Genomic DNA, 56,907 nt, shown 5'->3' on the forward strand with positions numbered 1-56,907 from the left:
TCACCGTTTCTTCCCTGACAAAAGAGCTTTACAACCCGAAGGCCTTCTTCACTCACGCGGCATTGCTGGATCAGGCTTTCGCCCATTGTCCAAAATTCCCCACTGCTGCCTCCCGTAGGAGTCTGGACCGTGTCTCAGTTCCAGTGTGGCTGGTCGTCCTCTCAGACCAGCTACTGATCGATGCCTTGGTAGGCTTTTACCCTACCAACTAGCTAATCAGATATCGGCCGCTCCACGAGCATGAGGTCTTGCGATCCCCCACTTTCATCCTTAGATCGTATGCGGTATTAGCGTAACTTTCGCTACGTTATCCCCCACTCTAGGGTACGTTCCGATATATTACTCACCCGTTCGCCACTCGCCACCAGAGCAAGCTCCGTGCTGCCGTTCGACTTGCATGTGTAAGGCATGCCGCCAGCGTTCAATCTGAGCCAGGATCAAACTCTTCAGTTTAATCTCTGTTTAATGTCATTTCTGACAGGTCGGACAGTATCACTACCATCCAAATCTTTTGCATTGCAAAAGATTTGCTCACTCAAAAAACTGACAGGCCACTACTTGCGTAGCGCCTATTTCATTATTTCTTGTGAACATTTGATATTTTAAGTTTTACGCTGCTTGCGCAGCGCTGCACTTACATCAAATGCCCACACTTATCGACTGTTAATTGTTAAAGAACTGTATTCGGTTACTGCTTTCGCGCTATCGACAAAGCGTTGTGTTTGTCAGCTGCGAAGAAGGAAGAGTATGAAGCGTTTGCAGCATTTCGTCAACCTTCTTTTTCACCCTGCCTTACTCGGCATTTGCATGCATCGTTCAGCGAGGGGGCGAATTATAGCCCTGCTCCGCCCTCTCCGCAAGGGCTATTTTTCCGCCTCACCGCCCAGCAAGCATAGTCTTCACTTCAAGCGCCTTTTTGTGCAGCCTGTCGCAATCGGCTGGCGTAGTTCGTGGTCTTTAGGCACAGTGGCAACATCAGACTCTGACGCTACTCAACAAAGGGTTAAACTTGCCCGCTGCGTCGATTAACTCTTGTACTTGAAAGTGCCCCCATGCTTCCGATTTCCAGCCTGCCCCAATTGTTGAAAACCATCCTCGCTTGGTTGCAACGGGCATTCGACGCGACGACGACCTGGGTCACCCAACTGTCTTGGTGGAAATTCTTCCTGTTCGCTGCACTGGCCCTGATCGCCGGCTCCATCTTGCAAGATGAGCTGTTCTCGTCAAGCCCGGACGAAGAAGTGGTCATCAAGTCGCATAAACGCAGCAGCAAGGGCTCGGGTGAAACCAATATCCTGATCGACGATACGGGTATTCACTTCAATCCCCGCAACAGCAAGAACCGCCGTAGCAGCTCGGCCGATCCAGCCGATGCCGCCGAGGCAGACGCACAAGCCGGTGCAGTGCCACCCGAACCGCCTGAACCACCGGCAGCTCCTGCCAAGCCCAGCTATCCAGTAACGACGAATGCCTCGGGCGAAGAGGTGCATATTGAATTGCCGCCGCAAATCGGTGAAGAATTGTCGAATGCCATCGAAGAAGCGGTCGATGACGCGGCAGAACAAAAAGTGTCGCGCTATCACCAGCAAGCCTCGACCTGGTTCAAGAGTTTTGTCTCCTTGCTGGTGTTGGCCCTGTTTGCCATGAAGGCCCTGGTCGGCGGCAAGAAACGCGCGGAAGCGGAAACCGTCACGGCAAACGAGGCAGCCGAGCGCGAATCCATGCAGCGCCAGCTCAGCGAAGCGAAGATGCAGATGATGCAGGCGCAAGTCGAGCCGCACTTCCTGTTCAATACGCTTGCCTCCGTCGAACACCTGATCCAGGTCGATCCGCCGCGCGCGGCCAAGATGCAGCGCAGCCTGATCCAGTATCTGCGCGCCGTGCTGCCGCAAATGCGCGACAACGCCCTGATTACCAACCTGGGCCGTGAAGCGGACATGGTGCAAGCGTACTTGAACCTGCTGAAAATGCGCATGGAAGAACGCCTGACCGTCGATTTCCAGATTCCCGATGGCCTGCGCAGCGCCGCCTTCCCGCCCATGATGCTGCAATCGATGGTGGAAAATGCCATCAAGCACGGCCTGGAAGTCAAACCGGAAGGCGGCACCCTGCGCATCGTGGCCGAAGTGGCGCACAGCAAGTTGCGCGTGACGGTCACCGATGACGGCCTCGGCTTTGGCGTGGTGCCCAGCGATGGCACGGGGCTCGGTTTGCCCACCATCCGCGAACGCCTGAAGCTGTTGCATGGTGACCAGGGCAGCCTGACCATTACGCCAAATCAACCGTCCGGCGTGTGCGCCGTGATCGAAGTGCCATATCAATTGTCCAAATAAGACGGAGTAGTTGATAAAAACGCTAAATCATTGAATAATCAATCTTCGCCTGTTCACACTTGAGACCTATGCCTACCGCTATTATTGCCGACGACGAAAGACTGATGCGCGACCAGCTGCGCCTGCGCCTGGGCCAAGCCTGGCCCGAACTGGAAATCATCGGCGAAGCCAAGAATGGCGACGAAGCGATCGAACTGGTGGAGCAACTCAAACCGGACTTTGCCTTCCTCGATATCCGCATGCCGGGCAAGACGGGCATGGAAGCGGCGCAAGTGATTGGTGGCAAGACCCATATCGTCTTCGTCACGGCCTATGACACCCACGCCGTCGAAGCCTTCGAGCGGGGCGCCGTCGACTACGTGCTCAAGCCGCCCGAGCATGAGCGCTTGCTGGTGACGGTGGAACGCCTGAAAACGCACTTGAACAAGCCGGCCCTGGATGTCAACAGCAGCGTCACGGCCATGCTGTCGCAACTGGCGGAAAAAATCACGGCCAAACCGACCTACTTGCAATGGATACAGGCCAGCATCGGCCAGGACTTGCGCATGATCCCCGTGGAAGAGATTCTGTTCTTCCGTTCTGACGAAAAATACACCTGCGTACAGACAGCCAAGTATGAGGCGCTGATCCGCAAGCCCGTGCGCGATCTGGCCGAAGAGCTCGATCCTTCGCTGTTTTGGCAAATCCACCGCGCCACCCTGGTCAATGTGAATGCCATCGAAGGCGTGACGCGCGACATCCGCGGCCGCCACCTGGTGCTCATCAAAGGCAAGTCCGACAAGCTCGAGGTAAGCCGCAGCTTCCTGCACCTGTTCAAGCAAATGTAAGCCTCTTGCCGCCGCCCGGCCCCGGCCGGTGCGGCGCATGGCTCTCTTCGTTCCCCTTCCTGCGCCACATCAAGCCACGCCGCGCCAACAGGCATAGGCTAAAGTCCTGTCCGTCATTCCTGTCTTGCCTTCGTTCACGTTCGCAAGGAGAACCCCATGCCTGACCGAGGCAGTTCCGCACTACTGCGCATCCTGCCACTGGGCATGGCGGCAGCGCTTTTGCTGTGCTTGTTTCCGCCACTGAAAGCCCGCCGGCAACGGCAGGCGCGTGGCCAGGCCATCATCGACAGCGCCAGCGACGCCATCATCAGCATCGACAGCGGGCAAATCATCCTGCATGCGAACGCGGCGGCAGCCAGATTGTTCGACGACACGCCGGCCGGCATGCGCGGCATGCGCCTGGGTCACTATATTCTGCGCGACTTGCGCACCCTGGGCGGCTTGGGCAAGCACGATGGCGATCCGCCGTTTGGCGACATCAGCCTGGAGCTGCGCCTGACGGGCCGGCGCGCCACCGATTACACCTTGACGGGACGGCGCAGCAATGGCGCCATGTTTCCCCTCGAAGGGTCGCTCTCGGCCATGCAGGAGGACGGCCATAGCGTGTTTACCATCATCGTGCGCGACATCAGTGCGCGCCAACAAATGCATGAACAGCTGGCCCGCTCCTTTTCGCAACTGCGTGAATTGTCGAGCGCGCTGCAATCGATCCGCGAAGAAGAGCGCAAGCATATCGCGCGCGAACTGCATGATGACCTGGGGCAGTTACTGGCCACCTTGCGCGTCGACCTGACCCTGGTGCGCCAACACGCGGACACCACCGTATCCCTGCACGCCTTGCTGCACAGCATGGATGGCTTGCTGGTGACAGCCATCACTTCGCTGCGACGCATCGCCAGCAACCTGCGCCCGCGCGCGCTCGATGAAGGCGGATTGTATTTTGCGCTACAAAAACTGCGCCACGACTTCCTGCTGCGCCGCGCCATCCATTTCGACTTGCTTGCCGATGAAGCCGACCTGGTGCTCGACGATGCGCGCAGCACGGCCATCTACCGCATCGTGCAAGAAGCGCTGACGAATATTGCACGCCATGCCGAGGCCAGTCACATCACCATCGCCCTGCACCGCATCGATTCCTCGCTGGCCATCACCATCCAGGATGACGGCCGCGGGATTGCCGAGCACGACATGGAAAAAGCCACGGCCCTGGGCTTGCTGGGCATGCGCGAACGGGTGTGGGGCTTGAATGGCAGCATCCATATCGGCGCCGATAGCGAGTTGGGCGGCACGCGCATCGACATCTCGCTGCCCATGCATGCCGGGGCGGCAGAAGCGGCAACGCAATAAAAAAGGCGCCCGCAGGCGCCTCCACTCCATCACATCGAATGATGCTTAGAATTTGTGTGCCAGGCCGATCTGGTACGAAGTCAGTGATTTGACGCGCTCGCGGCCAGCGTAAGCGTACACGTCGGTACGCTTCGACAGGTGGTAGTCGTAGCCGACGCCGAATTCCTTGATGGTGTCCCGGTCACTGAACTTGTTGTTGCTTTGCTCTTGCTTGCCATACGACACTTTGGCATCGCCGCCGCCAACCGTGTAGTTCAGGCCGATCAGGTAGGACTTGAATTCGCCGTTGGCAGCCACCTTGGTGTCGCCCTTCGAGTAGGCGGCCGTGATTTTGGCTGGGCCGAATTTATAGCCACCACCGATGGACCACAGGTCAGGCTTGGCGGCCGTTGCCGTTGCTTGCACGGCTTTTTCGTAGCCAGCGTGCAAGCTGATTGGGCCATTGTCATAGGTTGCCAGGCCGATCACGCCTGCGTCAGCGCTGTTGACTTCGCTCAGCACGTATTGCAGGCTGCCCACGAAACCTGCAAAGCTTGGGCTGTTGTAGGTCACGGCGTTGTTGACGCGCGACGTGCCGACGCCCGAACGCAGCAGCGTTTCATTGTTCTTGCCGACCACGCCATAGGTGTTGAATGGATCGACGCGGGCGATGGTGCCATCGACCAGGTTCTTGGTGCGGCCCAGGATGGCGGTACCAAACGCGCCTTTCAAGCCCACGTAAGCTTGACGGTCGAACAACACGCCTTTTTGCGCGCCGGTGTCAGCCAGGAATTCACTTTCCAGGTTGAAAATTGCGGACAGGCCGCCACCCAGATCTTCCGTACCCTTGAAACCGAGGCGCGACGCATTGTTTTCGCGTTGTACCGTCGGCTGGCCAGTGGTCTTGGCAATACCGAGGTCAACCAGGCCGTACACGGTGACGTTCGATTGTGCTTGTACCGTAGCTGCTGCGAAGGTGCCGATGATCAATGCTGCCAGAGTAATTTTTTTCACTTGAGATTCTCTACATTAGGTTGGACAAGAATGTTGCTGCTTAGCTGCTGAACCGAATCATGCCCACCAAATACTTCAACAATATGACATCGACAAGATGTTGTTTTTTTGCACAATGACTTGTTAGATAAAAACAACAGACGAAAAAAAACCGCCCGAGGGCGGCTTGTGTTGCCGTTCCAGCCTTACTTCAGGCGGCAGCTCAGCAGCCAGTAGTATTCCAGGCGCTTCATGCGAATTTCGCGGGCCGAGTGGGCAAACTTCTTGCGCAGGTGGCTATCCGATGGGAAATTCTTCAGCACTTCATAGCGCTCCCCCCCATCCGTCGTGCGGAACTGGTGGGTGTTGCCTTCCAGGTCGGTGCGCGCGATGACCGTGCTGCTGCCATCGACATAGGAATTGTCGATCAACACCAGCAGGATGTCCTTGCCCAGCTTGCTGCGCAATTGCTTCAGGTATTTGTCCTGGTCTTCGCGCTTGACGTGCGACCACCAGAAGCCGGCGAACACGGCCGTGAACTTGCCCAGCAAGTCATCGGGCAAATTGAACGCATCCAACTTGGCGAAGGTGACGTTGTCGGGCAAACCGCGTGCCTGGGCCAGCGCCAGCATTTCATCGTTGATATCGGTGGCCAGCACGGACTCGGCCGACTCGGCGACCACTTCCGTCCAATAGCCGGTGCCGCAAGCCAGTTCCAGCACGGTGTGGCCTTCCAGCACGTCGGCGATCTTGTCGCGCAATACTTCCAGGTCTTCCTGGCGTTCGGGCTTGTCATAGACGCGCTCGTACTGCTGCGCGATGGTGGCGTAATATTTGGCAAGCTGATCGGTAATCATTGTTTCTTCTCTTCTTAAATAATCTTGGCCAGACACCTCGCCCGGCCGACTTCATGCATTGTTATAGTTCGTAGTGCTCTTTATCACCACTCATCGCCTGCTCGATGAGCTTGCGGTTCAGGGTCGGCGTCAGCAACTCGATAAAGGTATAGATATAGCTGCGCAAATACGCGCCTTGCTTGACGGCCACGCGCGACACATTCATGCCGAACAGGTGACCGACAGGGATGGCGCGCAAGCCTTTGTCGCGCTCGGCATCGAAGGCCATACCCGCTATGATACCAATCCCCATGCCCAACTCGACATAAGTCTTGATCACGTCCGCATCGATGGCTTCCAGCAAGATGTCCGGCTTCAAGCCGCGCAGCACGAAAGCGTGGTCGATCTTGTTGCGTCCGGCGAACGCGCTGTCATAGGTAATCAGGGGGAAGGCGGCGATTTCTTCCAGGGTCACGGACTTCGACTTGAGCAGCGGATGGTCGACCGGCACCACCACCACGTGCTCCCATTGATAACATGGCAAGGTGATCAAGCCATCGATGGCGGCGATCGACTCCGTGGCGATGGCCAGGTCGGCCTGGTCGCGCTGCACCATCTCGGCGATCTGGCGTGGGTTGCCTTGCAGTAAAGACAATCGTACCTTGGGGAACTTGATCATGAAGGCTTGCACCACCTTGGGCAAGGTGTAGCGCGCCTGCGTATGCGTGGTGGCAATGGTAAAGCTGCCGCTGTCCTGCGCCGCGAATTCCTTGCCGATGCGTTTCATGCTGTCGATTTCCTGCATGATCAGCTCGACAGACTCCAGCACCAGGCGGCCCGGCTCCGTCAAGCCGCGGATGCGCTTACCGTGGCGTGTAAAAATATCCACGCCCAGCTCTTCCTCCAGCTCGATAATGGCTTTCGATACGCCCGGTTGCGACGTAAACAAGGCCTTGGCGGCGTCCGTCAGGTTGTAATTCTGCCGGACCGCTTCGCGCACGAAGCGCAGTTGATGGAGATTCATTGCTGATTTGCCCTAGATTGCCGTGATTTGCCGAGTTTCCGCCCCACCCATGATTTTGCGTTCATGCATATACGCATATCGCATATAAGCAAATGCGTACTAAGTAGTTTGGAATAAACACTAAGTTTATTACTATTGCGAGTACTTTGGGGGTGCAAGCATGACTTTGTCTTATATAGTCTCAGGATTTGCCGTAGGATTACTCGTAGGAATGACCGGTGTGGGCGGCGGCTCGCTGATGACGCCGCTGTTAACCCTGCTGTTTGGCGTACCGCCTTCCGTGGCGGTGGGCACCGACCTGGCCTTCGCCTCGATCACCAAGAGTGCCGGCACCCTGACGCACCGCCTGCGCGGCACCATCCGCTGGGATATCGTCAAGCGCCTGTGCATCGGCGCCCTGCCCGCAGCCGTCATCGCGACCCTGGCCCTGAAATCGTTCGGCACCCTGTCGCCGGAAATCGGCCAGATCATTCGTTACTCGATCGCCGGCTCCGTGCTGCTGACCGTCGTGGCACTCATTTTCAAGGGCCGCATGCTGGCCTGGATCAATGCGCACCCAGAGAAACAATTACAAGGCAACAAGCTTGCCGCCGCGACCATCATCGCCGGCGCCGTGCTGGGCGTGCTGGTGACGGTGTCGTCGATCGGCGCCGGCGCCATCGGCGCGACCCTGCTGGTGATGCTGTATCCACGCATGAGCTCGGCCGAAGTGGCGGGCACCGATATCGCCTACGCCGTGCCCCTGACGGCCATCGCCGCCCTGGGCCATTGGTGGCTCGGCTCCATCCACTGGGAATTGCTGGCCTCCTTGCTGGTCGGCTCCCTGCCAGGCATCACGCTCGGTTCCTGGATAGCCCGCTCCGTGCCGGAAAAGTTTTTAAGAGTGCTGCTGGCGATGACCTTGACCGGCGTGGCAGTAAAGCTAATCTATTAAGTAACACGAGCAGTATCAAGAACATAATCCCAGGCAATCTTCCAGCACCCCGGCTTTTTTAGGAATTGATATGTACCATTACGATCAGTACGACCACCTCATCATCAAAGAACGCATCGCCCAGTACCGAGACCAGGTTGCGCGCCGTATCGCCAATGAACTGACGGAAGAGGAATTCATTCCGCTGCGCCTGCAAAACGGCCTGTACATGCAACGCCACGCCTACATGCTGCGCATCGCCGTGCCGTACGGCTTGCTGTCGGCGAAGCAGATGCGCATGTTCGCGCACATCGCGCGCAAGTATGACCGCGGCTATGGCCACTTCACCACGCGCCAGAACATCCAGTTCAACTGGATCGAACTGGAGCAAACTCCCGATATCCTGACGGACCTGGCGTCCGTGGAAATGCACGCGATCCAGACTTCCGGCAACTGTATCCGTAATACAACATCGGACCCGTACGCCGGCGTCGCGGCCGATGAAATCATCGATCCGCGCCCGTACGCGGAAGTGCTGCGCCAGTGGAGCACCTTCCACCCCGAGTTCATCGCCCTGCCGCGTAAATTCAAGGTCGCCATCAATGGCGCCGAAGAAGACCGCGCCGCCATCGCCGTGCACGACATCGGCTTGACGGCCGTGCGCAATGCCGCTGGCGAAGTGGGCTTCAAGGTAATGGCCGGCGGCGGCATGGGCCGCACGCCGATCCTGGGCAGCGTCGTGCGCGAATTTTTACCGTGGCAGCATTTGCTGACGTATATCCAGGCCATCATGCGCGTGTACAACCTGCACGGCCGCCGCGACAACAAGTACAAGGCGCGCATCAAGATCCTGTTGAAAGCCATCGGCGTGGAAGAATTCACGCGCCAGGTGGAAGCGGAATGGGTCGACTTGAAGGATGGTCCGGAAACCTTGACGGCCGAGGAAATGCAGCGCGTGGCGGACTTTTTCCATCCGCCCGCCTACCTGCCCTTGCCGGAACTCGACTACAAGGCCGAACACGCGGACAACAAGGCGTACGTAAACTGGCTGGCGCGCAACGTCAAGCCGCATCAGCGCCCCGGCTACGCGGCCGTGGTGCTGTCGCTGAAGAAAACGGGCGTGCCGCCAGGCGACGCGACGGCCGAGCAGATCGACTTCGTGGCCGATCTGGCCGACCGCTACAGCTTTGGCGAATTGCGCGTGACGCATGAGCAAAACCTGGTGCTGGCCGACGTGGAACAGTCGAAACTCTTTGCACTGTGGCAGGAAGCCAAGGCGCACGGCCTGGCCACGCCGAACATCGGCTTGCTGACGGACATGATCTGCTGCCCCGGTGGCGATTTCTGCTCGCTGGCGAACGCCAAGTCGCTGCCGATCGCGGCCGCCATCGCAGAGCGTTTTGACAGCATCGACTTCCAGCACGACATCGGCGAAATCGAGCTGAATATTTCCGGCTGCATCAATGCCTGCGGCCACCATCACGTGGGCAGCATCGGCATTCTCGGCGTCGACAAGGATGGCAGCGAATGGTATCAAGTGTCGATCGGCGGCGCGCAGGGCAACAACGCGGCCATCGGCAAGATCATCGGACCATCGTTCTCTTCCCTGCAGATGCCTGAAGTCATCGGCCGCCTGCTGCACGTCTACGTGCGCGACCGCCATGAAGGCGAGCGCTTCGTCGACACGGCGCAGCGCCTGGGCCTGGCGCCGTTCAAGGAACATGTCTATGCAACGCCGATCACGGTCGGCAACCTGGTGGGAGAAGACGAATATGTTTGAAGTACGCGAAGAAATCATCAAGAACGCCGCCGTGGTGCCGAATACCTGGGGCTTGCTGCGCCTCGATGAAAGCGAGACGCCGGAAACGGTCGTCGTGCCTGCCGGCAAGGTCATCGTACCGCTGCCCGTGTGGCAAGCCCAGCGCGAGAGCCTGCTGGCGCGCCTGCCCGACATCGGCGTCTGGCTGGCCAGCGACGAGCGCCCGGAAGAACTGGCGGCCGACGTGGCGCAACTGCCCGTCATCGGCGTGGATTTCCCGAAATTCACGGATGGCCGCGGCTATTCCATCGCCTTCAACCTGCGCGCCCGCCTGGGTTTCCAGGGCGAGTTGCGCGCCATCGGCGACGTGCTGCGCGACCAGCTGTTTTCCATGCACCGCGTCGGCTTCGACGCGTATGCGACGCGTCCGGACCGCAGCATCCACGACGCCCTGAAAGGCTTGTCCGTTTTTTCGGAAACCTACCAGGCCTCGTGGGATCAAAAATCGCCGCTGTTCCGCCGCCACCAGCGCGAAGGCCAGAATCCTGACCTCGACAACGCGGCCGGCATCTGAGGGCCAATCATGAGCAATCTGCTTTCTTTGATTGACGCCACCGAGCAAACGCTGACACGCATCGCCGCGGATTTTTCGCCGGCCGTGTTCGCGTCCAGCCTGGCAGCCGAAGATATGGTACTGACCGACATGATTCTCAAGGCGAAGCTGCCCATCGGCATCTTTTCCCTGGAAACGGGCCGGCTGCACCAGGAAACCCTGGCCGTGCTCGACAAGGTCAAGGCCCGCTACGACCACGACATTACCCTGTACCGCCCGCAGCCGGAGCTTGTCGCCGCCTACGTGGAGCAGAACGGTCTGAACGCCTTCTACAACAGCGTCGAGATGCGCCGCGAATGCTGCCGCATCCGCAAGGTCGAACCGCTGGGTCGCGCCCTGGCCGGCAACAAGGCCTGGGTGACGGGACAACGCCGCGCCCAGTCCACCACGCGCGCCGAGTTGCACGTGCAGGAAGAGGACGCCGCGCACGCGATGACGAAATTCAATCCGCTGGCTGACTGGTCCGAGCAAGATGTGTGGGACTATATCCGTGCCAACGACGTGCCCTACAATGCACTGCACGACCAGGGCTACCCGTCGATCGGCTGCGAACCCTGTACCCGGGCCGTGCAGCCGGGCGAGGACGTGCGCGCCGGACGCTGGTGGTGGGAAAATCCGGACTCCAAGGAATGCGGCCTGCACATGGTGGACGGTAAGTTGATACGTATCAAATCCGTGGCAGCCTGAACAGACACAACAGACCCAGCAGAACAAGAAAGCACCCATATGAGCAATATTTTGAACCAGCGTCACCTCGACAGCCTTGAATCGGAAGCCATCCACATCATGCGCGAAGTGGCGGCAGAATCGGCCAATCCCGCGCTGCTGTTTTCCGGCGGCAAGGATTCCGTCGTCCTGCTGCGCCTGGCCGAGAAAGCCTTCCGCCCAGGCAAGTTCCCCTTTCCCCTCGTGCACATCGACACGGGCCACAACTTCCCGGAAGTCATCACTTTCCGTGACAAGAAAGTGGCGGAACTGGGCGAACGCCTGATCGTCGGCTCCGTGGAAGATTCGATCCAGCGCGGCACCGTGCGCCTGCGCAACCCGGCCACGGATTCGCGCAACGCGGCACAAGCCGTGACCTTGCTGGAAACCATCGCCGAACATAAATTTGACGCCTGCATCGGCGGCGCGCGCCGCGACGAAGAAAAGGCCCGCGCCAAGGAACGCATCTTCTCGTTCCGCGACGAATTCGGCGCCTGGGACCCGAAAGCCCAGCGTCCCGAACTGTGGGACCTGTATAACACCCGCGTCCATCCGGGCGAGAACATGCGCGTCTTCCCCATCTCGAACTGGACGGAGCTGGACGTGTGGCAATACATCGCCCGCGAAAAGCTCGAACTGCCGCCGATCTACTTCGCGCACGAGCGCCAGGTGATCCCGCGCAACGGGCTGCTGGTGCCGCTGACGGATCTGACGCCGCCGCGCGAAGGCGAAACGGTGGAAACGCAAGTCGTGCGCTTCCGCACGGTGGGCGATATCTCGTGCACCTGCCCCGTATCGTCGGACGCGGCGACGGTCGACGCCATTATCGCCGAGACGGCAATCACGCAAATCACGGAACGGGGCGCCACCCGCATGGATGACCAGACTTCCGAAGCCTCGATGGAAAAACGCAAGAAAGCAGGGTATTTCTAATGAACGCAGCAATCCAGAACACCAACCTCACCGACAGCCTGGAGCGCGGCATGTTGCGCTTTATCACGGCCGGTTCCGTCGATGACGGCAAGAGCACCCTGATCGGCCGCTTGCTGTTCGACAGCAAGGGCATCTTCGCCGACCAGCTCGACGCCATGTCGCGCTCCAAGCACAAGCGCACGGTGGGCGACACGGTCGACCTGTCCCTGCTGACGGACGGCCTGGAAGCGGAGCGCGAGCAAGGCATCACCATCGACGTGGCTTACCGTTACTTTGCCACGCCGAAACGCAAATTCATCATCGCCGACACGCCTGGGCACGAGCAATACACGCGCAACATGGTCACGGGCGCGTCCACCGCCGACGCCGTCATCATCCTGATCGACGTGTCGAAGGTGAAACTGGGAGACGACGGCAGCGTGGAATTGCTGATCCAGACCAAGCGCCATTCGACGATTGCCCATTTGCTGCAGATCGAGCACGTGGTCGTGGCCGTCAACAAGATGGACCTGGTCGACTACGATGAGACGGTATACAACCGCATCGTGGCCGCCTACCGCGAATTCGCCCAGTCGCTGGGCTTGAAGGACATCACGCCGATCCCCCTGTCCGCCTTGACCGGCGACAACGTCGTCGAACGCGGCGACAAGCTGGGCTGGTACACGGGCCCGACCCTGATCGAGCTGCTGGAGTCCTTATCCGTCTACGACGAATCGCACGACACGCCCTTCCGCTTCCCGGTGCAGCTGGTGGCGCGCCACAACGGCCACGAAGCGAACGACTTCCGCGGCTACATGGGCCGCATCGAAGCGGGCAAGGTCAGCATCGGCGATACCCTGGTGGTGCAGCCCTCGGGCCAGACGGCCACCGTCAAGGATATCGTCACTCTGGACGGCTCGCTGCCGACGGCCGTGGTGGGCCAGTCCGTCACCCTGCTGCTCAATGAATACCTCGACATTTCGCGCGGCGACTTGCTGGCCAGCAGCGAGCACCCTGCCACGCTGCTCAAACAGGTGGTGGCCGACGTGTGCTGGCTGTCGGAGGACGCGCTGGACCTGCGCCGCAAGTACTGGATCAAGCATGGCACGAAGCAGACGGCGGCCAAAGTGACGGCGATCGAATCGATCCTCGACATCAATACGCAGCAGCGCCATCCGGCCGAAGGCTTGAAGCTGAACGACATCGCCCGCATCAGCCTGAACGTGCAGCAGGCGCTGGCGGCCGACGCGTATGCCGATATCCGCGCCACGGGGGCATTCATCCTGATCGATGAAGTCACCCACCAGACCGTCGCGGCGGGCATGGTTCGGCTGTAACCGGCGTCTCGACTGAGGAAAGCAGACATGAACAACTCCACCACTCTCCCCGGCAAGGTCTACCTGATCGGCGCCGGACCCGGCGCGCAAGACCTGATGACCTTGCGCGGCGCGCGCCTGCTGGCGCAAGCGGACGTCGTGCTGCACGACGCGCTGGTCACCGAAGAGATGCTGGAGCTGTGTCCCCAGGCGCAAAAGATCCTGGTCGGCAAGCGCTGCGGCCAATTGTCGACGGCGCAGGCGTTCATCAACAAGCAACTGGTCGACAACGCGCGCAAGCACGCCGTCGTCGTGCGCCTGAAAGGGGGCGACCCCATGCTGTTCGGCCGCGCCGACGAGGAATTGCGCGCGCTGGAAGAGGCGGGCATCGCCGTCGAAGTGGTGCCCGGCATTACCACGGCACTGGCGGCGGCGGCGGCCACACAGCAGCCGCTGACCAAACGGGGCGTGTCGCGCAGCGTGGCCTTTTTCACGTCCAGCACGGCGCCGGGCGAACCGGACCAGACGCGCATCCCCGACTGCGACACCCTGGTGCAATACATGGGTGGCCGCGAAGCCATCGCCACGGCGCAGCGCCTGCTGGCGCAGGGCCGCCGTGCCGACACCCCGGTGGTGGTGATTGAAAACTGCAGCCGCCCGGACCAGCGCATCGTGCGCCTGCCGCTGAGCACCCTGGCGCATGGCCTGGGCGACACCCACGGCCCCGTGCTGGTGATGCTGGGCGACGCCATGGCCACGCGCGCACACCAGGCCACCGAAGAAGCAGCGCCCATTCTGGCGCGTCATGCTTGAATAAACACACCGTATTTTACCGACTTTAGAGTCAGTAACCGACCTCTTCATAGGAAACATGATACGATGCGCACGCATCTTTTCTCGAGCAGTTATTGCGTGATAGCAATTAAATTCGCGCTTTGCCCGCCATAGCGCTTGCCGCAAGGTCTTCCGGCTGACGGGGCCGCCCGGCAATCTCCCCGAAAAAAGCTGCGCCCGCAGGCTGCAATACCGCGCCGCGCAACTTTGGCCCTACGATCACACATGAATTTCACTTCCATGCGCGAAGCCCTGACTTCGCTCAGCCGCAGCAATGCCGGCGTCGCCAGCGCTGTGCTGTCAAGCATGCTCGCCTCCATCGCCCTGTGGACGGTATTCCCGAATATCGATGATGAAAATCATCTGCTGGAATGGCTGCAAGCGCTGTTCCTGGCCCTGGCTTGCACGGTGCATGGCGTGCGCGCCTGGCACGAAACCGACCGCCAGTCGCTGCGCTTCCTCATGCATACGGGCTTGTGTGCCCTGCTGTTCGGCTTCCTGCTGCGCGAACTCGATATCGACCAGTTCGGCACGGCGCCCGCCTGGGCGCAACTGGAAAAAGCCCTGCGCGTAGTGGAATTGCTGATCCTGATACGCGTGCTGATCTTTTTCGCACCGCGCGCGCGCAAGGTGTTTGCCCATGCAGGCCTGATTTTCAGCATGCGCATCACCATCCTGACGGCCATCGGCGGTTTGCTGATGGTCGCCGGCTGGCCCTTCGACAAGAAAGTCTTCCATGGCATGCCGGACGCCTACGCGCTGCTGGGCGAGGAAGTCTTCGAACTGGGCGCCTATTTGCTGCTGTTCCTCGCATCGCTGTCCGACAGCTCGCCCGCCGCCCGCATCAGCCTGGCGCCAAAGAAGGCCTAGGCATCTTCAAATGATGACGGCAACGGCAGCAGCCGCTGCAAGGTGGCGGCCACGCGCAGCAGGCGCGGGTCGTCGTCCTCGGCCTCGTCGCAGGTATCATTGATGCAGAAGAACGGCAAGCTGCCGAAACGCGCGGCCAGCTCCTCAAGCTGCTGCGGCGCCTGCACATCGCCGCTGGCGATATGCAGCGGATCGAGCATGCGCGAGCGCGCCAGCCCCTGATGCACCATCCAGCGCGGAACCAGGTCGGGCAGCAATGCCGGCACCTGCCACGAGCGGAACACCGTCGCGCGCACGCCGGCAAACATGGCCGGCGCCAGCGCCTCGAGCGCATGCAGCGCGCTTTTCAGCATGGGCCGCGGCGCGTGCGCATACAGGCGCGGTTCATGCCGGTAGTCGGCGTATTGCGCCGACAGCCATTGCCGCGACAAAGTAGCGCAGTTGACAGGCGCCGCCACGTCGGCGCGCAAGTCCTGCACCTCATCGTGCAGCGCACCTTCCGTAAACACGCTCAAACGCCGCTCGCCTTCCCCGCCAAACCAGAATGCGGGCTCGAACGGCGCACCCAAGAATACGTCGTCGTTCAGATACAGGAAGCGCTCGGACAGGCCAGGAATATGGTGCAGATACGATTCGATATGGCCCGAATCGAACACCGGCAAGGCGGCGCAGGGGATCAGGCTCGCATGGTCGATCACCGTCAGGCGCGGAGAGGCGCGCAGCCAGGCGGGCACTTGCCGGTCCGTCAGCAGGTAGATGTGGCCGTGGCCGGGGAAGAAGCGCTCGAGCGCGCGCAGGTTGTAGCGCAGTTCGCCGTTGTCGCGGTAGCGCCCCGCCACGTTGCCGTGCAGGGCCAGCTGGCCGGGATGCGCCTGCGCCCAGGCGGCATATGCTTGCTGCCGGCGCATGCGCCAGGCGGGATCGGCGCCGTCTACCCACAGGTAGACGATGTCGATGCCGCTCAAGGGAGAGGGCTGGAGCCTGGCGCCGCCACGCAGTAATCGGCCATGGCCGCAAGCACGCTGGCGTTCTCGCCCACCGCTTCGACCACCTTCAGGCGCAGTGCCGGATGCTGCTGGCGCAGTTCTTCCAGCAACAGCGGCAAGTCGCGCAGCACATGCCCGCCCTGCCCCAGGAACACGGGCACCACGGTGACATCCAGCGTGGCGCCGGCAGGCAGCTCGGCCAGCAGCGTCGCTACCAGTTCGGGCAGGCGCGGCGTCATCAGCTCCAGGAAGGCCAGGTGCACGCTGGTGCCGGGCATGCGCGCCTGGGTCAGGTCGCGCAGGCGCTCAAAGGGCGCGGCCCACGATGCGGCGCGCGCGCCATGGGCAAACAAGATCAGTGCCTGTTTCACGTTCGTCTCCATCAGTGCCGCTCCACCCACCACAGGGCGCCCAGCGCCAGCAGCAGATACAGGGCGCTCGGTGCCACCGCCGTCAGGAAGGCCGGCCAGGTGCTGAGCAGCCCAAGATGCGAAAAAAGAGTATTGACCAGCATGAAGCTCACGCCGATCATGATGCCGATGAAGATCTTCAGGCTGATGCCGCCGCTGCGCGTGTGCATGTAGGCGAACGGCAGCGCCAGCGCCATCAGCACGAAAATGGCCAGCGGATCGATCAGCTTTTTCCAGAAGGCGATACGGAAACGCTCCGTTTCCTGCTTGTTCTCGGCCAGGTGGCGCGTGTACACGGCCAGTTCGCTGGCCGACATGCGCTCGGGGTCGGACGCCGACACCGTCAGGATCTTCGGCGTCACTTCCGACGCCATGTCCTTGCTGGCGCTTTGCACCGTGCGCACCAGGCTCGTTTCCTGCCCATAGTAGTTCGCCAGCTTCGGCTCGAAGCCGGGCGAGGTGGCAGCGCTGTTCGAGAACGAGGTTTCCGTCACATCGGTCAGGCGCCAGATATTATTGCCCTGATACGTTGCGCCCTTGGCCACGGTGAGGGTGCGCAAACGCATATCGGTGTCGAATTCATACAGCTTGACGTTTTTCAGCTGGCCGTCCGGCCGCGCTTCGCCGACATTGAAAAAGCGCGAGCCGGTGACGGTGCCCGTCAGGCCGTCGCTCTTGACCATGTCCTTGGTCCACAGGCCGGAGCGAAATTCGCTCGACACGGCCGCGCCGCGCGAGGTCAGCTTGAGGCGTTCGGCCAGCGGTTCCGTGCGCGGCGTGATCAACTCGCCGAAGATGAAGGTGATGACCACGAAGACGATGCCGATGCGGAACAGGAAACCGGCAGCCATTGCCGTCGACATGCTCGATGCGCGCATGATGGTAAATTCGGAACTGGCGGCAAATTGCGCCATCGTGTAGATGGTGCCGATCAGCGCCGCAATCGGCATCACCTCGTACACGTGTCCCGGCACCAGCACCAGCACATACAGGAAGGCATACTGGATGGTGTAGCCGTTGCGGCCCACCTTGGGCAGCTCGCCCGTCAGGTCGATGAAGGCTTGCAGTGCCAGGAAGGCCAGTAGCACGAACAGCACCGCCTGGAATATCGAGACCGCAAAATAGCGCTGTAAAATTTTCATTTGGATGCCGCTTTACTCGTATTGCCGGCGCGGCGCGCGCGCTTGAAGGACGCCAGCAGGACCAGCGGATGGTAGCGGTGATTCACATTCAGGCGCCATGCAAACAGGGCCACCACGGCCAGCGCCGCCAGCAGGTGCAGCGGCCACCAGGCCAGGCCAAAAGTCAGGCGGCCCTGTTTCACGCTCGCCTCGATGACCTTGATCAGGTTGCTGTACGTAAAGAAAATCAGCAGGGCGATGATCAAATTGGTCGAACTGCCGGCACGCGGATTGACAAAGCCCAGCGGAATGGCCAGCAGGATCAGCATCAGGCCGATCAGGGGCGCGCTGACCCGCCACAGCAATTCGGCCATGGTGAAGGGATTCGGATCGGCGATGAGCGCCATGGTGCTCATGGCGCGCACGCCCAGTTCCGCCCCCGGCTCCTGCTGCTTGCTCTCGATGCGCATGATGTACTGTTCGAATTCCATGGTCTGGAAGTCCGCTTGCGTCGGCACGCCCTGATAGCGACGGCCGCTCTTGAGCACCAGGAAGCGTTCGCCCTTGGCGTCGGTGTTGATCACGCCTTCCTTGGCGACGACGACGACGGCGCTGCCTTTTTCATCGACGGTATTGACGAAGACGTTTTGCACCACGGTCTTCTCGCCGCTGACGCCCTCGACGAAGAAGATGCGGTTGCTGCCGGCCGATTCGCGGAACTGGCCCGGCGTGACTTTCTGCAGGTCTTCGCGCTTCTCGAAGCGCGCCACATACTCATCGCTTTTCTTTTGCGCCCACGGCGTGGCGTACAGGCTCAGGACGCCGGTAGCCAGCACCAGCGGCAGGCCGAAACTGAGCACAGGCCAGATCCAGCGCGACAGGCTCAGGCCTGAGGCGAACCACACCACCATCTCCGACTCCTTGTAGCTGCGCGTGACGACCATCAGCACCGAAATGAATCCGGTGAGGATGATGATGGTGGGCAGCTGCATCAGGGCGGAAAACACCATCAGGGACATGACGTCGGCCGACGCGATCTTGCCGCCCGCCGCCTTGCCAAGGATACCGATCAGCATCCAGGTGAGTAGGATGCTGAACAAAACTGTGAAGGTGGCCCCGGCGGCACTAGCCAATTCACGTCGAAGGGCGCGTTGAAAGATCATTCGGAGTTTATAATTCGGGTCAGTTAGTTGAGTAACACGTTACTAGTAAATGAAAACGGAGAACCAAATGGACTTTAGCATAAAAGCATTCGATACCAAGAGCACCCTCGGCACGGCCAAAAGCGGATGCATCGCGGTTGCGGTATTCGAAAACAAAAAACTGTCGCCAGCGGCAAAATCGCTGGACAGCAAGGGTGCGATTTCGGCTGCGCTGAAGTCCGGCGACATCAGCGGCAAGCCTGGCAGCACCCTGCTGCTGCGCGCAGTCGATGGCGTCGTCGCCGAACGTGTTCTGCTGGTAGGCATGGGCAGCGATGACTCTGTCAGCGAAAAAAGCTTCACGACCGGCGTACAAGCCGCACTGAAGGCCTTCGGCTCGCTGGGCGCTGCGGACGCCATTATCGCATTACCGCTGGCGGAAGTGAAAGAGCGCGACGTAAATTGGGCAATCCGTTGCGTGGTGCAAGCCGCCCACGACAGCGAATACCGCTGCGACTCGCAAAAAAGCAAAAAAGATCCAGCGCCAGCGGGCGTGCGCAAGATCGTCCTGTCGGCGCCAGCAACGGCAGCCACGCGCGGCGCGCTGGCACAGGCCATCGCCATCGCCAACGGTTCCGACCTGACGCGCAAGCTGGGCGACCTGCCCGCAAACGTCGCCAATCCGACCTACCTGGCCAACACGGCCAAGCAGCTGGCCAAGGATTACAAGTTTGAAGTCGAAGTACTGGACCGCAAACAGCTCGAAGCACTGAAAATGGGCAGCTTCCTGTCCGTTACCAACGGCAGCGAGCAGCCGCCGAAATTCATCGTCCTGAAGCACATGGGCGGCAAGGCCAAGGATGCGCCAGTGGTCCTGGTCGGCAAGGGCATCACCTTCGACACGGGCGGCATTTCGATCAAGGCCGGTCCTGGCATGGATGAAATGAAGTACGACATGTGCGGCGCCGCTTCGGTACTGGGCACATTCCGCGCCATCGGCGAAATGAACCTGAAGCTGAACGTCATCGGCGTCATCGCCGCGTGCGAAAACATGCCATCGGGCCGCGCCACCAAGCCGGGCGACATCGTCACCTCGATGAACGGCCTGACCATCGAAGTGCTGAACACGGACGCCGAAGGCCGTCTGGTGCTGTGCGACGCGCTGACCTACGCCGAACGCTTCAAGCCGGCAGCCGTGGTCGACATCGCCACCCTGACGGGCGCTTGCGTCGTGGCCCTGGGCCACCACAACAGCGGCCTGTTTACGCGCAGCGATGCGGCGCATGACCAACTGGCCAATGAGCTGCTGGCAGCGGGCAAGCAGTCGAGCGACACGGCATGGCGCATGCCGATCGAAGAGGCGTACAACGAGCAGCTGAAGTCGAACTTCGCCGACCTGGCCAACATCGGCACGCCAGGCGGCGGTTCGGTGACGGCAGCGGCCTTCCTGGAAAACTTCACCAAGAAGTACACCTGGGCGCATCTGGACATCGCCGGCACGGCATGGAAATCGGGCGGCGCAAAAGGCGCGACCGGCCGTCCAGTGCCTCTGCTGACGACCTTCCTGATCAACCGCGTGTAAGAGAACGCCAGACCAAACCTACTGCGCGGGGCTATTGGCGGCCGGCGATGCTCGCTGTACATAAAGTACAGCTGCGCTTCTCGGCCACCACCAGCTCCCGCTCGCTACGGTTTTGTCAGGCGTCGTTACGTAAGAAGGCAGCCGCCATGGTCACTGACCATGGCGGTTTTTTCATGCGTGGCGTATTAATCAGTAGACGACGGGATCGGGAATCGGCAACGGCGCCACCTTGGGCTGCACCACTATCTCCGGCACGGCGGCAGCTGGCGGCGGCGCTGAAATCGGCGCGGGCGGCGGCATCAGGCGCGCCGGGTCCTGCATGACGATGGTCAAAATCGACGGGTAGTCGAAGCCGGCGCCCGTGTTGCGGTCGACGAAATAGCCGACGCCCAGGGTCAGGATGACATTGCCCCAGACGCTGGCATTGAGCTTGGGATCGATGTGGTCGTCCGTCGCGATGGCGGGCGAGCCGTGCTTGCGGCAGTCGACCTTCAACGGCTCCTGGCTCTTGCGGATGGTGATGCGACCGGGCGTGGTGACAAACCACTTGCCGACGTCGTTGCTGAGGATGCAGCCGGCACCGGTCAGCTCGCGGTTATCCTGGATGGTTTGCACCAGCACCATCTGCTCGGTGTTGCCCGTCAGCGTGGCGCAGCCGCCCAGGCCGAACAGCAGCAGCGTCCTGGCGGCAAGGGCAGCAGACAGCGGCAGGCGCATGGGAAGCTCGCTTAACGGACGGGAATCGGCTGGTCGCCTGGCACGGCGACGGCGGTGACGCTGTTTTTCGGACTGCCCTCGATCAGGCGGTCGGAATACACGAGGTAGACGAGCGCATTGCGCTTGCTGTCGACCATGCGCACGACGCGCACATGCTTGAAGAAGAGCGAGGCACGCTCGGTAAACACTTCTTCCTGGCGCGGCAGCTTGCCCCTGAATTGCAGCGGCCCAACCTGGCGGCATGCGACGGCCGCATCGGCCTTGTCTTCGGCCAGGCCGACGGCGCCCTTGATGCCGCCCGTCTTGGCGCGCGACAGATAGCAGCTGACGCCAGCGACGCGCGGGTCGTCATACGCCTCGACGACGATCTTGTGGTCAGGGCCAATCAGTTTGAACACCGTGTCGACCGAACCAATGGTTTCGGCACGCGCCGCGGCGCAGGCAAAGCCCAGCAGCAAAGCGGCAGGCAGCAATTTACGCATGAAAGAATCCCGGGCACGCACGCAGGCGGCCATCAGTTGATGGGAGCGAAACGCTGAACCATGACGCCTTCGACTTCGATCAGTTGAAAGAACACGTCTTTCGGACGGGTCCAGATGGAACCGTCGGCGGCGCGATACACGATCATTGGCGTCAGATCCGCTTCCAGCGTGGCTTCGCACACCAGTTCATAAATACCGCCCTTGTAGTGCCGATAACGCATCGCCGTCCCCTCAAGCCGTTGAATCTTCGCTCTTGTCGTCGGCCAGTGCCTTCTGCTTCATCTTCAGGCCCTGGATCACTTTCAGTATGCCTTCCATGCCGGCCGCGCCATCGGCGCCGCTGAAGGCGTCGAGCACCTCATTGAGCACCTTGTTGCGCACGGTCGCCTCATCGGAGGACATTTCCAGCGCGCGCTGGGCTTTCGCCGCCTTTTCAGCCGCGCTCACGCGCGGCTTGGCCGCCGTCTTGCCATGCGTCAGAGCAGCCTGCCAGATAACCCAGCGACGCTGGGTCTCGAAAATCAGGTACTCGTCCGGTTTGTCTTCTCTTCGCCGCACAATGTGGCCGTCACGCTGCGCCCACGCTTCAAATGCAGTTCGCATTTTCTTCCTTTGCAAATGCTACGCGCAAGTCTCACTATTAAAACTGCAACATTTCAAAATAGTACCATCTATTGATGTCGCAAAACAGTCTCATAGATATAGTACTGCAATTTATATAACAAGTCTGGCGGCACCAGGGCTGGAATTGACGCTCCATCCCCGGCACAGTGGTCATGTAATCGGAATAGCAATTACAACTAATTACAACTGCTTCCTGTTCGGTTCTTAACTTGGCGGTAACAAAGCCGTATGACACAGATGTTACACGGTGCCATTTTAGTAGTTTTTATCGCGTTTTAGCGAGAAACTTTACACCTTTGTCGCGTTAAACGGCGAGACGCAGCCTGCCGCGCCAGCCACTTATGACAAATCAAACATAGTGATTGATCAATCATACACAAAAACATAATATTCATGCGCCACGATTGGTTAAATACAAATACTTTATTAACACCCTTTTTTCCCTGCCAGCAAATGAAGTCCGGGTCCGGCAGGCAGCGCAAAACGCCATCGACACGCATGCGGTAAGATTCGCGCCTATCGATACCTCATCAAGCAAGGATTTTTCCCATGAAACTCGCCACCTGGAACGTCAACTCGCTCAAAGTGCGCCTGCCGCAAGTGCTGCAGTGGCTGACAGATAACCCGGTCGACATACTCTGCCTGCAAGAAACCAAGCTCACGGATGACAAGTTCCCCGTCGCCGAGATCGAGGCAGCCGGCTACCAGGTGGTCTACAGCGGCCAGAAAACCTACAACGGCGTGGCCATCCTGTCGAAGCTGCCGATCACCGACGTGGTGAAGAACAACCCGCGCTACGAAGATGCGCAGCAGCGCATCCTGGCCGCCACCATCGGTGGCGTGCGCGTCGTCTGCGCCTACGTGCCGAACGGCCAGAGCGTCGACTCGGACAAGTATGAATACAAGTTGGGCTGGCTGGCCGCCCTGCACGACTGGCTGGCCGAGGAAGCGCAGCAGCACCCGCAGCTGGCCGTCGTCGGCGACTACAATATCGCCCCCGACGACCGCGACGTGCACGACCCTGTCGCCTGGGCCGGCCAGGTGCTGGTCTCGGACAAGGAACGCGCCGCCCTGCAGCGCCTGTTCGACATCGGCCTGACGGACGCCTTCCGCCTGTTCGAGCAGGCGGAAAAATCGTTCAGCTGGTGGGATTACCGTCAGCTGGGCTTCCGCCTGAACAAGGGCCTGCGCATCGACCATATCCTGCTCTCGCCAGCCCTGAGCGCCCGCTGCACGGCCTGCGTGATCGACCGCGTGCCACGGAAATGGGAACAGCCTTCCGATCACGCGCCCGTCGTCGCCACCATCGATTAAACGCCGCGTCGCTCCAATAGTACTTGGGCATTCGCCGCAGGCACGGGAGCGGAAAACAGATAGCCCTGCGCATAGCGGCAGCCGTTCGCCTGCAGCAGGGCAAACTGCTCTTCCGTTTCCACACCCTCGGCCACGGCCGACAATTGCAGGCTGTCGGCCAGCGCGATGATGGCCGACACGATGGCGCGGTCTTCCGCGCTGTGTTCCAGATCCTTGATGAAGGCGCGGTCGATCTTGACCTTCTTCACGGGGAAGCGCTTCAGGTAGGCCAGGCTGGAATAGCCGGTGCCGAAATCGTCGATCGACAGGCGCAAGCCCATGCCATTGATCTGGCGCAGAATCTCCAGCGTATGCTCGCCGTGCTGCATCAGCGCCGTCTCGGTGATCTCGAATTCCAGCAGCGCCGGATCGATACCCGTTTCCCGCACCACGGCGCCGATGGCCGCCACCAGGCCCTTGTGCATGAACTGGCGCGGCGACAAATTCACGGCCAGCGGCACCGGCTGCAAGCCCTGGCGCTGCCAGGCCATGCTTTGCTCGCAGGCCTGGCGCATCACCCATTCGCCCACTGGCACGATCAAGCCGTTTTCCTCCATGATGGGAATGAAGCGGTCCGGCAGCACCAGGCCGTGGCCCGGGCGGCGCCAGCGCAGCAGCACTTCCATGCCATGCAGGCGGCGCGTGGCGATATCGATGACGGGCTGGTAAAACAGTTCGAACTGCTGCAGCGCCAGCGCCGTGCGCAAGCTGCTTTCCAAATCAAAATGCAGGGCCGCCGCCTGGTTCATCGTCTGCGTGAAGAACTGGTAGTTATTGCGGCCATTGCCCTTGGCGTGGTACATGGCCGCATCGGCATGGCGCATCAGGGCGTCGACATCGCCGCCATCGTCCGGGTACAGGCAGATGCCGATCGACGGCGTCACGTGCAGCACGTGGCCGTCGAGCGGAAAGGCGGGCGTCAGCGCCTCGATGACCTTCTCGGCCACGCGCGCCGCTTCGTCGCTGCCGCGGATGCCCGGCACCAGGACGACGAACTCATCGCCGCCCAGGCGCGCCACCGTGTCGCTGGCGCGCACGGCGCCGCACAGCCGGGCAGCCACTTCCTTGAGCAGCACGTCGCCCGTCATGTGGCCCAGCGAATCGTTGATGGTCTTGAAACGGTCCAGGTCGATGAACATCACGGCCAGCTTGCGCCCGGAGCGCTGCGCGGCCAGCATGGCCCGTTCCAGCCGGTCCGACAGCAGCGCGCGGTTCGGCAAGCCCGTCAGGTTGTCGTGGTAAGCCATATGGTGCACGCGCGCCTCGGCCTGGCGCCGCTCGACGATCTCGCCCTGCAGCAGCAGGTTGGCGCCGGCCAGTTCGGCAGTGCGTTCCTGCACGCGCAATTCCAGCTCGTCGCGCGCGCGGCGCACCGCCTCGGCCGCCTCGCGGCGCGCCGTCACGTCGTCGACCAGCCACACGGAGCGGCCATGCGCATGCGCCAGGTCGAACGGCCGGCCGGACAGGCGCGCCCAGAAACGGCTACCGTCCTTGCGCACCAGCTGGTATTCCGACATATGCACCCTGCCCGCCTCGAAATCGCGCGCCGTCTCGCCGCGCGCCGCCTTCCACGCGGCCACGTCCGGATACAGGGCTTGCACCGACAGACCGTTGATCTCGCCCGGTCCATAGCCGAACAGCTCTTCCATCTTGCTGTTGGCGCGCAAGTTGTAGCCGCCCTCCACCACGGAGATGCCCAGCACGGCGCTGTCGAGGATGGCCTGGTTTTCCAGCAGCGCGTTGCGCAGGGATTCTTCGGCGCGCTTGGCTTCCGTGCGGTCCTCGATGATCCAGATGGTGCCGGCGGCCGGATCGTCCGGATTGACGACATAGGCGATCAGCTGCGCCCACAAGGTGCTGCCGTCGCGGCGCATCATTTCCACTTCCGTCTGGAAGGGCTTGGCCACCGACAGGAAGGGGAAGGCCGCCGCGCCCAGCAGATCGTAGGATTGCTGCGACACGTACAGCGCCCGCCCGGGCAGGCCCAGCGCCTCGTCGCCGCTGTAGCCGAACATCGCGGCAAAGCCCAGGTTATAGCGCGTGATCTGGCGGTTCTTCGTATACAGGATGCTGACCGAGGCATTCGTCATGATGGCCGCCACTTCCATCTGCGCCTGGCGGCTGTCCGTGACGTCTTCCAGGATCCAGATGGCGCCCTGCTCGCTGTGCGTCTGGTCGACGGCCTTGGCGCGGATGCGGCACCAGAACAGGCTGCCGTCGCGGCGGCGGAACAGCGCTTCATCCTGCTCGTACGGCAAGCCCTGTCCCAGCAGCGGCGTGGCCTGCACGCCAAACGCCTCGTAAGCGGCAGGCGAAGGAAACAGCGCGGCGGCGGGCAGGCCCGTCATCTCCTCCTGCGCGTAGCCGAACATTTCGGCAAAGCGTGGATTGCAGCGCAGGACCAGGCGCGAACGGGAAAACAGGATGCCGACGGAGGCATTGTCGAGGATAGCCTGCTGCTCCAGCATCAGCTGGCGCGTCGCCTCCTCGGCCGCCTTCTGCGCGCTGCGGTCGTCGAACAGCCAGATCGTGTCGCGCAAGCCGCGGTCGGTCTGGCTCTCCGGATTCAGGACATAGCCGTACGCCAGCGCCCAGAACGTGGAGCCGTCGCGGCGGCGCATCTCCATCTCTCCCTGGAACGGCAGGCCGCGCCGCAACAGGGGCGCGGCCTGCCTGACGACATTTTCATACGCCGCGCGCGAGGGATACAAGTCGGCGACGGCCAGGCCCACGCCGCTGTCGCCGTCGAAGCCGAAGCATTCGGCAAAGCGCCGGTTGTAGCGCAGCACGCCCTTGTCGCGCTGAAAACCGATGGCCAGCGGCGCGTTGTCCATCACGGCCTGCATTTCCAGCATGGCGCGGCGCAGCTGGTCTTCATCGCGCCGGTGGTCGCTGATATCCTCGATGATCCAGACCGTCCCGTCATGCGTATTCAAGGGATCGACGGCGCGCCCGTGCAGCCGGCTCCAGAACAAGCTGCCGTCCTGGCGCCGCAATTCCAGCTCTGCGCGGTACGGCTTGCCCTTCGAGAGCAGCGGCGCCGCTTCCAGCCCCAGGGCGCGGCAATGCTCGGCGGAGCGGTACAGCACCGCGCCCGGCATGCCCGTCAGCTGGTGGCGCGCATAGCCGAACATCTCGGCGGCGCGGATATTGCATTCCTCGATTAAGCCGCCCTTGGAAAAGACGATGCCGACGGCCGCGCTTTCCAGGATGGCCTGCTGTTCCAGCAAGGTCTTGCGCAAGGCTTGCTGGTCGCGCTGCTGCACGCTGATGTCGGCAAACACGAGGGTCGCGCCCGGCAAGCCATCTTCCACCAGCAGGGGCCGCGACCATACCTGCACGGCGATGGCACACGCCTCCCCTTCCAGGCTGCTGTCCCAGTGCCGCTCGCGTCCGGCCGCACCGAGCGTGCCGCGCAGCATGCTGGTGCTCGACGCGCGGTAGGCGTCCGTAAAGCAGTCGGCCAGCAGCCGGCCCGATATATCCCGGCCCAGCAAAGCCTGCAACGCGCCATTCGCCGCCACCACCATGCCGCAGGCATCGCAGGCGCAGGCCGGCAAGGCGATCAGCTGCAAGGCATCGGCGATGAAATCGGGACTGGTCGGTACGCGGTTCATGGACACCATGGGTCGGTTGGCAGCGGTCGGAATACACCTGAGCAATATATTCCTCAGGCATCATGGTGCTGCTAGATCATAAACCAGTTTCCGGCGGTTTTTTCATATTCCTTATTGGCAATATCTGAAACACCACAGACCACTTGCAACACGCCCGTTGCAACCCCGTTGCATGGCAAGAAATTGAAACAAATCGTTTAGAATAAAGCATGCGCCGCCCTCCCCAACCTCCGCTCGACCACCGCGACAAACCCGTCATCTGGACCGTCTCTGTCTCGCGGCTGTTCGACCTGTTCCGCGACATCACGCTCGAATACGACGACCTGGCGACGATCGAACCGATCAACCTGGGTTTCGACGACGCCGTACGACACATCCGCGAACGCATGGCCACCGAGCGCTGCGACGCCGTCATTGCGGCCGGATCGAACGGCGCCTACCTGAAAGGCCGGCTGTCGGTACCCGTCATCATCGCCAAGGCCAGCGGCTACGACGTGATGCAGGCGCTGGCGCGCGCGCGGCGCATCTCGCCGCACATCGGTGTCGTCACCTACCAGGACCCGATGCCGGAACTGGCCGAATTCGCCACCACCTTCGGCTTCCAGATCGCACAGCGCACCTACGCCACCGAGGAAGACGCGCGCGCGCAGATCAATGAACTCAAGGCGGCCGGCGTCAAAGCCGTCGTCGGCGCGGGCCTCGTAACCGACCTGGCCGAAGAGGCGGGACTGGCGGCCGTCTTCGTGTATTCGGCCACGGCCATCCGGCGCGCCTTCGACGACGCGCTGGAACTGGCGCGCCTGACCCAGCTCGAATCAAGCAAGGGACGGCGCGCGGTGGTGGCCGACACCCTGCGCGCCCGCCACGGCCTGCACGACCTGCGCGGCGAATCGGAAGCGATGGAAGCGCTACGCCAGTCGGTGGTGCTGTATGCCCGCTCGCCGGCGACGGTGCTGATCCAGGGCGAGACGGGTAGCGGCAAGGAACTGGTAGCGCAGGCGATCCACCGCGAAAGCCCGCGCAGCCTGGGCGCGAACCGGCCCTTCATCGCCATCAATTGCGGCGCCATCGCCGAATCCCTGCTCGAATCGGAACTGTTCGGCCACGAGGATGGGGCCTTCACGGGCGCGCGCCGGGGCGGCCATGCGGGCCTGTTCGAGGCGGCCAACCACGGCACCCTGTTCCTCGACGAAATCGGCGAAATGCCGCTGGCCCTGCAAACGCGCCTGCTGCGCGTGCTGGAAGAGCGCGAAGTGGTGCGCGTGGGCGGCACGCGTCCCGTCGCCATCAATGTGCGCATCATCAGCGCCACGCACTGCGACCTGGAACAGCGCATCCGCGAAGGACGCTTCCGCGCCGACCTGTTCTACCGCCTGGCCGTGCTGCGCCTGCATTTGCCCGCCTTGCGCGAACGCGCCAGCGACATTCCCGGCCTGGCCGAATGGTCGCTGAAAAACGCGCTGGCCGCGCTGGGCGCCCGTCCTCACCCCAACCTGCACGCGGAGATCCAGGCTTGCGCGCCGCTCCTGCGCCGCTACGACTGGCCCGGCAACGTGCGCGAACTGCGCAACCTGGCCGAGCGCCTGGCGCTGTTCCTGGCCGCCGAACCGCTGCAGGCGCTGACGCCCGCCTTCGTGCTGGGCGTGGCGCCGGAACTGGCCAACGTTGCCGGCACGGCGGCGCTGGCGCCGGCCGCCGCAGCTGTCACTTCAGCGCCGCGCCTGGAAGATGAAAGTGCCAGCGCGGTACTGGCGCGCTTCGGCGGGCGCCGCGACGCCGCCGCCCACTACCTTGGCATCAGCCGCACCACCTTGTGGCGCCGCCTGCGCGCCGGCTGATTTTTCAACCCTACCAAAAACACCATGGACGACTGGCCTCACTTGCACGAATTATGGCAACGCTGCACGGGACACGCTAGCACCACCGGCAACCAGGGACTGGCGCGCGACCACCGGGACATCAAGGCGCTGTATGCGCGCGGCATTTCCATGGAAGACGCCATGCAGTTCCTGTTCCAGCAACGCCCTACCCTGGAAGCCTTCCAGGCGTGGTTGGCTGGTCGCACGCGCCTGCGTCCGGCCCACGCCGCCAGCGCGCACCAGGACGTGCTGTCCGCCGCCGAACTGCGCCATTTCGAGGAGCACGGCTATCTGGTGCTGCACGGCGCCGTGCCGCGCGCGCAGTGCCTCGCCGCACAAACGGCGATTTGGGAATACCTGGGCGCCAGCCCCGATGATGCGGCATCGTGGTACCAACCGCACCCGGGCAAGCGGGGCCTGATGCTGCAGTTTTCCGACCATCCGGCCCTCGAGGAAAATCGCCACAGCGCGCACATACGCCACGCCTGTCAGCAGCTATATGGCACCGGCACCGGTATCTACGCCAGCATCGACAAGGTGAGCTTCAATCCGCCGGAAACACCGCAGCACCGTTTCCTGGGCAGCGCCCTGCACTGGGACGTCAGCCTGCAACAGCCGATTCCCTTCAAGCTGCAAGGCATGCTGTACCTGAGCGACTGTCCGGCGCAGCACGGCGCCTTTCACTGCGTGCCCGGCTTCCAGCACCACATCGCCGGCTGGCTGCGGCAAGTGCCGCCGGGCCGCCAGCCGCGCGAATGGGCCGTCGACAACTTGCGGCCAGTGCCCGTCGACGGCATGGCCGGCGATTTCATCATCTGGCACCAGGCCCTGCCCCATTGCGCCACACCGAACCGCGGCCCGGCACCGCGCATGGTGCAGTACCTGACCTACCTTCCGGAGCATTGCCAGGACCAGGATGCATGGATCTGAACCACTCATCCCGCCCTGGCGCCGTTCATCACGCCCCAGCAGCTGCAAGGCATGGCCACGCTGATGGGAACGGACTTGCGCCAAGAGGTGGCAAAAGTGCAGTCGCCTGCTCACATGATCGACCTGCTGGCCGCGCTGGATGATGCGCCCGACGTCATCTTTTGCACGGCCTTCGACCAGTACGCGCTGCTGGTTCGGCGCGCTGGACGATATCCGCCTGCCGGAATCGGAAGGCATGCGCGCGCGTGCATTTCGGCGCCAGATCGTCAACCTGGCGCAGGTGGCGCAGCTGGCGCCGAACACGTCCGACGGCCTCGAGCTGCACCTGCTGGACGGCAGCGTGGTTGAGGTCTCGCGCCGCCGCGCGCAGCAATTCAAGGCCGCCTGCGGCCTGTAACGGGACTATTTCAGCGCGGGGATCGGCTGCGCCTGGAAGGCGGGGCGCGGCTGCTCCCTGAGCTTTTTCGCCAGCATGTCGAGCGCCACTTCCAGTTGGCGGTCGGCGCCATTGAAGGTGGCGTGCGGCGGATTTTCCACCTCCACGTCCGGCACCACGCCCACGCCTTCGATCAGCCACTGGCCATCGATGCCGAACTGGCCGTTTTCCGCCACGCGCGCCATGCCGTTATCCAGCAGGCGCGTATTGTCGCTGAGCCAGACGCCGGCGCCGGCCGTGCGCTTGCCCACCAGCGGCGCCAGGCCCAGGGCCTTGATGCCGGCGGCGAAAGTCTCGCCATCCGAATACGTGAGTTCATCGACCAGCACCACCAGGTGGCCGCGGAAGGTGTTCTGCATGTTCGACGATGGCTGCACGCCCGGCGGCGCCCAGTAGGCCCAGGCCTTGCGCAGCAGTTTTTCGATGATCCAGCTGTCGATATTGCCGCCGTTATTGCGCCGCACGTCGATGATCAGGCCTTCGCGGTTGACGTTGGCGTAAAAATCGCGCGCGAACGAGGCGATGTCGTTCGCACCCATGGCGCGCAGATGCAGGTAACCGATGCGCCCCTGCGAGGCGGCCGCCACCTGCTCGGCGCGGCTCAATTCCCAGTCGCCATAGCGCAGCGCCGTCTGTTTCGCCATGTTGACGGGCGTGACGATGACGGCGCGCGGCGTGCCTTTGCCGCGTTTTACCTGCAGCAGCACCTGCTTGTCGGCCTGGTTCAGCAGCAGGTCGCTGATGTCGCGCGCAGCCAGCACGTCCTTGCCATTGACGGCCGTGATCACGTCGCCCGCCTTCACATCCACGTCGGGCCGTGACAACGGTGCGCGCGCCGAGGGCAACTCCGCTTCGCTGCGGTAGACATGCTCGACCCGGTAGCCGTCGCTGGTACGCGCCAGCACGGCGCCCAGGCCGGCCGGCGTGCCTTCCTGCTCCGTGCGGCGCAATTCGCCGGGACGGATCTGCGAATGCAGGGCGCCCACTTCGGCCACCATCATGCCGAGTAAATCATTGAGTTCGGCGCGGTCCGTGACCCGCTCGACCAGCGGCGCATATTTGTCGCGCGCCGCCTTCCAGTTTACGCCGCGCATCTTCGCGTCATACAGGAAGTCGCGGTGCAAGCGCCACGCATCGTTGAACATCTGCTTCCATTCCAGGCGCGGATTCGACACAAACGTCCAGTCATCGACCTTGACTTTGGCTTTCGACAGGTCGGCCGGCAGCTTGGCGCCCGCCTCGATCACCAGCATCTCGCCCGGGCCGGTGGCCGTCGCCGTGCGATAGTACAAATGCTTTTTATCCTGCGCCAGGTCGAATTCACGCACATTGGCCACCAGCAGTTCCGGCTTGGAACCGGTATTGCCAATGGCCAAGGTCTTCAGGCTGAACTTGTTCTCGCCGCTATCGCGCTCGAGGAAATACAGGCGCTTGTCGTCGGCGGCCAGCGCGCTGTAATTGCCCGCCGCCAGCGGCACTTCATACAGGCGCTCGGCCAGGCCCTGGCCGACGATGGCCGGCAGCGCGGCCGGCGCCTTTTTCACGGCGCCCTTGCCGCCGGCCTTTTCCAATGCCTTTTCCGCCGCCAGTTCGGCCGCCTTTTCATCGTCCGTCTCGGCCGGCTTGACGCCAGGGCGGCTCAGTTCATCGTCAGGCTGGAACGGAAAACGGTTGCCCGGCTGCAGCGCCAGCGCATACACGCCGATGCGCTTGTCGAACACGGGCCCCATGTTGCGGTCGCCCCATGGCGAACCGTTGGCCAGCTGGAAATTGCGCGCCGACATGAAATACAACCACTTGCCATCGGGTGAAAATACGGGCGAAGCGGACGTATAACGGTCGCTGGTGACGAACTGCAGCTGTTTCGACGCCAGGTTGTACAGGCCGATCTGCTCGCGCTGCTCATTGCTGGCCACGCGCACGATGGCCAGGTTGCGGCTGTCGGGCGACCATTGCACTTCGTCGTGCTTGTCCACGCCCGCCTTGCCCGCGTCGTCGATCAACTGGTTGCCCTTGGTCGCCAGGTCCAGCAGCCAGAAGCGGCCCTTTTTATCCGTATGGGCCAGCCAGCGCCCGTCCGGTGACGGATACAGCTTCCAGCGATGATTGTCGCCCTGCGTCGTCAGTTGCTCGCCCTTGCCCGAGCCATCGGCGGCGTACTTCCAGATTTCATTTTCGCCGCTCGTGTCGACGATGGCGAACACGGATTTTTCGTCGCTGCTGAAAACGGCGTCGCGCGCCCGCGCCCCTTCGGGAATGGCGATATCGACGCGGCGCAAGCTGCCCGTGCCGGCGATGCTGACGCGTCCCCTTGCAGTGAGGAGGATGCGCTCATCCTTGCCCGACAGCTGCACATTGCTCAAGGTATCGAGCGGCGAGCGGATCTGGCGCGCGCGCTGCTGGTCGAAGTCGGATACGAGGCTGATCGGCAATGGCGATGAGTCCGTCCCTGCCACCAGATCCCGTACCCGCAGGTCCGCACCCAATTGATACACAATCTTGCCATCGCCCAACTGCGCATTACGCACGTCCCATTGCGTGTGGCTGGTCAATGCGCGGCGGTCGGCGCCGTCGGGCAGCATGGTCCACAGATTGTCGCTGCCGCCCGCGTCGCTAATATAGTAGACGCGGCCCTGCCACCACATGGGGCGCTTGTTATTGCCAGCCAACACAGCAGGCTCCGTGTGCATGCGCACGGCCTCGCCCTTGCCATCGAGGTCATAGCGCCACAGGGTGGCATGCGCGCCACCCCGGTAGTGGCGCACATTGTCGTTGGTCATGGCCAGGCCGAAACGCGTGAAGAACAGCGTCTTGCCCGCGTCGTCGAGCACGGCGTCGTTGGCGTCGGCCACGGGAAACACGCGGCGCGTCTGTTTCACGGGATCGATGGCGGCAACGATGCGGCGCGAGGCGGGACCGTCCGTGTTTTGCGTGCTGACCAGCACCTCGCCCTGCGCCGTCCAGCCCAGCACCAGCACGCCGCCATTGTCATACGAAATGCGGCGCGGCAAGCCACCCGCCAGCGGCATCACATACGCTTCCTGCGCCCCTTCATAGGCAGCGGAAAAGGCCAGCCACTGGCCATCGCGCGAAATCGCCGCGTTCGTTTCATAGCCTGGATGCGTGGTCAGGCGCTGCGCCGCGCCACCACGCACGCTGCTTTTCCACAAATCGCCTTCGGCCGTGAAGACGACGGTATCGCCGTGCACGGCAGGAAAGCGGAAGTAGCTGCCGGCAGGCGCGGAGGCGGCAGCGGCGCTACCCAGCAAGCCGGTGGACAACAGGAGGAAGGCAAGAATACGGGAAATTTTCATGTGGACATCCAGATAGCGGTCAGGGCGATAGGACGGCATGGACATCATGTCGATACCGGACAGCAATTCTGGCATAACTACGACCAAAGAAAACCTTCTTTATCGCTCACAAAAACGTAAAAAAACCCGCACCACTTGCGTGGGGCGGGTTTTTCGTTGACGCCAGGAAGCTTATTCGACTTCCACCGTTTCCGGCGCAGCCGTCGGCGCCGCGTCTGGCGGTTCCGGGAATTCCAGCAAGACCTGGTCCTTGTCGTCGAGGTCGACAGTAACGCGTCCGCCCGTCACCAGGCGGCCGAACAACAGCTCGTCGGCCAGGGCCTTGCGGATCAGATCCTGGATCAGGCGTGCCATCGGCCGCGCGCCCATCAGTGGATCGAAACCCTTCTTGCCAAGGAAAGCGCGCAGCTTCTCGGTAAATACGGCTTCGACCTTTTTCTCGTGCAACTGCTCTTCCAGCTGCATCAGGAACTTGTCGACCACGCGCAGGATGATTTCCTGGTCCAGCGCGCGGAAGCTGATGGTCGCGTCGATACGGTTGCGGAATTCCGGCGTGAACATGCGCTTGATGTCGGCCATCTCGTCGCCTGCCTGCTTGGAATTGGTAAAACCGATCGAAGCTTTCTGCAAGCTTTCCGCGCCCGCATTGGTCGTCATGATGATGATCACGTTGCGGAAATCGGCTTTGCGGCCATTGTTGTCCGTCAAGGTACCGTGGTCCATCACTTGCAGCAGGATATTGAAAATGTCCGGATGGGCTTTTTCAATTTCATCGAGCAGCAAGACCGCATGCGGCTTCTTGGTGATCGCTTCCGTCAGCAAGCCGCCCTGGTCGAAACCGACGTAGCCCGGCGGCGCGCCGATCAGGCGGCTGACGGCGTGGCGTTCCATGTATTCCGACATGTCGAAACGGATCAGCTCGATACCGAGGATAAAGGCAAGTTGCTTGGCCACCTCGGTCTTGCCGACGCCGGTGGGACCGGAGAACAGGAAGGAGCCGATCGGCTTGTCCGTCTTGCCCAGGCCGGCACGCGCCATCTTGATGGCCGAAGCCAGCGCATCGATGGCGGGATCTTGCCCGAACACGACATTGCGCAAGTCGCGGTCGATCGTCTGCAGCTTGCTGCGGTCGTCCTGGTTGACCGTTTGCGGCGGGATGCGCGCGATCTTGGCAATGATGTCCTCGATCTCGGCCTTGCCGATGGTTTTCTTTTGCTTCGACTTCGGCAAGATGCGCTGCGCCGCGCCCGCTTCATCGATGACGTCGATCGCCTTGTCGGGCAAATGGCGGTCGTTGATGAAGCGCGCCGCCAGTTCGGCCGCCGTCGACAGGGCCGACGCCGAATATTTCACGCCATGGTGCTCTTCGAAACGCGATTTGAGGCCGCGCAGGATCTGCACGGTTTGCTCGACGGTCGGCTCGTTGACGTCCACTTTCTGGAAGCGGCGGGACAGCGCATGGTCTTTCTCGAACACGCCGCGGAATTCCGTGTACGTGGTCGCGCCGATGCACTTCAATTGACCGTTGGCCAGTGCCGGTTTCAGCAGGTTCGACGCGTCCAGCGTGCCGCCCGACGCCGAGCCGGCACCGATGATGGTGTGGATCTCGTCGATGAACAGGATGCCGTTCGGATTGTCCTTCAATTGCTTGAGCACGGCTTTCAGGCGCTGTTCGAAGTCGCCGCGGTATTTGGTACCGGCCAGCAAGGCGCCCATGTCCAGCGAATACACGACGGCATTCTGCAGGATTTCCGGCACGTCGCTTTGCGTGATGCGGTAAGCGAGGCCTTCGGCGATGGCCGTCTTGCCCACGCCCGCTTCGCCGACCAGCAGCGGATTGTTCTTGCGGCGGCGGCACAGGATCTGGATCACGCGGTCGACTTCTTCCTCGCGGCCGATCAGCGGGTCGATCTTGCCTTCGGCAGCGGCCTTGTTCAGGTTTTGCGTGAACTGGTCGAGCGGGCTTTCCTTCGGCTGGCCATCGACGGGCGCTTCTTCCACGCCTTCGGAGGCTTTCGCGCTTTCCGTCGACTGGTCCTTGCGCACGCCGTGCGAGATGAAATTGACCACGTCCAGGCGCGTCACGCCCTGCTGGTGCAGGTAGTAAACAGCATGCGAATCCTTTTCGCCGAAGATGGCCACCAGCACATTGGCGCCGGTGACTTCCTTCTTGCCATTCGAGGCGGACTGGACGTGCATGATGGCGCGCTGGATCACGCGCTGGAAACCAAGCGTCGGCTGGGTGTCGACTTCGCCCGTGCCAGGCACGGTCGGCGTGTTATCGCCGATGAAATTGGTGAGGGTCTTGCGCAGGTCTTCAATATTGACCGCGCAGGCACGCAACACCTCGGCAGCGGAGGGGTTGTCCAGCAGTGCCAGCAGTAAATGCTCAACCGTGATGAATTCGTGCCGTGCCTGCCGAGCTTCGACAAACGCCATGTGCAAACTTACTTCTAATTCCTGCGCAATCATACTTCCTCCATCACGCACTGCAGGGGGTGCCCCGCCTTGCGCGCATGCGTTAAAACGAACTCCACTTTGGTACACGCTATATCTTTAGAGAACACGCCGCACACTCCTTTGCCGTAGCGATGAACACTGAGCATGATTTGCGTCGCCGTTTCACGGTCCTTGTTGAAATACTCCTGAATGATGGCCACCACAAATTCCATCGGGGTGTAGTCGTCATTGAGCAAGGCTACCTGGTAGAGCGGTGGCGGCTTCAGCACTTGCCGCTCCAGCAGGGTTTCTGTGTCGTGCTTGGTTGCCATACGCTTATTCTAATGCTTTCACAGTGGTTGTCATGCGCAATATCTACGCCTTTCCAATTGTTTTCAATCTTACGCGTTTTCTTAATAGTGCGCAGATGGCGCTCTTGCTGTCAAAATCAAGAGTTGCTTTTTTGGTTGTCGTGAAGAATTTGGCAATATCGATGGAAAAGCGCTTGACTTCATTATTTATTCCGCCAACAATGCTGTATCGACTGTTGCAGTAATGTACAGCTTGATAAGAAGTGAGACGTCGAGGAGGGGGCAAGAAGCTTCTTGCTTTTATGGCTCGTGTGATTTGTTTTAATTTTGAAAGTTCTTTTTATGGCAACAGGTACAGTTAAGTGGTTCAATGATTCCAAAGGTTTTGGCTTCATCACTCCAGATGATGGCGGCGAAGATTTGTTTGCTCATTTCTCCGCAATCAACATGAACGGTTTCAAGACCCTCAAAGAAGGTCAAAAAGTTCAATTCGAAGTCACGCAAGGCCCTAAAGGCAAGCAAGCTTCCAACATCCAAGCAGCCTAAGCATCGCCGGCCCTCAGATGTGAAAAACCCCGTTGTCAAACGGGGTTTTTTTTCGTCCGCAGGGCGCGCGGCGCCCTGCCCCTTCAGTTACATGTGCTCGATCATCACGTCGCCGAAACCCGAGCACGACACTTGCGTGGCGCCTTCCATCAGGCGGGCGAAGTCATAGGTGACGCGCTTCGAGGCGATCGATTTTTGCATCGATGAAATAATCAGGTCGGCCGCTTCCAGCCAGCCCATGTGGCGCAGCATCATTTCCGCCGACAGGATCAGCGAACCGGGGTTCACGTAATCCTTGCCCGCGTACTTCGGCGCCGTGCCGTGCGTCGCTTCGAACATGGCGACGGAATCGGACAGGTTGGCGCCCGGCGCGATGCCGATGCCGCCCACTTGCGCCGCCAGCGCGTCGGAAATATAGTCGCCATTCAAATTCAGGGTAGCGATGACGCTGTATTCGGCCGGCCGCAGCAAAATCTGTTGCAGGAACGCGTCAGCGATGGAATCCTTGACGATGATGTCGCGGCCCGTCTTCGGATTCTTGAACTTGCACCAGGGGCCGCCATCGATCAACTCGGCACCGAATTCCTTTTGCGCCAGCGCATACGCCCAGTCGCGGAAGCCGCCTTCCGTGTACTTCATGATGTTGCCTTTGTGCACAATCGTCACGGATGGCTTGTCATTGTCGATCGCGTACTGGATAGCCTTGCGCACCAGGCGCTCGGTGCCTTCGATGGAGACGGGCTTGATGCCCAGGCCGGACGTGGCCGGGAAGCGGATTTTCGTCACGCCCATTTCATTGATGAGGAAATCCATCAGTTTCTTGGCCTCGGGCGAACCTTGCTGGTATTCGATGCCGGCGTAGATATCTTCCGAGTTTTCGCGGAAAATCACCATGTCGGTCTTTTCCGGCTCTTTCACGGGCGACGGCACGCCCGTAAAGTAGCGCACGGGGCGCAGGCAAACGTACAGATCGAGCTGCTGGCGCAGGGCCACGTTCAGCGAGCGGATGCCGCCGCCGACGGGCGTGGTCAGCGGGCCCTTGATGGAGACCACGTAATCTTTCAGTACTTCCAGAGTTTCTTCCGGCAGCCACACGTCGGGGCCATACACATTCGTCGATTTTTCGCCCGCATAGATTTCCATCCAGCTGATCTTGCGCGCGCCGCCGTAGGCCTTGGCCACGGCCGCGTCGATCACCTTGATCATGACCGGGCTGATATCGATGCCCGTGCCATCGCCTTCAATGAAGGGAACGATGGGATTATCTGGTACATTCAGCGAAAAATCGGCGTTGACGGTGATTTTTTGGCCGTCAGCAGGTACAGTGATATGTTGATACATCGTGATCTCCGAAGTGGGACACACCGCTGGCGGGCAACACAGGCCGGCGACGCGCTCTGCGGTTGCAGAGTTTACAAAAACAAGTCCGAACATGGCGGCAACAACGCACTTTAGCAGGGAAAGAAACTCCGGGCCATCCGCAGTACCAAAGAACCTCGTTGCCATATCGTCTACGTCTTCTATAAGACATAAGACTTATACCCACATTATGCACCACTATCTTACAGGGCGCCACGCTTTTGCGGCGCCGACCAGCAGCCACCATCGCTTCCATCAATTCCTCTACCAGCATGCCACTCATCCTCTTCAATAAACCATTCCAGGTCCTGTGCCAATTTTCACCGCAGGAAGGCCGCGCCACCCTGGCCGACCATTTGACCATTCCCGGCATCTATCCGGCCGGCCGGCTCGACGCCGACAGCGAAGGCTTGCTGCTGCTGACCGACGACGGCCGCCTGCAGCACGAGATCAGCCACCCGGACCGCAAGGAAGCGAAAACCTATCTGGTGCAGGTCGACGGCGTGCCCGACGCGGCCAGCCTGGCGCGCCTGCAGGCGCCGCTGGACCTGGGCGACTTCATCACCAAGCCATGCAAGGCCGTGCGCATCGCCGAGCCGGAATGGCTATGGCCGCGCAATCCGCCCATCCGTGCGCGCGCCGACAAACCGACCGCATGGCTGGCGATCACTTTGAAAGAAGGAAAAAACCGGCAAGTGCGGCGCATGACAGCCGCCGTCGGCCTGCCCACCTTGCGCCTGGTACGCAGCGCCATCGGCCCGTTCTCGCTGGCCAGCCATCCCTTGCTGCCCGGCGAATGGTGCGAAGTGCCGGCCGGGAACATTGGAAAAACGTGAACTGGACAAGAAAAAGCACTCTCGGCGCCGAATTTTGCCAATAAGCACTATTTATTTTTAGATAATGCATTAAAATCATCTGACCTTCACATGACTGAAAAGGAAAGATGATGACAAAAGTAATACTGGCCCTGGCCGCTTCCCTGCTTGCTGGCGCCGCACTGGCGCAATCGGGCGCCCAGGTGCACGCTTCCGCCGCTACCGATGCCGTCAAGCCCCCGCCCGCATCGGCTGCCAGCCATGCCTCGGCCGCCACCGACGCCGTCAAGCCGGTGCCGCCGGCGTCGGCCACCGTCAACGCGTCGGCCGCGACGGACGCGGCGCGTTCCGGTGCATCCACCAAGGCCTCGGCCGCAACGGATGCGCCGCGCCTGATTCCCCAGGCGCGCAAGACCAAGCAACCGGCCGCTGAAGGCAAGCCCGTGAAATAAACGCAGTTCCCGGGGTTATGGCAGCATGTTGCTGTAACCCCACGCTTTCGGTGCGGCCAGGCAGCACGCTTGACCAGGCGGCCGCCAGCATGGCTTAATCGCCGCTTCGCAGCCACCGTCCCGCCCCATGAAAAACTCCCTACGCCGTCTCAGCCTGTCGATCGCCCTGCTGGCGTACGCCAGCATTGCCCAAGCGCAAACAAAGAGCGTGCAACTGTCGGCCGGCATGCATTTGATCCAGGCGGAAGTGGCCGCCACGGAAGCGCAGCGCGAACAGGGTTTGATGTACCGTGAAAAGATGCCGGCCAATGCGGGCATGCTGTTCGTCTTTGGCCATCCGTCCACGCAATGCATGTGGATGAAGGACACGCCGCTGCCCCTGTCGGTGGCCTTTATCGATGCCGGCGGCAAGATCGTCAACATCGCAGACATGCAGCCGCACACGCTCGACAGCCATTGCTCCACGAAGAGCGTGCCCGTGCGCTATGCGCTGGAAATGCACCTGGGCTGGTTCAAGCAAAGGAATATCAAGCCGGGCATGAACATCGGCAACTTGCCGGCGGCGCGCTAGGCAATTGCGGCTGGCCGCTAGCGGCCGAGGCCGCAAAAACCGCACAAAAAAGGTGAAAAAAACGCGAAAAAACCCGCCAGAACGAATCTGCGGGTTTTTGCTTTTCAACCAGTGCCAGCGTACCGGCACAGACAAGACCACCGTGGTGGCTTGCCTGCTGGCGAATATTAAGCGGACAGTGCTTTCAAAGCGGCTGCCAGACGGCTCTTATGGCGAGCTGCCTTGTTTTTGTGGATGATCTTCTTGTCAGCGATACGGTCGATGGTCGACACGGATGCTTGGAAGATTGCAGCAGCAGCTGCCTTGTCGCCGCCCTGGATCGCTTTGCGAGCAGCTTTGATAGCCGTGCGCAAGGTCGAACGTTGGGACGAATTGTGTGCGTTTTGCTTAACTGCTTGACGAGCGCGTTTGCGCGCTTGTGCGGTATTTGCCATGGAATTTCCTAAAACAGGGTCAAAGTGCGTTTGCAAACATTAGTGTTTGCCAACCGGTGCGTTCTGTGCGTCTGCCGAACCATGTGTGCCAAACCAGTGCCTGTCAAACATTAGTGTCTGCGTAACAGAATTCTGTACAGCCTTCGATTATAGCGATATTTTCAAGCGGGGGCAAATCAAAAAACCGTGTATCACGTCAAAAACACCTGAAAATGGGGCTGGCAAGGGCGAATCGGCCGCGCTTGTTACCCACTTGTTACCATATTTTAAGCGTTTAACGGTACCGCACCCGGCTATAATCTGGCCCCATGAACTTGCTTAAAACCCTCGCCGCCATTTCCAGCATGACCATGCTGTCCCGTGTAACCGGATTATTGCGCGAAAGCCTGTTCGCGCGCGCCTTTGGCGCCGGCGCCTACACGGACGCCTTCATTGTTGCCTTCCGCATCCCCAATCTGTTGCGCCGCCTGTTTGCCGAAGGCGCGTTCTCGCAAGCCTTCGTGCCGATCTTGTCTGAATACAAGAACCAGCATGGCCAGGAAGCGAGCAAGCAACTGGCCGACCACGTGGCCACCACCCTCGTCTGGGCCACCTTGCTCGTGTCCGCCATCGGCATCGTCGGCGCACCCTGGTTCGTGTATGTGATCGCCACGGGCCTGTCCAAGGATCCGGGCGCTTTTGACGCGGCCGTGTGGATGACGCGCTTGATGTTCCCTTATATTACCTGCATGTCCTTCGTGGCCCTGGCGGGCGGCATCTTGAACACCTGGCGCGAATTCAAGATTCCCGCGTTCACGCCAGTGCTGCTGAACCTGTCGTTCATCGCCGCCTCGCTGTTCCTCGCGCCCCATCTGGAACAGCCGATCTACGCCATGGCCATTGCCGTGTTCGCCGGCGGCTTGCTGCAGGTGGCGATCCAGGTTCCCGCGCTGATCAAGATCGGCATGCTGCCGCGCCTGTCGCTCAATCCCGCCATCGGCCTGTCCGACGGCGGCGTGCGCCGCGTGCTGAAAAAGATGGGGCCGGCCGTGTTCGCCGTCTCGGCAGCGCAGATCAGCCTGATGATCAACACCAGCATCGCCTCGCGCCTGGCCGAGGGCAGCATTTCCTGGCTGTCGTACGCGGACCGCCTGATGGAGTTCCCCACCGCCATGCTGGGCGTGGCCCTGGGCACCATCTTGCTGCCCAGCCTGTCGAAGGCGAACGTGGATGGCGACAAGACGGAATACTCGGCCTTGCTGGACTGGGGCTTGCGTTTGACCTTCCTGCTGGCCCTGCCCGCCGCCGTCGGCATGGCAACCCTGGCCACGCCGCTGATCGCCACGCTATTCCATTACGGCAAGTTCACGGCAGAATCCGTGACCATGTCGACGCAGCCGCTGGTGGCCTACAGCCTGGGCCTGATCGGCATCATCCTCGTGAAAACCCTGGCGCCCGCCTTCTATGCGCGCCAGGATATCCGCACGCCCGTGAAAATCGCCATCGGCGTGCTGATCGCCACACAGCTGATGAATTTGCTGTTCGTGCCCTACATCGCCGTGGCCGGTCTGGCCCTGTCGATCGGCCTGGGCGCCTGCCTGAACGCCAGCTTCCTGTACTGGGGCTTGCGCAAGCGCGGCATCTACCAGCCGAAACCGGGCTGGGCCAAGTTCTTCCTGCGCCTGCTGCCGGCACTCATCGTGATGGGCGGCGTAGCGTATGTTGGCGCCATGCGCATCGACTGGATCGCCATGCAAGCCCACCCGCTGTTGCGGGCCGGCGCGCTGGCCCTGGTGGTGGCCCTGTGCGGCGTGGCGTACTTTGCCACCCTCTTCTTAGTTGGCTTCCGCTTCCGCGATTTCAAGCGCCACGCTTGACAAGCTGTGCAGGACGTTGTTGCCTGCGTCTCGCCGTACTGGCTGGCGTACTGTCTTCGACTTGGCGCCTAGTCCTGCGCAGCTTGTCCATATTGTGCCGGACGTGGTTGCCTGCGTGGCGCCTTGCGCAGATGACCCAGACGAAAAAAAACCCGCCGCAGCGGGTTTTTTTTCGTTGCGGCGAAAGCTTAGGCAGCTTTTTGGGCGCGACGACGTGCGGCGAAACCGACCAGCGCCAGGCCACCCAGCAGCATGCCATAGGTTTCTGGTTCTGGTACTGGCAGGGCCGACACGGAACCCAGGTAGGCGGCGTTTTTCAGACCCGTCAGGCCCGTCACATGCACCGTGTACGAACCGGCGGCCAGCTGGCCATCCCAGCTCAGGCTCTGGATACCAGCGGCGCTGGTGTTGGTCAGGTTGCCGTAACCCAGCAGCGTGGCCGAGAAATCCTTGATCGCGCCTTCGACCACGGAGAACGTTTGCAGTGCGCCAAACGACGTCGACGATGGCGTGACCAGCTTGAAGGTCCAGAAATCATCGACCGCGCTGTTCGCGGCAAACTTGGTGGTGATGGCCGACAGGGTATCGGAACCGGTCGGGTCCAGGATACCCAGGTCGTACGTTGCTGCCGACGCGCTGAACGATGCTGCTGCCAGAATGCCTGCAGCGATAAATTTCAATTTCATAGTTTATCCCTTAAAAAGTAATTTATGGCTGCAATGCGCAGGCCACCAATAGTTTCAGTACCGAAAGTACTAAGCAGGATAGTAGCATAATTGCATTGAATTACTTATAAATATTTTATTGAAGTTTCATCTAAGATAACTATTTTCAAAATGAACTATTTGCCACTATCTATGAATTTCTGCAGAAAAATAGTTACCGGCGCATACATCTATTTTTCCCATGTTTAACGGTGAAAACGCCTATTCGGCAGTGTTTTCACCGGGACTTTGCGGTTCAGGCTGTTCAATTGGCTCTGGTGGCGCCTGTTCTTGCGATGGAGCAACAGGGCGGGAAAACAACGGTGGCGCCGGCAAGGCGGGCATGATGCCGGCCTCATCAATCGCCGGCACGGTTGCCGGTCCCGCAGACGGCACGGGTGACACCCGTGCATCGACCATGAAACGCCATTCCGAGAAATGCGCCTTGCCTTCGAAGCCGGCAAACCGGGCCTCGAAATTGCCAACTTTTAATGGCGCCGCCTGCGACAGGCTGTGCACGCCGATGATGCCCTGGCTGCCCGGCTGGTACAGCAAACCCCACTCGGCGCGTCCCGTGATGGGGTCCACATACAGCTTGCGCAAATGGCGGCGCACTTGCGGAAAACGGGGGTCGCGCAGCAGGGCGGCCAGGGTCGGCGGCTGTTGCGGCTGGCCGGGCGGCGTGGCGGCCGCATAGCTGTACAAGGCGTCGGAAAATTGCGCGCCGATGTCGAGCAATTCCTGCTCGGCCGCCTGGCGCTGCAGCAGGGAGCCCATCTTCAGCCCGGCCGCCCCCACCAGGCCCAGGATGGCCACCAGGATGATCAGGCCCAGATAGGTAAAACCGCGCTGGCGGCGCGCAGGACGGTGCATCGCCGCTACCAGTCAGCGAATGGCGTGCCGCTGCGGTCCTTGCCGGGCGCGCCGCTTTTCACGTCATACACCTGGCCCGGCGTGTCGTCGGGCGGCGGCACGATGAGCCAGCTGCTGTCGCTTTCCGTGATGGGGTCAATGGGCATGGCGCGCAGGTATTTCTTTTCCACCAGTTGCTCCAGAGAGTCGGGATAGCGTCCCGTATCGCCGTGGAACTGGTCGATGGTCGTGCGCAGGTTGCGCAGGTTATCCGCCAGCACGGTTTCCTTCGCCTTGTCGAGGCTGGGAAAATAGCGGGGCACGGCCAGGGTCAGCAGCAGCGCCACGATGCCGAGCACCACCAGCAACTCGATCAGGGTAAAGCCGCGCGCGCGGCATGGAGCGTTTTCAGCGGTCATGGGTCACCATAGACGGTAAGGCACGTTGTTCAAGCCCGTCTTGCCGGACGTGCAATACACATCATAGACATCGTCGCCCTCGCGCGGCTCGGCCGCTTCGCTGGCATAGCTGCGCTTGCCCCAGGTTTGCGCATCGCTCAGGCCAGCGTCCGCGTTGAACGGGTCGCGCGGCACGCGGCGCAGGAAAAACAGCTTGCTGCGCTTCGGGTTGCGCTGGTCCGGCACGCCCTCGACCAGCAGTTCCAGGCTTTTCGGATAACCGCTGGCGTCCGGCGCGCGCACAATGCGGCCCTCGTCGCCGGCCCGTTTATAGGCGTCGAGCCCCTGTCGGATCTCGCGCAGCGCGCGCCGCAATTCCTGCTCCTGGCGCCGCTGCACCGTCACCTGCGTGACCGGGATCACCAGGGTGGCCAGCACGCCCAGGATGGCCAGGGTCACCAGCAGCTCGATCAGGGTGAAGCCGCCCCGCCCACCCTGCGCGTGCGCCAGTCTCATTTGACGGGCGGCGGCGGCGCCACCGGCACCGGCTGGCTCGACGACAGCGGCAAGGGCGCCGCCTGCAGCGGCACGGGCTGGCCCGCCGATATCGGCAACGGCGACGCGGCCGGCTCTGGCGACGGCGCCACTGCCGGCGCGGGCACGCTTTGCGGCAAGGCCGGTGGCACCTGGGGCGGCGTCATCATCGGCTGCGCCGGCGCCGGCTGCATGCCGACGGCCGACGGGCCGGAACGCACGATCAGCGTGCCCGGCATCTGCGTGGGCGCCTTGGCCGCCATGTCGGGACGGCGGCGGAAGCTACCCTCGGTGCCGGCCGAGAATTCCGAGTCCTTCGCTTCCGGACGCTGCACCGTGCGCACCAGGTGCGGCGTGATCGACAACACGATTTCCGTCTTCTGGCTGTCGTCCTTGCTGCTGCCGAACAGGCGTCCCAGCACGGGAATGTCGCCCAGGCCCGGCACCTTGTTGCCCGAGCTGCGCTCCTCATTGTTGATCAGGCCAGCCAGCACCTGGTTTTCACCATCCTTCAGTTGCAGCATGGTCGACGCCTGGCGCGTGCCGATCTGGTACAGGGTCGAGCCGCTGCGGGTGGTGGTGGCCGCGCCCAGGTTGCTCACTTCGAGCGAGATGCGGATGCCCACCTCATTGTTCAAATAGATGGTCGGTTCGGCATTCACCGTCAAGCCCACGTCCAGGTAGCTGATGGACTCGGAAGCGAAGCCGCCCGTGCCCGGCGAAATGGTGGTGGTCACCACGGGCACCCTGTCGCCGATGACGAACTTCGCCTTTTCCCGGTTGCGCACGCGGATGCGCGGGTTGGCCAGAATGTTCGCATCGCCGTCTGTCTTCTTGGCGTTCGCCGTCACGGACAGGTCGCTCACGCCGATGGTGCGCTGGTTCAGGTTATTCAGGTCACTGATGGTCAGCCCCGCGCCGCCCGAGGTGGAAAGCGGCGTCAGGGTCAGGCTCGATGGCCAGACCACGCCCAGTTCCATCAGACGGCTGCGCTTGACTTCGAGGATTTCCAGTTCCAGCACCACCTCCGCCTCCGGCACGTCCTGCAGCGCGATCAGGCGCTCGGCCAGGCGGATCGCCTCGGGCGTGTCGCGCACGATGACGAGGTTGAGTTTTTCATCGGCCACCACGTCGCGCGTCTTCAAGATGGTCTTGAGCGTGTTGGCCACCTGCTTGGCGTCCGCGTTCGCCAGGAAGAAGGTTTTTACCAGCACTTCCTGATATTCCTTCAATTTCGCCGCCACGTTCGGGTAGATCAAAATCGTGTTCGCATCCATCACCTGCTGCTCCAGCTGGTTCGTCACCAGCAGGAAATACACGGCCGATTCCACCGTGCTGTTTTTCAGGAAGATCGACGTTTTCGCGTCCGCCTTGACGTCCTTGTCGAAGACGAAATTGAGGCCGGAACGGCGCGCGATCAGCTCGAACACCTGTTTTAATGGCGCGTCGCGAAACTCGATCGTGATCGGCTGCTTGTACGACCTGGCCAGACCCGACTCGACCACGGGCGGCGCCGTTTTCTCATCGACCTCGCGCAGCAGCGCGCGCGCGCCGGTGTGATTCGGCTGCTCCGTGAGGATGGCGTTCAAGCGCTGGCGCGCCGGGTCGTAGCGCTTGGCCTCGATATCTTTCTGCGCTTCGGCCAGCAGCTTGCCCTGGCGCTGCTCGCGCTCGAGCGCCCGCAAGCCGCTGTTGGCCCGTTCGTTCTGCGCATCGATTTCCAGCACGCTCAGAAAGCCCGCGCGCGCCAGGTCGCCCTGCCCCGCCTGCGCCTGGCGCTCGGCCTGCTGCAAGCGGCTGCTGGTGGCCCGTTCGCGCGCCTGCAGATAGGCGCTGCGGTATTGCGCATTGCCGGGGTCTTGCTGCAGCGCTTCCTGCAGTTTTTGCAGGCCGGCAGGCACCTGGTCTTGCGCAATCAGCTCGCGCCCGTCGCGGTAGGCCTGCTGCCCTGCGCAGCCGGTCAGCAGCAAGAGCAGCAGCGCCGATGAAAAGGAACGAGACATCACTCGGAAACTCCAATGTTGAGCTGCTGAACCTGGTTCAACGGCAGATAAGTGAGCGTCATGACGGGCGGCGCGATCGTCACGACCTTGTAGGCGCCATCGATGACGGTATTGGCGCGCACGATATACGTCTTGTCGGCGCGCGACAAAAACACTTCCCACGCGCCGTCGGCGGCCGCCTTGCCCAGGTAGACGAAGGGCAGCGGCGGCGCCATCGGCGGGGGCGGCGGGGGCGCGGCCGTCACCGCCATTTTCGGCGGCGGCGGGTTCCAGTTCTGGCTCTGGAAGACGCCATCGGCACCGCCAAAGGTCTCGCCCTCCTCGCCCGCCACTTCGCTGCGCGGCAGCAGGGCAAGGATGGCCGGCTGCGCGGCCGGCGCCTTGGCGGTGGCATGGCGCGCGGGCGCGACGGCCCGCTCGACCGCTTCGGCCACGTCGGCCACGGGCTGGCGCTCGCCGAACAGCAGCAAGGCACCCGCGCCCAGCACGCCGGCCAGCAGCAGATAGTGACGCGGCGTCATGGTGCCTCTCCCGCATCGCCAGGCGTATCGGTCAGATAGAACGTCAGGCGCAAGCGCGCTTCGAGTTGCGTATCGGCGATCTGCTCGCGGCGAAAACTCAGTTCGTCGAGCGAGGCGAAGGGGACTGCGCGCAGCGCTTGCAGCGCGAACTGCCACACGGCCGCATAACTGCCCTTCAGCGGCAAGGTCACCTGCCAGGTGGCGACCCTGCTGGCCTTGTCGTAGCCGCTCTTGTATTCGCCCTGCGCCAGCAGCAAACCATTTTTCGCGGCCAGGTCGAACAGCTGCTTGACTTGCTGCTCCGCGTGGCGCTGCTGTCCCAGGACGGCATAAAAGCGCGCCAGGTTCTCGCTGGCTGTCGCCGGCGGCGCCGCGATGGCGACGGCCAGCGATGGCTGCGGCAAGGGCCGCGCTTCCAGCTGCGCCGCTGCGGCCCGCTGCTGCCAGGCCCAGACCCAGGCGGCCGCGCCCAGCAAGAGCAAGACCACGGCCAGGCAGGCGGGTGCGCCCAAGCGGCGCAACAGCAGTTGCGCGCGCAGGCGCACGATGGCGAGGTCAATGGCCATCATGGCGCGCCCCAGCGCGCTTCGAGCTGAAAGCGCAAGGGTTTGTTCGGATCGAGCGCGTTGATTTCATGACGCAGCAGCTGCACGCGGGTGCCGAACAGCTCCTGCTGCTTCAATTGCGCGATGTAGGCGACCATGGCATCGCTGCCGGTGGTCTCGGCCGTGATCTTCAGCACGCGCTTGCGCGCATCCGGTTCCAGCGCCAGCAGCGCGATGGCGGGCGGCGTGGCGCTGGCCAGCGCATCCTGCAGGTCGCGCCACGGCAGGTTCAATTGCAGGATGGCCGCATTCACGTCCGCCGCCTGCGCGGGTGCGATGGGCGCCTGCGGTACAGTCGCCGGTCCCTGCATGGCCGCCATCACGCGCTGCTGCGCCAGATGCCAGCGTGCCTCGCTTGCCTGCTGTCGCTGCAGCGCGGCGCTACCGCTGTACGCCGCCGTGACGGTCAGCGCCACGCCCAGCGCGCCGATGCACCACGCCCACGCAGGCACGCGGTGCAGGCTGCGGCGCCAGTTTGGCGGCGCGAAATCGATATCGAGGCGCGTCATGCCACGCCTCCGCTGCGGGCCAGCCAGGCGGCCGCAGACAAGGCGCCGTCCCCGTCCGGCGCGGAAAAAATCTGGCAGTGAAACGCTGCCGCCGGCGCCAGCCAGAGCGCTGGCGGCGCGCCGCACAGCTGCAACAGCGCTGGCGCAGACACGCCTTGCAGCAGCGCCTCGCGCGCCAGCGTCTGCAGCAGCCAATCCAGGCCTGCGCCCGGCGGCACGGGCAGCGCGCGCACGGCGCGCAAATGACCATCGTGCCGCACGCCCAGGGTCAAGGTATTCTCCTGCAGCTGGCCAAACCAGGCGCCCGGCTTTAACGCGCCGTGCCAGCGGTTCCAGTGGCGCGCAAACTGCGGCGTAATGAAAATCAGGGCCAGCTTGCGTGCGGCGGCCACGCGCGTCAGCTGCGCCAGCAGCGCGCGGGGCACGGCGCAGAAAAACGGCGCGCGCGCATCCCAGGCGCTGCTGCTGTGCCACAGGCCCGGCGTATCGCCATACAGCGACTGGAAGCGCAGCGCGGCGGCCGCCTCGATGTCGGCCAGGCGCGCGGCGCCTTGCGGCAGGTCCACCTGCCACAGGCGCGCCAGGGCATCGTCAAGCACCACGGACAGGGGCCAGCCCGCGTATTCATCCACCGGCAGCAGCTGTTCCAATGCCTGTCCCAGGGCGGCAAAGTCGCCATGCGGCGTGTCGTCCGGCGCATACGCGGCTTCGCCCAGCGGCGCCCAGGCGGGCGCGCGCCAGCGACTGCTGCACCACAGGCTCACCTTGCCCGCCGCCACGCCCAGGCGCAATCCTTGTCCAAAACCTCTACGCATGCAGGGTGACCCTCTTGATTTCCGTGATGGTGGTGGCGCCCCGCTTGACCAGTTCCAGCGCCGCCAGGCGCAGGCTGCGCGTGCCGTTCGCATACGCTGCCGCCTTGATCTGGCGGATCGGTTTCTTGTCGACGATCAGTTCGCGGATTTCATCGGTCAGCACAAGAATCTCGGCGATCGAGCGGCGCCCCTTGTAGCCCGTGCCGCGGCAGTCGCCGCAACCCTTGCCCTGCTTGAATTGATATTGCGCCACGTCGGCACGCACCAGCCCCACGCTGGCCAGTTCACCATCGTCGGGCGTGTAGTCGGTGGCGCAATGGGGGCAATTGGTGCGGATCAGCCGTTGCGCCCAGATGCCGTTCAGGGCCGAGACGAAGGCATACGGATCGATGCCCATGTGGGTAAAACGGCCGAAGACGTCGAAGACATTATTCGCGTGCACGGTGGTGAGCACCAGGTGGCCCGTGAGCGCCGACTGCACGGCGATTTCCGCCGTCTCGCGGTCGCGGATCTCGCCCACCATGATCTTGTCGGGGTCGTGGCGCAGGATCGAGCGCAAGCCCTTGGCGAAGGTCAGCCCCTTCTTTTCATTCACGGGGATTTGCAGAATGCCGGGCAGCTGGTATTCGACCGGGTCTTCGATGGTGATGATCTTTTCGCGCCCGTTGTGGATTTCCGTCAGCGCCGCATACAGGGTCGTCGTCTTGCCCGAACCCGTGGGGCCGGTGACGAGCAGCATACCGTAGGCTTCCTGCGCCAGCGCGCGCAAGGCTTGCAGCGATGGCGCGTCAAAGCCCAGCGCTTCGAGCGTCAGGGCGCCGTACGCCTCGATCATCGCGCGCTTGTCGAGGATGCGGATGACGGCATCCTCGCCATGGATGCTGGGCATGATGGAGACGCGCAAATCGATTTCGCGTCCGCCCGATTCGACGCGGAAGCTGCCGTCCTGCGGCACGCGGCGCTCGGCAATATCGAGTTCGGCCAGCACTTTCAGGCGCGAGATGATGTGTTCGGCCACTTCGATGCCGTTGACGGCCGTGGCGTGATCGAGCACGCCGTCGACGCGGTACTTGACGGCCAGGCCGCCGGCCGTGCTTTCCAGGTGGATGTCGGAAGCACCGGCCTTCAGCGCGTCATACAAGGTCGAGTTGACCAGCTTGACGGCGGGGCTGGCCGCTTCCGATACGCTGGCGAACGACAGCACGGCGGCCGTCTTGCCGTCGCGCCGCGCGTCGGTGGCGGCGCCGGGCAGCAGGCTGTCGACGGCGCGCGCCGATTCTTCCTGCTTCGACAGGTAGGCGCCGATGTCGGCCTGCAGCGCCAGGCGCACGTTCAAGGCGCCCTGCCCCGCGCGCGCGCTCAGCCAGGTTTGCAGGTCGAGATCGAACGGGTCTGCAATCACGCCCACCAGCTGGCCGTCGGCGGCGCGCAGCAGCACGCTGTGGCGCGCCAGCGCCTGCGACAGCGGCAGTACATCGAAGGCGGGAGACAACGCCAGCATGTCGGCCGTTTCCAGCACCTCCAGGCCGAACGGGCGCGCCAGTGCGCGCACCACGGCGCGCGCCTCGATGCCGCTCAGCTGCTGCAATTCCTCGACCAGGCTGCGCTTCGATTGCCGGCTCAGGATGCGCGCGCGCTGCAGCAGCGCAGCGTCGATGGCCACGGTGGGCACGGTGGATTCGGCAACGGTCTGCATCATGAAAGATCGCCGGCAAGGTCAAAGATGGGCATGTACAGCAGGATCACGATGGCGCCCACGACCAGGCCGATGGCGGCCATCAGCAAGGGTTCGAAAGTGCGCGTAAAACGATCGATCCAGCGGCTGATTTCACCGTCATAAAAGGCGGCCGACTGCGTCAGCATGGGCCCCATGTCGCCCGTGCGCTCGCCCACGCGCAGCATGCGCAGGGAAATCGGCGTCGTCAATTGATGCTGCTCGAAGGCGGACGACAGGGGCTGGCCCGCCTCGATGGCGCCGCGCGCCTGCTGCAAGGACGCTTGCATGCCCGGCGACACCATCGCCTGCACGGTCGTAATGGCTTGCACGATGGTGATGCCGCCTTCGGCCAGCATGCCCAGGGTCAGGTACAGGCGCGACAGTTCATAGATGCGCACGCGCTCGCCGATGCCGGGCAGTTTCGCCAGCAAGCGCGCCACGCCGCCATGGCGCAGCACGCGCCGCACGGCCATGAACACCGCGCTGCCGGCGAGCGCCAGCCCCAGCAACAGCAGCACGCCGTGTTCGGTGACGAACTGGCCCCAGCTGAGCATGACTTGCGACATCCACGGCAGGTTGCGCCCGGCGCCCTGGTAGACCTCGGCGAAACGGGGCACCACATAGCTGATCAGGAAGGCGCTGACGCCGCCGCCCACGGCCAGCAGGATGGCGGGATAGATGGCGGCGCTGACGATCTTGCCGCGCACCGTATCGATGCGCTGCTGGTAGTCGATGTAGCGCGACAGCGCGCGCGGCAAGTCGCTCGTGCCTTCGGCCGCCTTGACGATGCCGATATACAGGGGGGGAAACAGTTCCGCCTGCTCTGCCAGCACGGCGGAAAAGCGCTTGCCTTCACGCAAGCCTTCCAGCAGGCGCGTGAGCACGCTGCGCGTGGCCGGCGATGCTTCCTTTTCCAGCAAGGCTTCCAGCGCTTCGACGATGCCCAGGCCCGCTTGCAGCAGCGCCAGCAATTCCTGGCTGAACAGCAGCAGGGGCAAGGCCCGCGCCCGCTGGCGCCCGGCCGCGCTGAACGGCGTGGCCCGCACGGGGCGGATGGCGCTGACAAACAGGCCCCGTGCCTCGGCCTGGCGGCGCGCGTCGGCTTCGTCGCGGCCGTCGATCACGCACGTCTGCAAGGTAGCGACGGCCTGGTCCGTGGAAAGCGCGCGTACTTCGAACTGCATGATGGCTTATCCGTAGGAAAAAGAATGACGCTGGCGTTATTGCGAGCTGATGTCGGCGTTCTCGCCGCTGCCGCCCGGCTGGCCATCCTTGCCCATCGAGACGATGTCATATTCGCCCTTGCTGCCGGGCGCGCGGTATTGGTAGGCGTGACCCCACGGATCGAGCGGCACGGCTTTTTTCAGGTAGGGGCCATTCCAGCGCGTGCCGGCGGCGGGCGGCGCGGCCAGCAGCGCGGCCAAACCCTCTTCCGTCGTAGGGTAGCGTCCCACGTCGAGGCGGTAGGTGTCGAGCGATTTTTCAAACGCCTCGATCTGCGCCTTGGCCACCGTCACTTCCGATTTGCCCAGCTGGGCGAAATACTTGGGGCCGACATACGCCGCCAGCAAGCCGATGATCACGATGACGACCAGCAATTCGAGCAAGGTAAAGCCGCGCGCATGGCGCGTTGCCGCAAGGTTCTGCCTGTGTGCTGCATGCATCCGGTCACTCCTTATTACCTACCTTCAATACATTGCGTCGCTGCGCGCGGCGGATGGCCACGCACAGGCGACACGCGCTTGCCTGATGCTTACCAGCCTACCATGCCGGTTATGGTTAATACAATCTTTTCTTTGTACTGTGAACAACAAATCACCGAGGAAACGATCTGGCGCAAGAAAGGAACGGTATGCGCTTGCACTCTTCGCGCACGTGTCAGGAATCAACTATTTTCGCGTAGGAAACCTGTAACTATCGGTATTCAAGTCATAGTATTACGTGAACTTTATTCATTCATTATTTGTAACTTTCAAATTAAATTTGAAAGAATATCGAACAATGGAATTGCCTATTTTGCTATAGTAAAAATCAATTTTCTGCGTATCGGTCTTGTCCGGCCACGCAGGAAAGAGCCTCCAAGACGCAAAACATATTGCATCCTACATAATCACCAAGGGAAAATTCATGACTCGTATTGTGCATTCGAAGGCAGCTTCCGCAGCAAGTCCCTTCTCCGCCAAGCAGTGGACCGGTGCCGCCATCCTGGCCCTGTCCGCCGCCTGGGCCCCCGCCGCCATCGCGGACGTGATCAACTTTGATAACTTGGATAGCCAGTTCGTCGGCCACGGCGACTCCCTGGAATTCGGCAAATTCCTGCTGACGGGCGCCTCGAATGTGGCCGGCGCCAATTATGGCGACCTGGTCGGCGCCGTGTTCGATGGCACGGATCCAGCTGCCTGCGGCATGGCGTGCCCGACCAACAATACGAGCAATTACTATGCCTCGCTCAACGACGGCATCGTCTACCTCGATCCACTGAACCCGGGCGGCAGCGTCAGCCTGCAGGGTTTCGACGCCAGCTTCATCGGCTACGCCCAGGGCGTCACCTATCCGGCGGTAGCCGGCCTGCTGCGCGTGCAAGGTTTCTACGCCAACGGCTCGTCCATCTATGAAACCTACCAGCTGGGCGGCCCCATCGGAGGCAACTTCCAGTTCCAACGCTACAACACCAGCGCCAGCTTCGGCAGCCAGCAATTCGCCTCGCTGGCCTTCTTCGGTTTCACCTGCAATACGGCCGGTAGCTGCAACGCCTTCAGCACCAACAAGGGCCAGTTTGCGCTCGACAATATCGTCGCCTCGGTACCGGAGCCATCGACCTACGCGATGCTGCTGCTGGGTCTGGCAAGCATCGGTTTCGCAGCGCGCCGCCGCCAGCAAGCCTGATTTTTCCCCTTTTGATTCCCGCTACCGTCACCAGGAAACCCTACATGACATTCCGTCCCGCCTTGCGTCCCATTTCGCTCGCCGTGCTGAGCCTGTTTGCCAGCCTGAGCTTCCAGGCCCACGCCGATGACCTGCGCCGCCCTTACATCGTGCAGCTGACCGATAAACCGATCGCTTCCTACGCCGGCTCGGTGGAAGGCCTGGGCGCGACCCAGCCTGCCCCCGGCGGCCGCCTCGACCTGGCCAGCGCGCAAGTGCAGCTGTACGGCGACTACCTCGAGCAGAAACAGGCACGGGTACAAGCGCTCGTTGCCGCCGCGCCCGTGCAATACCAGTACAAGATCGTCCTCAACGGTTTTTCCGCCCTGCTGACCGATGCCGAAGTACGCCAGTTGCAGGCGAGCGGCGACGTGGCCAGCATCGCCCCCGACGAGCCGCGCACCCTGCAAACGAACTACACGCCCACCTTCCTGGGGCTGGACCAGCCGGGCGGCCTGTGGAGCCAGCTGGGCGGCAAGCAGCATGCGGGCGAAGACATCATCATCGGCATCGTCGATGGCGGCGTGTGGCCGGAAAACCTGTCGTACGCGGACAAGGTCGACGCCAACGGCGTCCCGACCTTCGACCCGAACGCCACCCTGGCATACGGCGCCGCGCCGGCTGCCTGGAAAGGCAGCTGCCAGGCGGGCGAAGGCTTTACGCAAGACCACTGCAACAACAAGCTGCTCGGCGCGCAATACTTCAACGCCGTGCGCCTGACCGAGACGGACAAGATCCAGCACTGGAGCGAATTCACCTCGCCGCGCGATTCCGTTGGCGACCCCAGCGGTGAAGGCGGCCACGGCACGCACACCTCGTCCACCGCGGGCGGTAATGCGGGCGTGCCCGTCACGGTCAGCGGCTCGCCGCTGGGCGCGATTTCCGGCGTGGCGCCGCGCGCCCGCCTGTCCGTCTACAAGGTGTGCTGGTCCTACAACCTGGCGACCCAGCCCACCGGCGCGAAAAACGGCTGCTACGGCGGCGACAGCGTGGCGGCGATCGAAAAGGCCGTGCAGGATGGCGTACACGTGATCAACTACTCGATCAGCGGCGGCGGCAGCGTCAACGACCCGGTCGAGCAAGCGTTCCTGCATGCCTCGAATGCCGGCGTCTTCGTTGCCGCGTCCGCCGGCAATGCGGGACCGGCAAATACCGTGGCCCACGTCAGCCCGTGGATCACCACGGTGGCTGCCTCGACGCACAACCGCGCCAACCAGGCCACCGTGACCTTGGGCAATGGCGCCAAGTACACGGGCGCCTCGCTCAACTACAACCCGCTGCCAGCCACCACCCTGATCCGCGCGCAAGACGCGGGCCTGCCCGGCGCCGATGCGCAAAAACTGGCCCTGTGCTACCGCGCCGGCGACAACGGCGGCGTGGCCCTGCTGGACCCGGCCAAGGTGGCCGGCAAGGTCGTCAGCTGCCTGCGCGGCACCACGGCGCGCACCGACAAGGGCGTCGCCGTGCTGGAAGCGGGCGGCGCCGGCATGGTGCTGGTCGACACGGGCATCGGCCTGGTATCCGACCCGCACGTGCTGCCGGCCGTGCACGTGAGCGCCGCCGACGGCGCGCTGATCAACGCCCAGGCGCAAACGGGCGCGGCCACGGCGGCCATCTCGCGCTTCGTCACCAATGGCAACGGCCCTGCCGCGCCCGTGGTGGCCGACTTCTCGTCGCGCGGCCCGAACCTGTACGACGCCAACCTGCTCAAGCCCGACGTCACGGCGCCTGGCGTGGACATCCTGGCCGGCGGCTCGCCTGCCCTGTCGCGCACCCAGCGCGATGCCGTGCAGGATGGCAACCTGGTGCCGGCGCAAGCCTACATCTTCTTGCAAGGCACCTCGATGGCCAGCCCGCACGTGGCCGGCCTGGCCGCCCTGCTGCGCCAGCAGCATCCTGACTGGAGCCCGGCCGCCATCAAGTCGGCCCTGATGACCACCGGCAGCACCACCCTGCCCGACATCCAGGCCGGCGACGCGCGCGGCGTCCTGCCATGGGGCCAGGGCGCCGGCCACGTGACGCCGAACAAGGCGACCGATCCGGGCCTCGTGTACGACACCAACCTGCTTGACTACAAGAAATACATGTGCGGCGTCGGCATGACGGCCGAATGCGCGGGCGGCACCCTGGCCGGCTACAACCTGAACATGCCGTCCATCACCATCGGCAACGTGCTGGGCACGCAAACGGTGACGCGCCGCGTCACCAACGTGGGCAGCAGCAGCGCCACCTACACGGCCAGCGCCTCGCTCAGCGGCTACAGCGTGACGGTGGCGCCTGCCACCCTGGCGCTGGCCCCCGGCGAAACCAAGTCCTTCACCGTCACCCTGACGCGCACCACGGCGCCGGACAACGCCTGGCAGTATGGCGCCCTCGTGTGGAGTGACGGCGTGCACACGGTACGCAGCCCCGTCACAGCCCGCTCGGGCCGCGCGGTGCAGTCGCCGGCACTGCTGCGGGCCGACAAGGTCAGCGGCTTGCGTTCGCTGACCCTGTCCACCGGCTTTGCCGGCAAGGTAGGCGCCGCGACGGGCGGCCTGAAGGAGGTGGCGCGCAGCGAGCACACCATCAGCCAGGCAGCGCCGGGCAGCGTCGACACGCTGGAGCAAATGGCCGCCGCCTGCAAGGCGGGCGGCAGCGGCGTGCGCGTGGTCAATGTCAGCATTCCGGCCAGCACGGTCGTGGCGCGCTTCGAAACGTTTGACCG

51 protein-coding genes, 1 rRNA gene and 1 pseudogene (1 of these 53 only partly in view) are annotated in these 56,907 nt (G+C 62.5%); 23 read left to right on the forward strand and 30 right to left on the reverse strand.

The genetic code is table 11. From position 1 onward, the window contains the following. Positions 1-453, reverse strand: a 16S ribosomal RNA gene (locus AC54AF_RS07985); the annotation flags it as partial. Between the two features lie 599 nt (positions 454-1,052). Here AC54AF_RS07985 and AC54AF_RS07990 point away from each other — a divergent pair. The 3 genes from AC54AF_RS07990 (at position 1,053) to AC54AF_RS08000 (ending at position 4,507) form a co-directional block, all read left to right on the forward strand. Then, a complete protein-coding gene (locus AC54AF_RS07990; RefSeq protein WP_070253895.1) occupies positions 1,053-2,333 on the forward strand; it encodes a sensor histidine kinase in 1,281 nt (426 codons plus the stop codon). 68 nt (positions 2,334-2,401) lie between these two features. Then, positions 2,402-3,160, forward strand: a complete 759-nt coding sequence (locus AC54AF_RS07995; RefSeq protein ID WP_034782231.1) for a LytR/AlgR family response regulator transcription factor — start codon at positions 2,402-2,404, stop codon at positions 3,158-3,160. Positions 3,161-3,316: 156 nt separating this feature from the next. Further along, complete coding sequence (locus AC54AF_RS08000) at positions 3,317-4,507, forward strand: PAS domain-containing sensor histidine kinase (RefSeq protein WP_496636123.1); 1,191 nt, start codon at positions 3,317-3,319, stop codon at positions 4,505-4,507. 45 nt (positions 4,508-4,552) lie between these two features. On the opposite strand, the gene AC54AF_RS08005 is transcribed toward AC54AF_RS08000, so the two are convergent. The 3 genes from AC54AF_RS08005 to AC54AF_RS08015 all read right to left on the reverse strand — a co-directional run bounded on the left by AC54AF_RS08005 (position 4,553) and on the right by AC54AF_RS08015 (position 7,339). Further along, a complete protein-coding gene (locus AC54AF_RS08005; protein WP_496636124.1) occupies positions 4,553-5,500 on the reverse strand; it encodes a porin in 948 nt (315 codons plus the stop codon). Positions 5,501-5,685: 185 nt separating this feature from the next. Next, the gene (locus AC54AF_RS08010; protein ID WP_496636125.1) at positions 5,686-6,336 is read right to left on the reverse strand and encodes a class I SAM-dependent methyltransferase; all 651 of its coding nucleotides are present in this window, start codon (positions 6,334-6,336) and stop codon (positions 5,686-5,688) included. 61 nt (positions 6,337-6,397) lie between these two features. Beyond that, positions 6,398-7,339, reverse strand: a complete 942-nt coding sequence (locus tag AC54AF_RS08015; RefSeq protein WP_102292355.1) for a CysB family HTH-type transcriptional regulator — start codon at positions 7,337-7,339, stop codon at positions 6,398-6,400. A 160-nt stretch (positions 7,340-7,499) separates the two neighbouring features. On the opposite strand from AC54AF_RS08015, the gene AC54AF_RS08020 reads away from it, so the two are divergent. From AC54AF_RS08020 to AC54AF_RS08055, 8 genes and pseudogenes are all read left to right on the forward strand, one after another. Further along, positions 7,500-8,273 carry a sulfite exporter TauE/SafE family protein gene (locus AC54AF_RS08020; RefSeq protein WP_152251672.1) on the forward strand — a complete coding sequence of 258 codons (774 nt, stop codon included), beginning with the start codon at positions 7,500-7,502 and terminating at the stop codon, positions 8,271-8,273. A gap of 70 nt (positions 8,274-8,343) precedes the next feature. Beyond that, entirely contained in the window at positions 8,344-10,032 is a 1,689-nt protein-coding gene (locus AC54AF_RS08025; RefSeq protein WP_496636126.1) for a nitrite/sulfite reductase, read from the forward strand. Then, a complete protein-coding gene (locus tag AC54AF_RS08030) occupies positions 10,025-10,585 on the forward strand; it encodes a DUF934 domain-containing protein (RefSeq protein ID WP_131386995.1) in 561 nt (186 codons plus the stop codon). Before AC54AF_RS08025 ends, AC54AF_RS08030 begins: the two co-directional genes overlap by 8 nt. Before the next feature lie 9 nt (positions 10,586-10,594). Next, positions 10,595-11,311, forward strand: coding sequence for a phosphoadenylyl-sulfate reductase (locus tag AC54AF_RS08035; RefSeq protein WP_496636127.1), 717 nt, complete (start codon positions 10,595-10,597; stop codon positions 11,309-11,311). Positions 11,312-11,338: 27 nt separating this feature from the next. Then, a pseudogene (gene cysD, locus AC54AF_RS08040) lies at positions 11,339-12,262 on the forward strand (sulfate adenylyltransferase subunit CysD); the annotation flags it as partial. Further along, a complete protein-coding gene (locus tag AC54AF_RS08045; RefSeq protein ID WP_496636128.1) occupies positions 12,262-13,578 on the forward strand; it encodes a sulfate adenylyltransferase subunit 1 in 1,317 nt (438 codons plus the stop codon). The pseudogene cysD and the gene AC54AF_RS08045, both read left to right, overlap by 1 nt. A 27-nt stretch (positions 13,579-13,605) precedes the next feature. Then, complete coding sequence (gene cobA, locus AC54AF_RS08050; protein WP_496636129.1) at positions 13,606-14,370, forward strand: uroporphyrinogen-III C-methyltransferase; 765 nt, start codon at positions 13,606-13,608, stop codon at positions 14,368-14,370. Positions 14,371-14,616: 246 nt separating this feature from the next. Beyond that, positions 14,617-15,261, forward strand: a complete 645-nt coding sequence (locus tag AC54AF_RS08055) for a hypothetical protein (protein WP_496636130.1) — start codon at positions 14,617-14,619, stop codon at positions 15,259-15,261. Here the strand turns inward: AC54AF_RS08055 and AC54AF_RS08060 are convergent. The 4 genes from AC54AF_RS08060 to lptF are packed head-to-tail and all read right to left on the reverse strand — an operon-like array spanning position 15,258 to position 18,941. Beyond that, a complete protein-coding gene (locus AC54AF_RS08060; protein WP_496636131.1) occupies positions 15,258-16,226 on the reverse strand; it encodes a Stealth CR1 domain-containing protein in 969 nt (322 codons plus the stop codon). The genes AC54AF_RS08055 and AC54AF_RS08060 overlap by 4 nt on opposite strands. Then, complete coding sequence (locus AC54AF_RS08065; RefSeq protein ID WP_496636132.1) at positions 16,223-16,630, reverse strand: sirohydrochlorin chelatase; 408 nt, start codon at positions 16,628-16,630, stop codon at positions 16,223-16,225. The genes AC54AF_RS08060 and AC54AF_RS08065 overlap by 4 nt, the downstream gene beginning before the upstream one ends. After that, a complete protein-coding gene (lptG, locus tag AC54AF_RS08070) occupies positions 16,630-17,799 on the reverse strand; it encodes an LPS export ABC transporter permease LptG (RefSeq protein ID WP_131689599.1) in 1,170 nt (389 codons plus the stop codon). The genes AC54AF_RS08065 and lptG overlap by 1 nt, the downstream gene beginning before the upstream one ends. After that, positions 17,796-18,941 (reverse strand): LPS export ABC transporter permease LptF, encoded by a 1,146-nt coding sequence (lptF, locus tag AC54AF_RS08075; protein WP_496636133.1) that lies wholly within the window; start codon positions 18,939-18,941, stop codon positions 17,796-17,798. Before lptF ends, lptG begins: the two co-directional genes overlap by 4 nt. 67 nt (positions 18,942-19,008) lie before the next feature. On the opposite strand from lptF, the gene AC54AF_RS08080 reads away from it, so the two are divergent. Beyond that, positions 19,009-20,502 carry a leucyl aminopeptidase gene (locus tag AC54AF_RS08080; protein WP_496636134.1) on the forward strand — a complete coding sequence of 498 codons (1,494 nt, stop codon included), beginning with the start codon at positions 19,009-19,011 and terminating at the stop codon, positions 20,500-20,502. A 189-nt stretch (positions 20,503-20,691) separates the two neighbouring features. Here AC54AF_RS08080 and AC54AF_RS08085 read toward each other — a convergent pair whose 3' ends face one another. From AC54AF_RS08085 to AC54AF_RS08100, 4 genes are read right to left on the reverse strand one after another with little or no spacing between them, the layout of a single operon-like run. Continuing rightward, the gene (locus AC54AF_RS08085; protein ID WP_496636135.1) at positions 20,692-21,219 is read right to left on the reverse strand and encodes a hypothetical protein; all 528 of its coding nucleotides are present in this window, start codon (positions 21,217-21,219) and stop codon (positions 20,692-20,694) included. Between the two features lie 11 nt (positions 21,220-21,230). After that, positions 21,231-21,701: a CreA family protein gene (locus AC54AF_RS08090; RefSeq protein WP_496636136.1), complete on the reverse strand. Its 471-nt coding sequence runs from the start codon at positions 21,699-21,701 to the stop codon at positions 21,231-21,233. 32 nt (positions 21,702-21,733) lie between these two features. Next, positions 21,734-21,922, reverse strand: a complete 189-nt coding sequence (locus AC54AF_RS08095) for a DUF1653 domain-containing protein (protein WP_034782199.1) — start codon at positions 21,920-21,922, stop codon at positions 21,734-21,736. 10 nt (positions 21,923-21,932) lie between these two features. After that, positions 21,933-22,304, reverse strand: coding sequence for a phiTE_015 family protein (locus tag AC54AF_RS08100; RefSeq protein ID WP_096234395.1), 372 nt, complete (start codon positions 22,302-22,304; stop codon positions 21,933-21,935). Between the two features lie 570 nt (positions 22,305-22,874). Here AC54AF_RS08100 and xth point away from each other — a divergent pair. Continuing rightward, complete coding sequence (xth, locus tag AC54AF_RS08105; protein WP_496636137.1) at positions 22,875-23,639, forward strand: exodeoxyribonuclease III; 765 nt, start codon at positions 22,875-22,877, stop codon at positions 23,637-23,639. On the opposite strand, the gene AC54AF_RS08110 is transcribed toward xth, so the two are convergent. Then, on the reverse strand, positions 23,636-27,295 hold the full coding sequence (locus AC54AF_RS08110) for a sensor domain-containing protein (protein WP_496636138.1): 3,660 nt from the start codon (positions 27,293-27,295) through the stop codon (positions 23,636-23,638). The genes xth and AC54AF_RS08110 overlap by 4 nt on opposite strands. 209 nt (positions 27,296-27,504) lie before the next feature. Between AC54AF_RS08110 and prpR the strand changes: the two genes are divergently transcribed. The 3 genes from prpR to AC54AF_RS08125 all read left to right on the forward strand — a co-directional run bounded on the left by prpR (position 27,505) and on the right by AC54AF_RS08125 (position 30,481). Then, positions 27,505-29,133, forward strand: coding sequence for a propionate catabolism operon regulatory protein PrpR (gene prpR / locus AC54AF_RS08115; protein ID WP_496636139.1), 1,629 nt, complete (start codon positions 27,505-27,507; stop codon positions 29,131-29,133). 24 nt (positions 29,134-29,157) lie between these two features. Then, on the forward strand, positions 29,158-30,084 hold the full coding sequence (locus tag AC54AF_RS08120) for a phytanoyl-CoA dioxygenase family protein (RefSeq protein ID WP_496636140.1): 927 nt from the start codon (positions 29,158-29,160) through the stop codon (positions 30,082-30,084). A 139-nt stretch (positions 30,085-30,223) separates the two neighbouring features. After that, on the forward strand, positions 30,224-30,481 hold the full coding sequence (locus AC54AF_RS08125) for a LytTR family DNA-binding domain-containing protein (RefSeq protein ID WP_496636141.1): 258 nt from the start codon (positions 30,224-30,226) through the stop codon (positions 30,479-30,481). 5 nt (positions 30,482-30,486) lie between these two features. Here AC54AF_RS08125 and AC54AF_RS08130 read toward each other — a convergent pair whose 3' ends face one another. From AC54AF_RS08130 to clpS, 3 genes are all read right to left on the reverse strand, one after another. After that, entirely contained in the window at positions 30,487-33,834 is a 3,348-nt protein-coding gene (locus AC54AF_RS08130; protein WP_496636142.1) for a S41 family peptidase, read from the reverse strand. Between the two features lie 171 nt (positions 33,835-34,005). Continuing rightward, on the reverse strand, positions 34,006-36,306 hold the full coding sequence (gene clpA, locus AC54AF_RS08135) for an ATP-dependent Clp protease ATP-binding subunit ClpA (RefSeq protein ID WP_101484376.1): 2,301 nt from the start codon (positions 36,304-36,306) through the stop codon (positions 34,006-34,008). After that, positions 36,303-36,605, reverse strand: a complete 303-nt coding sequence (gene clpS, locus AC54AF_RS08140; RefSeq protein WP_034751577.1) for an ATP-dependent Clp protease adapter ClpS — start codon at positions 36,603-36,605, stop codon at positions 36,303-36,305. Before clpS ends, clpA begins: the two co-directional genes overlap by 4 nt. A 321-nt stretch (positions 36,606-36,926) precedes the next feature. On the opposite strand from clpS, the gene cspE reads away from it, so the two are divergent. Beyond that, positions 36,927-37,130: a transcription antiterminator/RNA stability regulator CspE gene (cspE, locus tag AC54AF_RS08145; RefSeq protein WP_010395943.1), complete on the forward strand. Its 204-nt coding sequence runs from the start codon at positions 36,927-36,929 to the stop codon at positions 37,128-37,130. Positions 37,131-37,217: 87 nt separating this feature from the next. On the opposite strand, the gene icd is transcribed toward cspE, so the two are convergent. Further along, a complete protein-coding gene (gene icd / locus AC54AF_RS08150; protein WP_496636143.1) occupies positions 37,218-38,471 on the reverse strand; it encodes an NADP-dependent isocitrate dehydrogenase in 1,254 nt (417 codons plus the stop codon). Positions 38,472-38,761: 290 nt separating this feature from the next. Here icd and AC54AF_RS08155 point away from each other — a divergent pair, with 290 nt between their 5' ends. The 3 genes from AC54AF_RS08155 to AC54AF_RS08165 all read left to right on the forward strand — a co-directional run bounded on the left by AC54AF_RS08155 (position 38,762) and on the right by AC54AF_RS08165 (position 40,327). Beyond that, positions 38,762-39,325 carry a pseudouridine synthase gene (locus tag AC54AF_RS08155; protein ID WP_131687004.1) on the forward strand — a complete coding sequence of 188 codons (564 nt, stop codon included), beginning with the start codon at positions 38,762-38,764 and terminating at the stop codon, positions 39,323-39,325. 110 nt (positions 39,326-39,435) lie between these two features. Beyond that, on the forward strand, positions 39,436-39,756 hold the full coding sequence (locus tag AC54AF_RS08160) for a hypothetical protein (protein WP_496636144.1): 321 nt from the start codon (positions 39,436-39,438) through the stop codon (positions 39,754-39,756). Between the two features lie 127 nt (positions 39,757-39,883). After that, entirely contained in the window at positions 39,884-40,327 is a 444-nt protein-coding gene (locus AC54AF_RS08165) for a DUF192 domain-containing protein (protein WP_496636145.1), read from the forward strand. A 167-nt stretch (positions 40,328-40,494) separates the two neighbouring features. Here the strand turns inward: AC54AF_RS08165 and rpsT are convergent, their stop codons facing one another. Next, positions 40,495-40,761, reverse strand: coding sequence for a 30S ribosomal protein S20 (gene rpsT / locus AC54AF_RS08170; RefSeq protein ID WP_010395935.1), 267 nt, complete (start codon positions 40,759-40,761; stop codon positions 40,495-40,497). A 308-nt stretch (positions 40,762-41,069) separates the two neighbouring features. Here rpsT and murJ point away from each other — a divergent pair, with 308 nt between their 5' ends. Continuing rightward, positions 41,070-42,617, forward strand: coding sequence for a murein biosynthesis integral membrane protein MurJ (gene murJ / locus AC54AF_RS08175; RefSeq protein ID WP_496636146.1), 1,548 nt, complete (start codon positions 41,070-41,072; stop codon positions 42,615-42,617). A gap of 188 nt (positions 42,618-42,805) precedes the next feature. Here murJ and AC54AF_RS08180 read toward each other — a convergent pair whose 3' ends face one another. The 12 genes from AC54AF_RS08180 to gspG form a co-directional block, all read right to left on the reverse strand. Next, positions 42,806-43,303, reverse strand: coding sequence for an FxDxF family PEP-CTERM protein (locus tag AC54AF_RS08180; protein WP_496636147.1), 498 nt, complete (start codon positions 43,301-43,303; stop codon positions 42,806-42,808). 240 nt (positions 43,304-43,543) lie between these two features. Continuing rightward, positions 43,544-44,194: a type II secretion system protein gene (locus AC54AF_RS08185; RefSeq protein ID WP_496636148.1), complete on the reverse strand. Its 651-nt coding sequence runs from the start codon at positions 44,192-44,194 to the stop codon at positions 43,544-43,546. Positions 44,195-44,199: 5 nt separating this feature from the next. Then, entirely contained in the window at positions 44,200-44,592 is a 393-nt protein-coding gene (locus tag AC54AF_RS08190) for a type II secretion system protein (protein WP_496636149.1), read from the reverse strand. Between the two features lie 3 nt (positions 44,593-44,595). Next, positions 44,596-45,087 carry a type II secretion system protein gene (locus tag AC54AF_RS08195; protein WP_496636150.1) on the reverse strand — a complete coding sequence of 164 codons (492 nt, stop codon included), beginning with the start codon at positions 45,085-45,087 and terminating at the stop codon, positions 44,596-44,598. Then, the gene (locus AC54AF_RS08200) at positions 45,084-47,108 is read right to left on the reverse strand and encodes a secretin GspD/PilQ domain-containing protein (protein ID WP_496636256.1); all 2,025 of its coding nucleotides are present in this window, start codon (positions 47,106-47,108) and stop codon (positions 45,084-45,086) included. The genes AC54AF_RS08195 and AC54AF_RS08200 overlap by 4 nt, the downstream gene beginning before the upstream one ends. After that, positions 47,108-47,629, reverse strand: a complete 522-nt coding sequence (locus AC54AF_RS08205) for a hypothetical protein (protein ID WP_496636151.1) — start codon at positions 47,627-47,629, stop codon at positions 47,108-47,110. The genes AC54AF_RS08200 and AC54AF_RS08205 overlap by 1 nt, the downstream gene beginning before the upstream one ends. Next, complete coding sequence (locus AC54AF_RS08210; protein ID WP_496636152.1) at positions 47,626-48,198, reverse strand: hypothetical protein; 573 nt, start codon at positions 48,196-48,198, stop codon at positions 47,626-47,628. Before AC54AF_RS08210 ends, AC54AF_RS08205 begins: the two co-directional genes overlap by 4 nt. Beyond that, the gene (locus AC54AF_RS08215) at positions 48,195-48,743 is read right to left on the reverse strand and encodes a ubiquitin family protein (RefSeq protein ID WP_496636153.1); all 549 of its coding nucleotides are present in this window, start codon (positions 48,741-48,743) and stop codon (positions 48,195-48,197) included. Before AC54AF_RS08215 ends, AC54AF_RS08210 begins: the two co-directional genes overlap by 4 nt. Further along, positions 48,740-49,558 carry a hypothetical protein gene (locus tag AC54AF_RS08220; protein ID WP_496636154.1) on the reverse strand — a complete coding sequence of 273 codons (819 nt, stop codon included), beginning with the start codon at positions 49,556-49,558 and terminating at the stop codon, positions 48,740-48,742. The genes AC54AF_RS08215 and AC54AF_RS08220 overlap by 4 nt, the downstream gene beginning before the upstream one ends. After that, entirely contained in the window at positions 49,551-51,257 is a 1,707-nt protein-coding gene (locus tag AC54AF_RS08225) for a GspE/PulE family protein (RefSeq protein ID WP_496636155.1), read from the reverse strand. Before AC54AF_RS08225 ends, AC54AF_RS08220 begins: the two co-directional genes overlap by 8 nt. Then, positions 51,254-52,459, reverse strand: a complete 1,206-nt coding sequence (locus AC54AF_RS08230; RefSeq protein ID WP_496636156.1) for a type II secretion system F family protein — start codon at positions 52,457-52,459, stop codon at positions 51,254-51,256. The genes AC54AF_RS08225 and AC54AF_RS08230 overlap by 4 nt, the downstream gene beginning before the upstream one ends. Before the next feature lie 36 nt (positions 52,460-52,495). Next, on the reverse strand, positions 52,496-52,939 hold the full coding sequence (gene gspG, locus AC54AF_RS08235) for a type II secretion system major pseudopilin GspG (protein ID WP_034782166.1): 444 nt from the start codon (positions 52,937-52,939) through the stop codon (positions 52,496-52,498). 463 nt (positions 52,940-53,402) lie between these two features. Between gspG and AC54AF_RS08240 the strand changes: the two genes are divergently transcribed. Further along, positions 53,403-54,161: an NF038120 family PEP-CTERM protein gene (locus AC54AF_RS08240; protein ID WP_131687017.1), complete on the forward strand. Its 759-nt coding sequence runs from the start codon at positions 53,403-53,405 to the stop codon at positions 54,159-54,161. 44 nt (positions 54,162-54,205) lie between these two features. Then, positions 54,206-56,907 carry the 5' portion of a S8 family peptidase gene (locus AC54AF_RS08245; RefSeq protein WP_496636157.1) on the forward strand. 451 nt of this gene lie beyond the right edge of the window, so only the first 2,702 of its 3,153 coding nucleotides appear in the window; it begins with the start codon at positions 54,206-54,208; the stop codon falls past the right edge of the window.

Source organism: Janthinobacterium sp. JF4 (assembly GCF_059617925.1).

Coding starts and splice junctions, on each gene's coding strand:
- AC54AF_RS07990 (WP_070253895.1), top strand. CDS start 1,053: ATGCTTCCGATTTCCAGCCTGCCCCAATTGTTGAAAACCATCCTCGCT.
- AC54AF_RS07995 (WP_034782231.1), top strand. CDS start 2,402: ATGCCTACCGCTATTATTGCCGACGACGAAAGACTGATGCGCGACCAG.
- AC54AF_RS08000 (WP_496636123.1), top strand. CDS start 3,317: ATGCCTGACCGAGGCAGTTCCGCACTACTGCGCATCCTGCCACTGGGC.
- AC54AF_RS08010 (WP_496636125.1), bottom strand. CDS start 6,336: ATGATTACCGATCAGCTTGCCAAATATTACGCCACCATCGCGCAGCAG.
- AC54AF_RS08015 (WP_102292355.1), bottom strand. CDS start 7,339: ATGAATCTCCATCAACTGCGCTTCGTGCGCGAAGCGGTCCGGCAGAAT.
- AC54AF_RS08020 (WP_152251672.1), top strand. CDS start 7,500: ATGACTTTGTCTTATATAGTCTCAGGATTTGCCGTAGGATTACTCGTA.
- AC54AF_RS08025 (WP_496636126.1), top strand. CDS start 8,344: ATGTACCATTACGATCAGTACGACCACCTCATCATCAAAGAACGCATC.
- AC54AF_RS08030 (WP_131386995.1), top strand. CDS start 10,025: ATGTTTGAAGTACGCGAAGAAATCATCAAGAACGCCGCCGTGGTGCCG.
- AC54AF_RS08035 (WP_496636127.1), top strand. CDS start 10,595: ATGAGCAATCTGCTTTCTTTGATTGACGCCACCGAGCAAACGCTGACA.
- AC54AF_RS08045 (WP_496636128.1), top strand. CDS start 12,262: ATGAACGCAGCAATCCAGAACACCAACCTCACCGACAGCCTGGAGCGC.
- cobA (WP_496636129.1), top strand. CDS start 13,606: ATGAACAACTCCACCACTCTCCCCGGCAAGGTCTACCTGATCGGCGCC.
- AC54AF_RS08055 (WP_496636130.1), top strand. CDS start 14,617: ATGAATTTCACTTCCATGCGCGAAGCCCTGACTTCGCTCAGCCGCAGC.
- AC54AF_RS08065 (WP_496636132.1), bottom strand. CDS start 16,630: ATGGAGACGAACGTGAAACAGGCACTGATCTTGTTTGCCCATGGCGCG.
- lptG (WP_131689599.1), bottom strand. CDS start 17,799: ATGAAAATTTTACAGCGCTATTTTGCGGTCTCGATATTCCAGGCGGTG.
- lptF (WP_496636133.1), bottom strand. CDS start 18,941: ATGATCTTTCAACGCGCCCTTCGACGTGAATTGGCTAGTGCCGCCGGG.
- AC54AF_RS08080 (WP_496636134.1), top strand. CDS start 19,009: ATGGACTTTAGCATAAAAGCATTCGATACCAAGAGCACCCTCGGCACG.
- AC54AF_RS08085 (WP_496636135.1), bottom strand. CDS start 21,219: ATGCGCCTGCCGCTGTCTGCTGCCCTTGCCGCCAGGACGCTGCTGCTG.
- AC54AF_RS08090 (WP_496636136.1), bottom strand. CDS start 21,701: ATGCGTAAATTGCTGCCTGCCGCTTTGCTGCTGGGCTTTGCCTGCGCC.
- AC54AF_RS08095 (WP_034782199.1), bottom strand. CDS start 21,922: ATGCGTTATCGGCACTACAAGGGCGGTATTTATGAACTGGTGTGCGAA.
- AC54AF_RS08100 (WP_096234395.1), bottom strand. CDS start 22,304: ATGCGAACTGCATTTGAAGCGTGGGCGCAGCGTGACGGCCACATTGTG.
- xth (WP_496636137.1), top strand. CDS start 22,875: ATGAAACTCGCCACCTGGAACGTCAACTCGCTCAAAGTGCGCCTGCCG.
- AC54AF_RS08110 (WP_496636138.1), bottom strand. CDS start 27,295: ATGAACCGCGTACCGACCAGTCCCGATTTCATCGCCGATGCCTTGCAG.
- prpR (WP_496636139.1), top strand. CDS start 27,505: ATGCGCCGCCCTCCCCAACCTCCGCTCGACCACCGCGACAAACCCGTC.
- AC54AF_RS08120 (WP_496636140.1), top strand. CDS start 29,158: ATGGACGACTGGCCTCACTTGCACGAATTATGGCAACGCTGCACGGGA.
- AC54AF_RS08125 (WP_496636141.1), top strand. CDS start 30,224: ATGATGCGCCCGACGTCATCTTTTGCACGGCCTTCGACCAGTACGCGC.
- AC54AF_RS08130 (WP_496636142.1), bottom strand. CDS start 33,834: ATGAAAATTTCCCGTATTCTTGCCTTCCTCCTGTTGTCCACCGGCTTG.
- clpA (WP_101484376.1), bottom strand. CDS start 36,306: ATGATTGCGCAGGAATTAGAAGTAAGTTTGCACATGGCGTTTGTCGAA.
- clpS (WP_034751577.1), bottom strand. CDS start 36,605: ATGGCAACCAAGCACGACACAGAAACCCTGCTGGAGCGGCAAGTGCTG.
- cspE (WP_010395943.1), top strand. CDS start 36,927: ATGGCAACAGGTACAGTTAAGTGGTTCAATGATTCCAAAGGTTTTGGC.
- icd (WP_496636143.1), bottom strand. CDS start 38,471: ATGTATCAACATATCACTGTACCTGCTGACGGCCAAAAAATCACCGTC.
- AC54AF_RS08155 (WP_131687004.1), top strand. CDS start 38,762: ATGCCACTCATCCTCTTCAATAAACCATTCCAGGTCCTGTGCCAATTT.
- AC54AF_RS08160 (WP_496636144.1), top strand. CDS start 39,436: ATGACAAAAGTAATACTGGCCCTGGCCGCTTCCCTGCTTGCTGGCGCC.
- AC54AF_RS08165 (WP_496636145.1), top strand. CDS start 39,884: ATGAAAAACTCCCTACGCCGTCTCAGCCTGTCGATCGCCCTGCTGGCG.
- rpsT (WP_010395935.1), bottom strand. CDS start 40,761: ATGGCAAATACCGCACAAGCGCGCAAACGCGCTCGTCAAGCAGTTAAG.
- murJ (WP_496636146.1), top strand. CDS start 41,070: ATGAACTTGCTTAAAACCCTCGCCGCCATTTCCAGCATGACCATGCTG.
- AC54AF_RS08180 (WP_496636147.1), bottom strand. CDS start 43,303: ATGAAATTGAAATTTATCGCTGCAGGCATTCTGGCAGCAGCATCGTTC.
- AC54AF_RS08185 (WP_496636148.1), bottom strand. CDS start 44,194: ATGCACCGTCCTGCGCGCCGCCAGCGCGGTTTTACCTATCTGGGCCTG.
- AC54AF_RS08190 (WP_496636149.1), bottom strand. CDS start 44,592: ATGACCGCTGAAAACGCTCCATGCCGCGCGCGCGGCTTTACCCTGATC.
- AC54AF_RS08195 (WP_496636150.1), bottom strand. CDS start 45,087: ATGAGACTGGCGCACGCGCAGGGTGGGCGGGGCGGCTTCACCCTGATC.
- AC54AF_RS08200 (WP_496636256.1), bottom strand. CDS start 47,108: ATGTCTCGTTCCTTTTCATCGGCGCTGCTGCTCTTGCTGCTGACCGGC.
- AC54AF_RS08205 (WP_496636151.1), bottom strand. CDS start 47,629: ATGACGCCGCGTCACTATCTGCTGCTGGCCGGCGTGCTGGGCGCGGGT.
- AC54AF_RS08210 (WP_496636152.1), bottom strand. CDS start 48,198: ATGATGGCCATTGACCTCGCCATCGTGCGCCTGCGCGCGCAACTGCTG.
- AC54AF_RS08215 (WP_496636153.1), bottom strand. CDS start 48,743: ATGACGCGCCTCGATATCGATTTCGCGCCGCCAAACTGGCGCCGCAGC.
- AC54AF_RS08220 (WP_496636154.1), bottom strand. CDS start 49,558: ATGCGTAGAGGTTTTGGACAAGGATTGCGCCTGGGCGTGGCGGCGGGC.
- AC54AF_RS08225 (WP_496636155.1), bottom strand. CDS start 51,257: ATGATGCAGACCGTTGCCGAATCCACCGTGCCCACCGTGGCCATCGAC.
- AC54AF_RS08230 (WP_496636156.1), bottom strand. CDS start 52,459: ATGCAGTTCGAAGTACGCGCGCTTTCCACGGACCAGGCCGTCGCTACC.
- gspG (WP_034782166.1), bottom strand. CDS start 52,939: ATGCATGCAGCACACAGGCAGAACCTTGCGGCAACGCGCCATGCGCGC.
- AC54AF_RS08240 (WP_131687017.1), top strand. CDS start 53,403: ATGACTCGTATTGTGCATTCGAAGGCAGCTTCCGCAGCAAGTCCCTTC.